The organism is Streptomyces roseus (genome assembly GCF_001044425.1).
Lineage (GTDB): Bacteria > Actinomycetota > Actinomycetes > Streptomycetales > Streptomycetaceae > Streptomyces > Streptomyces roseus.
In genome coordinates this window covers 1-49,250 of sequence record NZ_LFML01000002.1, presented here as the reverse complement: position 1 = coordinate 49,250, position 49,250 = coordinate 1, and the positions used below count along the sequence as shown (strand labels likewise).

Annotated in this window: 38 protein-coding genes, 1 other RNA gene and 2 pseudogenes; 17 read left to right on the top strand and 24 right to left on the bottom strand. The window is 71.6% G+C overall.

Annotated elements, in window-relative coordinates; genetic code table 11:
* The coding region (locus ACS04_RS00255) for an AfsR/SARP family transcriptional regulator (protein ID WP_048474376.1) at positions 1 to 503 on the bottom strand (503 nt) is incomplete at its 3' end.
* Positions 504 to 576: 73 nt separating this feature from the next.
* Between ACS04_RS00255 and ACS04_RS00250 the strand changes: the two genes are divergently transcribed.
* Positions 577 to 1,377 carry a site-2 protease family protein gene (locus ACS04_RS00250; protein WP_048474375.1) on the top strand — a complete coding sequence of 267 codons (801 nt, stop codon included), beginning with the start codon at positions 577 to 579 and terminating at the stop codon, positions 1,375 to 1,377.
* Positions 1,378 to 1,410: 33 nt separating this feature from the next.
* Here ACS04_RS00250 and ACS04_RS00245 read toward each other — a convergent pair whose 3' ends face one another.
* The gene (locus ACS04_RS00245; RefSeq protein ID WP_048474374.1) at positions 1,411 to 1,593 is read right to left on the bottom strand and encodes a hypothetical protein; all 183 of its coding nucleotides are present in this window, start codon (positions 1,591 to 1,593) and stop codon (positions 1,411 to 1,413) included.
* 224 nt (positions 1,594 to 1,817) lie between these two features.
* On the opposite strand from ACS04_RS00245, the gene ACS04_RS00240 reads away from it, so the two are divergent.
* Positions 1,818 to 3,884, top strand: a complete 2,067-nt coding sequence (locus tag ACS04_RS00240) for a TerD family protein (protein ID WP_107438491.1) — start codon at positions 1,818 to 1,820, stop codon at positions 3,882 to 3,884.
* Positions 3,885 to 3,935: 51 nt separating this feature from the next.
* Here ACS04_RS00240 and npdG read toward each other — a convergent pair whose 3' ends face one another.
* Complete coding sequence (gene npdG / locus ACS04_RS00235) at positions 3,936 to 4,682, bottom strand: NADPH-dependent F420 reductase (protein ID WP_048474373.1); 747 nt, start codon at positions 4,680 to 4,682, stop codon at positions 3,936 to 3,938.
* Between the two features lie 113 nt (positions 4,683 to 4,795).
* Between npdG and ACS04_RS00230 the strand changes: the two genes are divergently transcribed.
* Positions 4,796 to 5,401, top strand: coding sequence for a hypothetical protein (locus ACS04_RS00230; RefSeq protein WP_048474372.1), 606 nt, complete (start codon positions 4,796 to 4,798; stop codon positions 5,399 to 5,401).
* A gap of 51 nt (positions 5,402 to 5,452) precedes the next feature.
* Here ACS04_RS00230 and ACS04_RS00225 read toward each other — a convergent pair whose 3' ends face one another.
* A complete protein-coding gene (locus ACS04_RS00225; protein ID WP_048474371.1) occupies positions 5,453 to 5,692 on the bottom strand; it encodes a hypothetical protein in 240 nt (79 codons plus the stop codon).
* 72 nt (positions 5,693 to 5,764) lie between these two features.
* On the opposite strand from ACS04_RS00225, the gene map reads away from it, so the two are divergent.
* Entirely contained in the window at positions 5,765 to 6,622 is an 858-nt protein-coding gene (gene map, locus ACS04_RS00220; RefSeq protein WP_048474370.1) for a type I methionyl aminopeptidase, read from the top strand.
* Positions 6,623 to 6,838: 216 nt separating this feature from the next.
* A complete protein-coding gene (locus ACS04_RS00215) occupies positions 6,839 to 7,486 on the top strand; it encodes a biliverdin-producing heme oxygenase (RefSeq protein WP_048474369.1) in 648 nt (215 codons plus the stop codon).
* 96 nt (positions 7,487 to 7,582) lie between these two features.
* On the opposite strand, the gene ACS04_RS00210 is transcribed toward ACS04_RS00215, so the two are convergent.
* Positions 7,583 to 8,254: a PhzF family phenazine biosynthesis protein gene (locus ACS04_RS00210; protein ID WP_048474368.1), complete on the bottom strand. Its 672-nt coding sequence runs from the start codon at positions 8,252 to 8,254 to the stop codon at positions 7,583 to 7,585.
* 324 nt (positions 8,255 to 8,578) lie between these two features.
* On the opposite strand from ACS04_RS00210, the gene efeO reads away from it, so the two are divergent.
* The 3 genes from efeO to efeU are packed head-to-tail and all read left to right on the top strand — an operon-like array spanning position 8,579 to position 11,982.
* On the top strand, positions 8,579 to 9,724 hold the full coding sequence (gene efeO / locus ACS04_RS00205; RefSeq protein ID WP_048474367.1) for an iron uptake system protein EfeO: 1,146 nt from the start codon (positions 8,579 to 8,581) through the stop codon (positions 9,722 to 9,724).
* Between the two features lie 22 nt (positions 9,725 to 9,746).
* Complete coding sequence (gene efeB, locus ACS04_RS00200; RefSeq protein WP_078864314.1) at positions 9,747 to 11,084, top strand: iron uptake transporter deferrochelatase/peroxidase subunit; 1,338 nt, start codon at positions 9,747 to 9,749, stop codon at positions 11,082 to 11,084.
* A 25-nt stretch (positions 11,085 to 11,109) separates the two neighbouring features.
* A complete protein-coding gene (gene efeU / locus ACS04_RS00195) occupies positions 11,110 to 11,982 on the top strand; it encodes an iron uptake transporter permease EfeU (protein WP_078864313.1) in 873 nt (290 codons plus the stop codon).
* A gap of 132 nt (positions 11,983 to 12,114) precedes the next feature.
* Here efeU and ACS04_RS00190 read toward each other — a convergent pair whose 3' ends face one another.
* From ACS04_RS00190 to ACS04_RS00180, 3 genes are all read right to left on the bottom strand, one after another.
* Positions 12,115 to 12,675, bottom strand: coding sequence for a GNAT family N-acetyltransferase (locus ACS04_RS00190; RefSeq protein ID WP_245236223.1), 561 nt, complete (start codon positions 12,673 to 12,675; stop codon positions 12,115 to 12,117).
* Between the two features lie 28 nt (positions 12,676 to 12,703).
* On the bottom strand, positions 12,704 to 13,561 hold the full coding sequence (locus tag ACS04_RS00185) for a PhzF family phenazine biosynthesis protein (RefSeq protein WP_048474366.1): 858 nt from the start codon (positions 13,559 to 13,561) through the stop codon (positions 12,704 to 12,706).
* Positions 13,562 to 13,649: 88 nt separating this feature from the next.
* Entirely contained in the window at positions 13,650 to 14,411 is a 762-nt protein-coding gene (locus ACS04_RS00180) for an SDR family oxidoreductase (RefSeq protein WP_048474365.1), read from the bottom strand.
* Between the two features lie 108 nt (positions 14,412 to 14,519).
* On the opposite strand from ACS04_RS00180, the gene ACS04_RS00175 reads away from it, so the two are divergent.
* Positions 14,520 to 15,821, top strand: coding sequence for a Bcr/CflA family multidrug efflux MFS transporter (locus ACS04_RS00175; protein WP_245236222.1), 1,302 nt, complete (start codon positions 14,520 to 14,522; stop codon positions 15,819 to 15,821).
* 40 nt (positions 15,822 to 15,861) lie between these two features.
* Entirely contained in the window at positions 15,862 to 16,887 is a 1,026-nt protein-coding gene (locus tag ACS04_RS00170) for a small ribosomal subunit Rsm22 family protein (protein WP_048474364.1), read from the top strand.
* Positions 16,888 to 16,901: 14 nt separating this feature from the next.
* Here the strand turns inward: ACS04_RS00170 and ddaH are convergent, their stop codons facing one another.
* Positions 16,902 to 17,732: a dimethylargininase gene (ddaH, locus tag ACS04_RS00165; RefSeq protein WP_342449348.1), complete on the bottom strand. Its 831-nt coding sequence runs from the start codon at positions 17,730 to 17,732 to the stop codon at positions 16,902 to 16,904.
* Between the two features lie 111 nt (positions 17,733 to 17,843).
* Here ddaH and ACS04_RS00160 point away from each other — a divergent pair, with 111 nt between their 5' ends.
* Together ACS04_RS00160 and ACS04_RS00155 are read left to right on the top strand one after the other, a co-directional pair.
* Positions 17,844 to 18,488 (top strand): TetR/AcrR family transcriptional regulator, encoded by a 645-nt coding sequence (locus tag ACS04_RS00160; protein WP_048474362.1) that lies wholly within the window; start codon positions 17,844 to 17,846, stop codon positions 18,486 to 18,488.
* 205 nt (positions 18,489 to 18,693) lie between these two features.
* A complete protein-coding gene (locus ACS04_RS00155; protein ID WP_048474361.1) occupies positions 18,694 to 19,440 on the top strand; it encodes a bifunctional DNA primase/polymerase in 747 nt (248 codons plus the stop codon).
* 48 nt (positions 19,441 to 19,488) lie between these two features.
* Here the strand turns inward: ACS04_RS00155 and yaaA are convergent, their stop codons facing one another.
* On the bottom strand, positions 19,489 to 20,289 hold the full coding sequence (yaaA, locus tag ACS04_RS00150) for a peroxide stress protein YaaA (protein ID WP_048474360.1): 801 nt from the start codon (positions 20,287 to 20,289) through the stop codon (positions 19,489 to 19,491).
* A 102-nt stretch (positions 20,290 to 20,391) separates the two neighbouring features.
* Between yaaA and ACS04_RS00145 the strand changes: the two genes are divergently transcribed.
* Positions 20,392 to 21,834 carry an RNB domain-containing ribonuclease gene (locus tag ACS04_RS00145; protein ID WP_048474359.1) on the top strand — a complete coding sequence of 481 codons (1,443 nt, stop codon included), beginning with the start codon at positions 20,392 to 20,394 and terminating at the stop codon, positions 21,832 to 21,834.
* 44 nt (positions 21,835 to 21,878) lie between these two features.
* On the opposite strand, the gene ACS04_RS00140 is transcribed toward ACS04_RS00145, so the two are convergent.
* Positions 21,879 to 22,508, bottom strand: a complete 630-nt coding sequence (locus tag ACS04_RS00140; protein ID WP_048474358.1) for a hypothetical protein — start codon at positions 22,506 to 22,508, stop codon at positions 21,879 to 21,881.
* A pseudogene (locus ACS04_RS00135) lies at positions 22,505 to 23,267 on the bottom strand (MerR family transcriptional regulator). The gene ACS04_RS00140 and the pseudogene ACS04_RS00135 overlap by 4 nt, the downstream one beginning before the upstream one ends.
* 77 nt (positions 23,268 to 23,344) lie before the next feature.
* Here ACS04_RS00135 and rnpB point away from each other — a divergent pair.
* Positions 23,345 to 23,746, top strand: an RNA gene (gene rnpB / locus ACS04_RS35130) — RNase P RNA component class A.
* A gap of 81 nt (positions 23,747 to 23,827) precedes the next feature.
* On the opposite strand, the gene ACS04_RS00130 is transcribed toward rnpB, so the two are convergent.
* The 3 genes from ACS04_RS00130 to ACS04_RS00120 are packed head-to-tail and all read right to left on the bottom strand — an operon-like array spanning position 23,828 to position 26,768.
* Positions 23,828 to 25,162 (bottom strand): bifunctional RNase H/acid phosphatase, encoded by a 1,335-nt coding sequence (locus ACS04_RS00130; RefSeq protein WP_048474357.1) that lies wholly within the window; start codon positions 25,160 to 25,162, stop codon positions 23,828 to 23,830.
* Entirely contained in the window at positions 25,162 to 25,905 is a 744-nt protein-coding gene (locus ACS04_RS00125) for a zinc ribbon domain-containing protein (protein WP_209441578.1), read from the bottom strand. The genes ACS04_RS00130 and ACS04_RS00125 overlap by 1 nt, the downstream gene beginning before the upstream one ends.
* Positions 25,902 to 26,768 (bottom strand): Nif3-like dinuclear metal center hexameric protein, encoded by an 867-nt coding sequence (locus ACS04_RS00120; protein ID WP_048474356.1) that lies wholly within the window; start codon positions 26,766 to 26,768, stop codon positions 25,902 to 25,904. The genes ACS04_RS00125 and ACS04_RS00120 overlap by 4 nt, the downstream gene beginning before the upstream one ends.
* A gap of 348 nt (positions 26,769 to 27,116) precedes the next feature.
* On the opposite strand from ACS04_RS00120, the gene ACS04_RS00115 reads away from it, so the two are divergent.
* The gene (locus tag ACS04_RS00115; RefSeq protein WP_048474355.1) at positions 27,117 to 28,220 is read left to right on the top strand and encodes a hypothetical protein; all 1,104 of its coding nucleotides are present in this window, start codon (positions 27,117 to 27,119) and stop codon (positions 28,218 to 28,220) included.
* Positions 28,221 to 28,247: 27 nt separating this feature from the next.
* Here the strand turns inward: ACS04_RS00115 and ACS04_RS00110 are convergent, their stop codons facing one another.
* From ACS04_RS00110 to ACS04_RS00095, 4 genes are all read right to left on the bottom strand, one after another.
* Entirely contained in the window at positions 28,248 to 28,985 is a 738-nt protein-coding gene (locus ACS04_RS00110; protein ID WP_048474354.1) for a VOC family protein, read from the bottom strand.
* Between the two features lie 108 nt (positions 28,986 to 29,093).
* The gene (locus ACS04_RS00105; protein ID WP_048474353.1) at positions 29,094 to 30,035 is read right to left on the bottom strand and encodes a 3-oxoacyl-ACP reductase; all 942 of its coding nucleotides are present in this window, start codon (positions 30,033 to 30,035) and stop codon (positions 29,094 to 29,096) included.
* Between the two features lie 14 nt (positions 30,036 to 30,049).
* Positions 30,050 to 31,129, bottom strand: coding sequence for a Zn-dependent alcohol dehydrogenase (locus ACS04_RS00100; RefSeq protein ID WP_048474352.1), 1,080 nt, complete (start codon positions 31,127 to 31,129; stop codon positions 30,050 to 30,052).
* 34 nt (positions 31,130 to 31,163) lie between these two features.
* A complete protein-coding gene (locus ACS04_RS00095) occupies positions 31,164 to 32,018 on the bottom strand; it encodes a MaoC/PaaZ C-terminal domain-containing protein (protein WP_048474351.1) in 855 nt (284 codons plus the stop codon).
* Positions 32,019 to 32,280: 262 nt separating this feature from the next.
* Between ACS04_RS00095 and ACS04_RS00090 the strand changes: the two genes are divergently transcribed.
* Positions 32,281 to 32,640, top strand: a complete 360-nt coding sequence (locus tag ACS04_RS00090) for a response regulator (protein ID WP_053080639.1) — start codon at positions 32,281 to 32,283, stop codon at positions 32,638 to 32,640.
* A 155-nt stretch (positions 32,641 to 32,795) separates the two neighbouring features.
* Here ACS04_RS00090 and ACS04_RS38010 read toward each other — a convergent pair whose 3' ends face one another.
* Complete coding sequence (locus tag ACS04_RS38010; RefSeq protein WP_158977138.1) at positions 32,796 to 33,161, bottom strand: hypothetical protein; 366 nt, start codon at positions 33,159 to 33,161, stop codon at positions 32,796 to 32,798.
* A gap of 15 nt (positions 33,162 to 33,176) precedes the next feature.
* Positions 33,177 to 40,625, bottom strand: coding sequence for a polymorphic toxin-type HINT domain-containing protein (locus tag ACS04_RS00085; RefSeq protein WP_158977136.1), 7,449 nt, complete (start codon positions 40,623 to 40,625; stop codon positions 33,177 to 33,179).
* A 530-nt stretch (positions 40,626 to 41,155) separates the two neighbouring features.
* Between ACS04_RS00085 and ACS04_RS00075 the strand changes: the two genes are divergently transcribed.
* Entirely contained in the window at positions 41,156 to 45,364 is a 4,209-nt protein-coding gene (locus ACS04_RS00075) for a ricin-type beta-trefoil lectin domain protein (RefSeq protein ID WP_158977134.1), read from the top strand.
* Positions 45,365 to 45,435: 71 nt separating this feature from the next.
* Here ACS04_RS00075 and ACS04_RS00070 read toward each other — a convergent pair whose 3' ends face one another.
* The 3 genes and pseudogenes from ACS04_RS00070 to ACS04_RS00060 all read right to left on the bottom strand — a co-directional run.
* The gene (locus ACS04_RS00070) at positions 45,436 to 46,626 is read right to left on the bottom strand and encodes a lipid-transfer protein (RefSeq protein ID WP_048474346.1); all 1,191 of its coding nucleotides are present in this window, start codon (positions 46,624 to 46,626) and stop codon (positions 45,436 to 45,438) included.
* A gap of 12 nt (positions 46,627 to 46,638) precedes the next feature.
* A complete protein-coding gene (locus ACS04_RS00065; RefSeq protein WP_048474345.1) occupies positions 46,639 to 48,771 on the bottom strand; it encodes an acyl-CoA dehydrogenase family protein in 2,133 nt (710 codons plus the stop codon).
* An 80-nt stretch (positions 48,772 to 48,851) separates the two neighbouring features.
* Positions 48,852 to 49,250, bottom strand: a pseudogene (locus ACS04_RS00060) (serine/threonine protein kinase); the annotation flags it as partial.

Below are 49,250 nucleotides of genomic sequence, written 5' to 3'. Positions count from 1 at the left end.
CGCTCGGCCTCGCCCAGCGCCAGGGCCGCCGCGAGCCGGCCACGCCGCGCGTCCAGGCGTACGGCCTCCCAGCGGGCGGACTCGGCCTCCGCGTCCGGCAGATCGGCCAGCGCCGGGCCGCGCCACAGCGCCAGGGCCTCCTCGTACAGGGCGGCCGCCTCGGCCGGGTCGCGGGCCGCACCGGCGGCCCGGGCGAGCCGCTCGAAGCGGTACAGGTCGACGTCCTCGCCCGCGGCGTCGAGCAGGTAGCCGCCCTCCGCCGAGCGCACCGCCCCGTGCCCCAGCGCCCTGCGCAGCCGGCCCACCAGCGCCTGGAGGGCGGCCTGGGCGTCCGCCGGCCCCTCGCCGTCCCACACCTGCCGCACCAGCAGGTGCACCGGCACCGCCCGCCCCGGGCGCAGCGCGAGCGCGGTGAGCAGCGCCCGCAGGCGCGTTCCGCCGACGGCGACGGGGCTCCCGTCGTCGCGGCTGGCCTGGGCGGTGCCGAGAATCGCGTAACGCACCGGCCCATTGTCGCTGCCCGGGGGCCGGGCCCCGTACTCCTTTCGGCCCCCTGCCCGGGGTAGGTTTCGCCGCATGGGTCATCAGGGCAGCCGCGGCGAGCGGCAGATCAGTTCCGTATTCCTCGGCATCTTCGCCGTCATGGCGGTCACCGGCTGGGCCGTGTGGGCGGGCTACTCGACCAGCACCGGGCTGGCCGTGTTCCTCTTCGTGACCTCGGCCTGGGTCGTCTCGCTCTGCCTGCACGAGTACGCGCACGCCCGCACCGCCCTGCACGGCGGCGACCTGTCGGTCGGGGCGAAGGGCTACCTGACCCTGAACCCGCTGAAGTACACGCACGCGCTGCTCAGCATCGTCCTGCCGGTGATCTTCGTGATCATGGGCGGGCTGGGCCTGCCCGGCGGTGCGGTGTACATCGAGCGGGACCGGATCCAGGGCCGCTGGAAGCACAGCCTCATCTCGGCGGCGGGTCCGCTGACCAACGTGGCCTTCGCGGTCGTCTGCACGGCGCCGTTCTGGCTGAACGCCCTCGACGGGGTCCCGATGGCCTTCCGCTTCGCGCTCGCGTTCCTCGCGCTGCTCCAGGTCTCGGCGGCGATCTTGAACTTCCTGCCGGTCCCGGGCCTGGACGGCTACGGGATCATCGAGCCCTGGCTCTCGTACCGGATCCGCCGCGAGGTGGCGCCGCTGGCGCCGTTCGGCCTGATCTCAGTGTTCGCGCTGCTGTGGATCCCGGAGGTCAACGGGTTCTTCTTCGACGTGGTGCGCAACCTGCTGGACGCTCTGGGCGTGTCCGACCTGGAGACCTACTGCGGCCGCGACCTCTACCGCTTCTGGCAGGAGACGAACGGCTACTGCGCGGTGCCGCAGGGCTGAGCCGGCACCTGACCGGACCGGACCGACGGACCCCTACGAGGTGCGGGCGGCCTTCTCGGCCTTCGCCTTGCGCAGGTAGAACCAGGCCATGTTCGAGGTGAGGCCGGCCAGCAGCACCCAGATGATGCCCAGGAAGCTGCCCTCCACGAAGGCGACCACGGCCGCGGCCACGGACAGGACGCAGACGACGATGGCGAACACGGCAAGGCGGGGCATGGGGAACAGCTCCTCGGCGACACGGAACGGGGTCGAACCCCACCAGTCTCCCCCATCCCCCGCAGTGCTCCCGTAAAGCCGCCCGCCCCCGCTCCCGCTCCGGGTTTCCGGCTTTCGCCGATCTTCCGCCCCGCACCCCACTACGGTTCGCCGGGTACGAAGGGAACGACAGCCCGGCCTGCCCGGCCCGCGCGGCCGAGGCCGGGCGACTGGGGGGCAGGAACATGCGGGAGATCTCCAAGGGCGCGAACGTCAGCCTGACGGAACTGAGCGAGGACGCCGGGGCCGTGGTCGTGAGCCTGAGCTGGAGCAGCGTCTCGGGGGCCGGCGACGCCGACGTCTCGGTGCTCCTCGTGGACGCGAACGGCAAGGTCCGCAGCGAGAACGACTTCTACTTCTACAACAACCCGGCCGCCGCCGACGGGAGCGTGCAGTTGCTGGGGAAGACCCCCACCGATAGCGGGGAAGAGGACCGGATCGGCGTGGACCTGACCGCCGTGCCCGAGGGGGTCGAGCGGATCGTGGTGGCGGCCAGCCAGTACGGGGGCGCCCGGTTCGGCGACCTGGACGACCTGCGGATGACCGTCGCGGACCGCTCCGGCGAACCGCTGGTCGGGTTCTCCATCCACGACGCGGGCGTGGAGACCGCGTTCATCTTCGGTGAGCTGTACCGGCGCGGCGAGGAGTGGAAGTTCCGCGCGGTGGGCCAGGGCTACGAGACGGGGCTGGCCGGGCTGGCGACGGACTTCGGCATCGCCGTGCTCGAAGACGCCGAGGACACCGAAGCCACCGAGGAGACTGCGGAGGCCGATAAGGCCACTGCCGTCGAGGAGCCGGGAGCGGTCGGTCAGGCGGCAGCAGCCGGTACCGGGCAGGCGGGGGCCGAGGCGGGGAGTGACGCCGGCGGTCCCGCCGGGTCCGGCGCCCCGCCCGCCCCGCCCGAGCCCGTCGCCGTACCCGCCCAGGCCCGCGGCCGGGGACCCCGTACGACCAAGAAGAAGGTCACCCTCCCCAAGGTGGCCAGGGCCTCGCTCGCCGAGAACGACTCCTGGCACCAGGCCCGGCTGTTCCCCGTACCCACGCTGAAGAGCGACAAGGAGCGGGAGGTCCGCGCCACCTCCGTGCTGCTGTCCGTCATGGCACAGGTCCCGGAGTTCGGCCGGCGCCTCACGGCCGCCTTCGGCGCTCCCGCCGGCCGGATGCAGACCTTCACCGAGGTGTCCCTCCCCCACGGCGAAACACCGCGCCGCCCGGACGGCGTGATCCGTGTCGAGCGCGCGGGCAAGCTCTGGACGGCGCTGGTCGAGACGAAGACGAACGGCAACCCGCTCAAGGCCGAGCAGGTGCAGCAGTACATGGACATCGCCGCCCGCCGCGGCTACGAGGCCGTCATCACGCTCTCCAACGACGTCGCCCTCGAAGGCGCGCCCATGGTGGACGTCAAGGTCGACGGCCGGCGCAAGCACAAGGTCAGCCTCTGGCACCTGTCCTGGGCCGAGGTGGCCCACCAGGCCCAGATGCTGATCCGCCACGAGGGCGTGGGCAACGCCGCGCACGCCTGGCTCCTCCAGGAACTGCTGGAGTACCTGCGGCACGAGCAGTCGGGGTGCCACGGGTTCCAGAACATGGGCGCCGCCTGGGTGCCCGTACGCAAGGGGATCGAGGACGAAACCCTCGCCTTCGACGATCCGCGCGCCGTCGAGGTCGTCGAGAGCTGGGAGCGGCTGATCCGCCAGGTCTGCCTGCGCCTCGGCGGGGAGCTCGGGCAGAGGGCGCTGCCGGTACAGCGCGTGCGGCGCGGCAGCGATCCGCGGGCGCGCCGCACGGCCGCCGCCGGGAACCTGTGCCGGGACGGGCGGCTCACCGCCGAGCTGCGCGTCGACGGCACGAGCAGCGTCATCGCGGTGACCGCCGATCTGCGTACGGGCAAGGTCCGCACCTGCGTGGACGTGCCGGCGCCGGCGGGCTCGTACCCGCTGACCACGGTGAAGCGGCTGGTCCGGTTGCTGGCCGAGGCCCCGGCGGACCTGCACGTGGAAAGCCTGGTGGAGGGCGGCAACGGGCCGCGCGGCACCCTGGAGCGGCTGCGCCCCGAGCCGGGCGACCTGCTGCCCAGGGGAGGCGCGGCCCTCGCGGGGTTCCGGCTGTCGCTGATCAAGGGGATGGGCAACACCCGCGGCAATACGGAGTCCGGTTTCATCCGCAGCGTCGACGATGCGGTGGACCGCTTCCACCAGGGGGTCGTGGCGCATCTGGGGCCGCTGGAGGCGCGCGCCGGCCGCCGGGGCTGAGGCGGGCGGGGGGCGCTGCGCCCGGCTGGTGCCGGGCGCAGCGGCGCGGGGTCAGACGTCCGTGACGCGCAGACCCGAGTGGGCCTTGTACCGGCGGTTGGTCGAGATGAGGTTGGCCACGAGGGACTCGACCTGGTGGGCGTTGCGCAGGCGGCCCGCGAAGACCCCGCGCATGCCCGGGATGCGGGCGGCCAGGGCCTGGACGATGTCGGTGTCCGCGCGGACCTCGCCGAGGACCATCACGTCGGTGTCGATCTCCTCGACCGACTCGTCCTGGAGCAGGACCGCCGAAAGGTGGTGGAAAGCGGCGGTCACGCGGGAGTCGGGGAGCAGGGCCGCGGCCTGCTGGGCCGCGCTGCCCTCTTCGACCTGGAGGGCGTACGCGCCCTGCTTGTCGAAGCCGAGCGGGTTGACGCAGTCCACCACCAGCTTGCCCGCGAGCTCCTCGCGCAGGGCTTCGAGGGTCTTGGCGTGGCCCTCCCACGGCACCGCGATGATCACGATGTCGCTGCGGCGCGCGCACTCGGCGTTGTCCGCGCCCTCCACGCCGAGGCCCAGCTCGTCGGCGGCGCTCCGCGCGCGGTCGGCCGCGCGGGAGCCGATGATCACCTTCTGGCCGGCCCGGGCGAGCCGGTAGGCCAGCCCCCGGCCCTGGTCGCCGGTGCCGCCGAGGACGCCGACGACGAGGCCGGAGACGTCCGGCAGGTCCCACGGGTCCTTGGCCGGCGCCTTCGCCGGTGCCTTGGCGGCGGCCGCGGCCTCGGCGGGCGCGTTCTGAGTGCTGTCTGTGGAGGTCATGGGGGCGAGGGTAATGCCGTGATCGCGAGAGGCGAACGCACATGTGCCCGCCCGGTCGGGCGAAGCGGGGCGAAGTGCTCCCGTAGGTCCCTTTGATGCGGCAGGATGCCGATATGGACGCCGTGAGGGTCGCGCTGTTGCGCGAGGTGCTCGCCGGTACGCAGTGGCCCGGCGCCGCGCGCCGGTTCGCCGGATCGCTGCGGCACTCCGTCGTTCCGGCCGGCGGGAACCTGCTGCTGGTGGGCACCGAGCAGTACGAGCCCTGGCACATGGCGGCGCACCTGGTGGACGAGGCCGCCTGGTCGGGGCTGCCGGAGCTGGCCCCCACCCTCGTGCGGCACCGGGTGCGGCCCGGGCTGCCGCCGCACCTCTCGGTGGGGCTGGGCCGCCTGGCGGCGGCCCGGCGCGGGCACACGCTGCTGGTCGTGGCCCCGCAGCAGCCGGGCGCGGCGCTGCTGGAGCGGGTGCACGACGCCCGGCGCGCGGGGGCGACCGTACTGTCGCTGCACTGCGGGGACCCGGATCTCGCCGCCCTGGCGCACGACGCCCTGTCCGTACCGGAGGAGGCCGGCGAGCTGGACCTGGACACGGTGCAGCACCTGGTCGGCGCGGCGGCCGGGGAGAACAGCCTGCCGGCGCAGCGCGGGCCGCGACGGCTGCGGGACCGGCTGGCGCGGCTCGCCGACCAGCTGACCGCACCGCCGCCCATCGGCTGGTAGCCCCCCGGCTTCCGCAGTCGTACGACCCGCCGGCCCCGCGGCCCTACGGCCCTACGGCGCGCCCGTACCCTCGCCCTCCTCGCGGGACGTGTCGTTCCACTTGGGGTCGTTCTGCCATTCGAGGTTGCGCTCCTGCGCCGTCTCCATGGCGTGGTTCGCCTCCTCCCGCGTGGCGTACGGGCCGAAACGGTCCTTCGCCGGGCACTCCGGGCCTTCCTCCACCTTGTGGTGGACCAGGCAGTAGAACCACTCGCCCGCTTTGCCCACCTGGCGCTTCTTGAACAGGGCCATCGTCCTCGGGCTCCTTTCGCTGCCGCTCTCTGCCGCCAGCCTGCCCCATCCCCGCTGGATACACTCGCTTGCATGTCTGGCCAGTCGCTGCTCGTACCAGGCGAGCTCTCTCCCGCCCGTTCCGTTCCCGGCAACATCCGCCGGCCCGAGTACGTGGGCAAGCCCGCGCCCACTCCGTACACCGGACCGGAGGTGCAGTCGGCCGCGACCATCGAGGCCATGCGCATCGCCGGCCGGATCGCCGCCCGGGCGATGGAAGAGGCCGCCAAGCTGATCGCCCCGGGGGTGACCACCGACGAGCTGGACCGGGTCGCGCACGAGTACATGTGCGACCACGGCGCCTACCCGTCGACGCTGGGCTACCGGGGCTTCCCGAAGTCCCTGTGCTCCTCGGTGAACGAGGTCATCTGCCACGGCATCCCCGACTCCACCGTCCTGCGCGACGGCGACATCGTGAACCTCGACGTCACCGCGTTCATCGGCGGCGTGCACGGCGACAACAACGCCACCTACCTGTGCGGCGAGGTGGACGAGGAGTCGCGGCTGCTGGTGGAGCGCACCCGCGAGGCCCTGGCCCGGGCCATCAAGGCCGTCAAGCCCGGCCGCCAGATCAACGTGATCGGCCGGGTCATCGAGTCGTACGCGAAGCGCTTCGGCTACGGCGTCGTCCGGGACTTCACCGGGCACGGCATCAACTCGTCCTTCCACTCGGGCCTGATCATCCCGCACTACGACAGCCCGCACGCCACCACCGTCATCGAGCCCGGGATGACCTTCACGATCGAGCCGATGCTGACCTTGGGCACGCACGAGTACGACATGTGGGCGGACGGCTGGACGGTCGTCACGAAGGACCGCAAGCGCACCGCGCAGTTCGAGCACACACTGGTGGTGACGGACACGGGCGCCGAGATCCTCACCCTTCCGTAGCGGCAGCCCGTAGGGGCCGTCCGTCGCGGCCGTCCGTCGCGGCTCACCGTAAAAGCTCTCCCCAAAAGACCCGCGGAGGAGTTTTACCGACAGCGCGTCGGGAAGACATTGACTTAGGTAACCCTAAGCGCGAGGATCGGGCGTGGCGGCCGTGCCGTCACGCCCGCCGGGCCCCGTGGCCCCCGCTCTTCCTCGTCCCGGCTTCGGAGGATTGTTTTGGACGCCTTCTCTACGGTCATCCGTGTCGCGTCGCACGAGCAGCACACCGAGGCGGAGACCTCGACGTTCATGAGCGACATGCTCGGCGGCCGGCTCGGGGTGGACGCCTACACGCGCTACACCGAACAGCTGTGGTTCGTGTACCGGGCCCTGGAGGACGCGGCCGAGTCCCTGAAGGACGATCCGGTGGCGGGCCCGTTCATACGGCCCGAGCTGATGCGCGTCGCCGAGATCGAGCGGGACCTGGCGCACCTGCGCGGGCCGTCGTGGCGCGAGACGCTGGTCGCGCTGCCCGCGACCGAGGCCTACGCCGCCCGGGTGGCCGAATGCGCGGCCGGCTGGCCCGGCGGGTACGTCGCCCACCACTACACCCGCTACCTCGGCGACCTCTCGGGCGGCCAGATCATCCGCGACAAGGCGGAGCGGGCGTGGGGCTTCACCCGCAAGGGTGATGGCGTGCGGTTCTACGTCTTCGCGGACATCTCCAACCCCGCCGCCTTCAAGCGGACCTACCGGGAGCTGCTGGACGCGATCGCCGCGGACGACCTGGAGAAGCAGCGCATCATCGACGAGTGTAAGCGCGCCTTCGACTTCAACGGCTCGGTCTTCCGGGAGCTGGGCGCGGAGTTCCCGCTGAGCGCCTGACCCTGCCTCGCGAGGGCCTCCCGGGAGCCCCGGCGCGGACGTGCTCGGTTCGCGTCCGCGCACCTACTCGCGCCTGCGCACCTACTCAGTGCGGACCTACTCGGTGCGCGGTGGCGGCAGTTTCGCGAAGCGGACGCGGCCGCCGATCTCGACGGTGCCGTCGGGGCCGGGCGCGGTGAGGATCTGGGAGCCCGCGCCCTGGGTGATGTTCAGCGCCCGGTTCAGCTCGGCCGTCAGCAGGATCGCGGCCGATCCGGTGGCCTCGTCCTCGGCGATGACCCCGTCGGGGCGGCGCGGGAACCCGCGGGCCCGGACGCGGCCCGCGGCCTCGTCCTCCCAGGCCCAGGCGTACAGCCAGCCCTCGCCGGGCGGCGGCGCGGGCAGGGCGTCGACCTCGGCGGGGCTGGCGTACTGCTCGGTGCGCTTGCCCTCGACCCACTCGGGGAGGGCGGTGATCCAGGTGAACTCCCCGTCGTCGCGCGCCCATACCGAGCCGGCCGGCGGCTGGAGCTCCTCGATGTCGAGCAGCCAGGCGACCCCGACCAGCGGATGGCCCGCGAAGGACATCCGGGTGCCGGGGGTGCGGATGTCGACGACCCCGCGCTCCGGGTCGTCGACGAACACCGTCTCGCTGTAGCCGAGTTCGGCGGCGAGGGCCTGCCGCGCCGCGTCGTCGGGGCAGGTCCGGCCGTCACGGACGACGCCGAGCAGATTGCCGTGCCGTCCGTCTCCCGCGCAGAAGACCTTGAGCACATCGAGATCGTTCACGCGGAAATTGAAACATGGCCGGGATCCGGGCCGTGCGCCCTCGGCGGGCGAGGCGGCTCGCCACCGCGTGCACCGCCCCGGCCGCTGTGCGGTACGGAGCGGCCGGAGCGGCCCAACCCCGGCTTGACCTCCGCTTTACCTTCCCATGGGTTGGCCCTGAGGGCCCCGTGACGGCCCCGTGTCCGGGGGCCCGGCGTGTGCCCTGAATCACTGGACGCGGGGGCTTGAGTCAGGTAAGCCTCGGTTAAGTTAGGTCCGCCTCACCGGCCGTCTCCCGTGATCGGGGGCGGCCGTCTGCCGAACGCCAGACAGCCAGGAGCCCGCATGCGTCCCGCCCGCCTCACCGTCCTCACTGCGGTCGCCGCCGTGGCCGCGCTCACCGCAGTCACCGGCTGCGCCGAGAAGAGCGCCGGCGGCGACGGAACGATCAAGGTCGCGGCTTCGGACACCGCCTGCGAGCTGTCCAAGACCGAGTTCCCGGCGGGCAAGGTCTCCATCGAGGTGGAGAACAAGGGCTCCAAGGTCACCGAGCTGTACGTCCTCTTTCCCGACGACCGCATCGTCGCCGAGCGCGAGAACATCGGCCCCGGCACCAAGGCGACCATCACCGCCGAGATGAAGGCCGGCGACTACGAGTTCGCCTGCAAGCCCGGCATGAAGGGCGACGGCATCCGCCAGAAGGCCAAGGCCACCGGCGGCGCCGCCCAGAAGCGCAGCCCGGAGCTGGACGCCGCGGTCGCCGAGTACCGCAAGTACGTGCAGGCGCAGGCCGACGAGACCCTCCCCAAGGCGCAGGCCTTCGCGGACGCCGTCAAGGCCGGTGACCTGGAGGCGGCCAAGAAGGCGTACGCCGCGTCCCGCATCGGCTGGGAGCGCACCGAGCCGGTCGCCGAGTCCTTCGGCGACATCGACCCCAAGGTCGACGTCCGCGAGGACGGCCTGGAGGCCGGCCAGGACCCGGCGAAGGACTGGACCGGCTGGCACCGTCTGGAGAAGGCCCTGTTCGCCGACAACAAGATCGGCGACGCCGAGAAGAAGCTCGCCGACCAGCTGATGACCGATCTCACCGACTGGCAGAAGCGGGTCGGCCAGGCGGAGATCACCCCCACCTCGATGGCCAACGGTGCCAAGGAGCTGCTGGACGAGGTCGCCAGCGGCAAGGTCACCGGTGAGGAAGAGCGCTACAGCCACACCGACCTGGTCGACTTCAAGGGCAACGTCGAGGGCGCCGAGAAGGCGTACGAGCTGCTCAAGCCGGTCGCCGCGAAGAACGACCCGGCCCTCTCCGCCGAGCTGGACAAGCAGTTCGCCGCGATGAACACGCTGCTCGACAAGTACCGCGCCGACAAGAACGGCTACGACTTCACGGCGTACGACACGGTGGGCCAGGACCAGCGCAAGGAGCTCTCCGACGCCGTCAGCGCGCTCGGGGAGCCGCTGTCCAAGCTCGCCGCGGCCGTCGCCAAGTAACGCGTGATCAGGGGTACTGACCATGTCTGACGACACCAGCACCACCGGCCCGGCCGCCCAGGCCGCCGAGCCGGCCGGTTCCGCCGCCTCCTCTTCCGCCGGCGCCTCCGCCCCCGCTCCCGCCTCCGGCGGCCCGTCGCGCCGGTCCGTACTCGGCTGGGGCGGTGCCGGGCTCGCGCTCGGCGCCGCCGCGGCGGGCGGCACCGTCGCCGTACTGACCGGCGACGGTGACCCCGTACCGGCCGCGCTCAGCGGCTCCTCGGTGCCCTTCCACGGAGCGCACCAGGCCGGCATCGCCTCCGCCGTCCAGGACCGGCTGCACTTCGCCGCGTTCGACGTGAAGACCAAGGACCGCGCCGAGCTCGTCCAGCTCCTCAAGGACTGGACGCGGGCCGCCGAGCGGATGACCGCCGGGCTGCCCGTCGGCGAGGGCGCCGTCGGCGGCCTCCCCGAGGCCCCGCCGGACGACACCGGCGAGGCCCTCGGCCTCAAGCCGTCCCGGCTCACGCTGACCGTCGGCTTCGGCGCCTCGCTCTTCGCCAAGGACCGCTTCGGCCTGGAGGGCAGGCGCCCCGAGGCCCTGGTCGACCTGGAGCAGTTCCCCGGCGACAACCTCGACCCCGCCAAGAGCGGCGGCGACCTCTGCGTGCAGGCCTGCGCGGACGACCCGCAGGTCGCGGTGCACGCGATCCGCCAGCTCGCCCGCATCGGGTTCGGCAAGGTCGCGGTGCGCTGGTCGCAGCTCGGCTTCGGCAAGACCTCGTCCACCACCCCGGACGAGCAGACCCCGCGCAACATGATGGGCTTCAAGGACGGCACGCGGAACGTCGCGGGCACCGACCAGGCCGCCCTGGAGAAGTTCGTCTGGGTCGGGGACGAGGCCAAGGACGGCTCGGCGTGGATGGCCGGAGGCTCGTACCTGGTGGCCCGCCGGATCCGGATGCACATCGAGACCTGGGACCGCACTCCGCTCCAGGAGCAGGAGGACATCTTCGGCCGCGACAAGGGCGAGGGCGCGCCCGTCGGCAAGTCGAAGGAGCGCGACGAGCCGTTCCTGAAGGCGATGAAGCCGCAGGCGCACGTGCGCCTGGCGCACCCGGACACCAACGGCGGTGCCACGATCCTGCGCCGCGGCTACTCCTTCACCGACGGGTCGGACGGGCTGGGCCGCCTCGACGCGGGCCTGTTCTTCCTCGCCTACCAGCGCGACGTCCGCAAGGGCTTCATCCCGATCCAGCGCAACCTCTCCAAGAACGACGGGCTCAACGAGTACATCCAGCACGTGAGCTCGGCCCTCTTCGCCATCCCGCCGGGCGTCCGCGACAAGGACGACTGGTGGGGCCGGGCGCTGTTCGCGTAGTTCCGCGGACTCGAAAGGAACCGACGTGTTCAGCAACTATCTGATCGGCCTGCGTGAGGGGCTGGAGGCCAGCCTGGTCGTCTGCATCCTCATCGCGTACCTGGTGAAGACCGGGAACAAGGACAAACTGGGTCCCCTGTGGCTCGGCGTCGGCCTTGCGGCCGCGCTCAGCCTGGCCTTCGGCGCCGGGCTCGAATTCGGCACCTCGGAGTTGACGTTCCAGGCGCAGGAGGCGATCGGCGGCAGTCTGTCGATCGTCTCGGTGGCCCTGGTGACCTGGATGGTCTTCTGGATGAAGCGCACCGCGCGGCACATGAAGTCCGAACTCCAGGGGAAGCTCGACGCGGCCCTCGCGATGGGCACGGGCGCCCTGGTGACGACGGCGTTCCTGGCCGTGGGCCGGGAGGGTCTGGAGACCTCGCTGTTCGTGTGGCGCTCGGTGCACGCGGCCGGCGACGGCGCGGGTCCGCTGGTGGGCGTGCTGCTCGGCATCGGCTCGTCGATCCTGCTGGGCTGGCTGTTCTACCGCGGCGCGCTGAAGATCAACCTGTCGAAGTTCTTCACGTGGACCGGCGGGATGCTCGTCGTGGTCGCGGCGGGCGTGCTCGCGTACGGGGTGCACGACCTCCAGGAGGCCGAGTTCCTGCCGGGTCTGAAGAACAAGGCCTTCGACGTCACCTCGGCCGTCCCGCCGGACAGCTGGTACGGGACCCTGCTGAAGGGCACGTTCAACTTCCAGCCGGACCCGACCTGGCTCCAGGCGGGCGTGTGGCTGGCCTACCTGGTCCCGACGCTGCTGCTGTTCCTCGGGGTCTTCGCCCGTACGGCGTCCCCGGCGCCCGCCGCGGCCGCTCCCGCGCCCGCGCCCGCCTCCTCGGAGAGCACGAGCGGCTCGTAGGCCCCGGCTGCTCGGGCACGGCCCGCGGAAGGGCCCGGATCACTTCGATCCGGGCCCTTCCGCACATCCGGCGCCGCACGTCCGGCGCCGCAGGTCCGGCGCAGGTCCGGCGCAGGTCCGGCGCACATCCGGTCACCACAGGCGGTCGACGAGCCCCGGGTAGAGGGCGATCCGCGCACCCGCGAAGGCGTCGGCCCCGGTGTCCGCGCCGGGGAAGTCGGCGAGGACCTCCTTGGCGAACCCGGGCGCGTCCGTGGCCAGCGGCTGCTCGGGCGTCCCGCCGACCAGCACCGTGCCGGGCAGCCGGGTGAAGCCGGCCGCCTCGTAGAAGGGGACGAGCGGGCGGTCGCAGCTGAACAGGACGAGGTCCACGGCCGGATCGGCGGCCAGCGCCGCCCGGGCCGCCGCCACCAGGCGCCCGCCGTGGCCGCGCCCCCGCGCGCTCTCCCGGGTCACCACGGCGCTGAGCCCGGCGGCCCGGTACGTCCGCCCTCCGTGCCGGATCGTCTTGCGGAGCAGCGCCAGCGAGGCGAGGACCGTCCCCTCCTCGTCCAGCAGCAGCACCACCTCGGGGGCGAGGGCCGGGTCGTGACCGGCACCGGCCCCGGGCCAGGCCTGTGCCTCCAGGTCCGCGACCTGCGCCGCGAGCCGCGCCGGCAGCTCCGCCTCCGGGTACGTCACCATGGTCGTCATGCGCGGGCCTCCCCGCCACCGCGGCGGCTCACGGGATGCGGACCGCGCTGCCGCCGACCCGCACCCGGGGGTCCCCCGCGCGCAGTTCCACCGTCAGGACCCCCGGGCGACCCATGTCCTCGCCCTGGCGGAGGGTGAGGACGGCGGCCGCCGGGACCAGGCCGAGCTCGCGGGCGTACGCGCCGAAGGCGGCCGCGGCGGCTCCGGTCGCGGCGTCCTCGACGACGCCGCCGATCGGGAACGGGTCGCGTACGTCGAACTCCGCGGGGCCCGCGCGGTGCACCAGCTGGACCGTGGTGAGGTCCAGGCGCCGCATCAGCGCCTCCAGCCGGGGGAAGTCGTACGTGAGGTCCGCGAGCCGGGCCCGGGTGGCCGCGCCGAGCACCAGGTGGCGGGCTCCGGCGTAGGCGATCCGGGGCGGGAAGGCCGGGTCCAGGTCGGCCTCCGGCCAGTCCAGCGCGGCCAGTGCCTCCGCGAGGTCGGCCGGGTCGATGTCCTCGATGTAGGGCTCGACGCTGGTCAGCACGGCCCGCAGGCCCGTCTCGGTCGCCCTGACCGAGACGGGCACCGTACCGGCCGGGGTCGCGAACACCAGCTCGCCGGGCCCGGTCCGCTCCGCCAGCGCCACGGCGGTGGCCACGGTGGCGTGCCCGCAGAAGGCGACCTCCGCCTTCGGGCTGAAGTACCGCAGGGTGAAGGCCCGGCCCTGCGCACCGCCGAGGCCCTCGGGCGGCGCGGTCAGGAAGGCGGTCTCGCTGTAGCCCAGGCCGGCGGCGATCTCCAGCATCTTGGCGTCGTCCAGGCCGCTCGCGTCGAGCACGACTCCGGCGGGGTTGCCGCCCGCAGGGTCCTCGGAGAAGGCGGTGTACCGCAACACGTCAGTCATGATCGCCCCAACTCCCGGCCCGGCACCCGCATTCCCCGCCGCCGCGTCCCGCCCGCCGGTCGCCGCCCGCGGGCACGCCGCCCGCGGATCAGCCGCGCCCGATGTAGGGCATCGCGGTCGCCATCACCGTCGCGAACTGCACGTTCGCCTCCAGCGGCAGCTCCGCCATGTGCAGCACGGTGCGCGCCACGTCCGCCGCGTCCATCACCGGCTCCACCGCCAGCTGCCCGTTCGCCTGGAGGATCCCGGTCTGCATCCGCTCGGTCATCTCGGTGGCCGCGTTGCCGATGTCGATCTGCCCGCAGGCGATCCGGTGCGGCCGCCCGTCCAGTGAGAGGGACTTCGTCAGGCCGGTCATCGCGTGCTTGGTCGCGGTGTAGGCGATCGAGTTCGGCCGGGGTACGTGCGCGGAGATCGAGCCGTTGTTGATGATCCGGCCGCCCTGCGGGTCCTGCGCCTTCATCTGGCGGAAGGCGGCCTGCGCGCACAGGAAGGCCCCGGTGAGGTTGACGTCGACCACCTGGCGCCAGGCCTCGTAGGTGATGTCCTCCAGCGGGACGCCGCCCGGGCCGAAGGTCCCGGCGTTGTTGAAGAGGAGGTCGAGGCGCCCGTACCGCTCCCGTACCGCCGCGAACAGTGCGGCCACGTCGTGCGGATCGCTCACGTCCGCCCGTACGCACAGCACGTCCGCGCCGGCTCCGGCGGCCTTCGCCGTCTCCTCCAGCGGTTCGGGCCGGCGGCCGGCCACGGCCACCGACCAGTCGGCGGCGGCCAGGGTGAGGGCCACGGAGCGGCCGATGCCCGAGCCCGCGCCGGTCACGACGGCGATCTTCTTCCCACTTGCGCTCATGGGCCCGCAGGGTACGTCACATGCCGCATCGGTCCACGGACGTTCCGATAGCTGAGAGCATGGGGCGGTCGGAGGTGTGAAAAGACGACGAGAAGACTGGAGTTCCGCATGTCGGAGAGAGGCCCCGCGACGGCCCCCTCGCACGAGCCGCCGCCCGAAAAGCCCTCCGCACCGCAAGCCCCATCCGTCCCGCTCACGGCCGCCCGCCGTACCGGACTGCTCGTCACCTTCATACTCGGAGGGCTCAGCGCTCTCCCCCCGCTGTCCATGGACATGTACCTGCCGGCCCTGCCTCAGGTCACCGGCGCCCTGCACAGCCCGGCCGCCACGATCCAGCTCACCCTCACCGCCTGCCTCGCCGGCATGGCGCTGGGCCAGCTCGTCATCGGCCCGATGAGCGACAAGTGGGGCCGCCGCAGGCCCCTGCTGATCGGCATGGTCGTCTACGTCCTCGCCACCGCGATCTGCGCCCTCGCCCCCAGCGCGGAGCTGCTGATCGGCTTCCGGCTGCTCCAGGGCCTCGCCGGATCGGCCGCGATCGTCATCGCGCGGGCCGTCGTGCGCGACCTGTACGACGGGGTCGAGATGGCCCGGTTCTTCTCCACGCTGATGCTCATCTCGGGCGTCGCCCCGATCATCGCCCCGCTCATCGGCGGCCAGATCCTTCGCTTCGCGGACTGGCGCGGGGTGTTCGTCGTCCTCACCGGGGTCGGCGCCGTGCTCACCCTCGTCGTGTGGCGCAGCCTCGGCGAGACCCTGCCGCCCGAGCAGCGGCAGACCGGCGGCGTGGGCTCCGCGCTGCGGACCATGCGCGGGCTGCTCGGCGACCGCGCGTTCGCCGGGTACACGCTGGCCGGCGGCTTCGCCTTCGCCACGCTGTTCTCGTACATCTCCGCCTCGCCGTTCGTGGTGCAGGAGATCTACGGGGCTTCGCCGCAGGCCTTCAGCCTGCTGTTCGGCCTCAACTCCGTCGGCCTGATCGCCGCCGGCCAGATCAACGGCAAGCTGCTGGTGGGCCGGGTCCGGCTGGACAAGGTGCTGGGCTTCGGGCTGGCCGTCATCACGGCGGCCTCCGTCTCCCTGCTCCTGATGTCCACCGGGGTGTTCGGGGAGGTCGGGCTGGTACCGATCGCGTCCGCGCTGTTCGTGCTGATGTCGGCGATGGGCCTGGTCCTGCCGAACACCAACGCGCTGGCCCTGATGCGCACCCCGCACGCGGCCGGCTCGGCCTCGGCCCTGCTGGGCACCTCCTCGTTCCTGGTCGGCGCGATCGCCTCGCCGCTGGTCGGGATCGCGGGCGAGGGCACGGCGGTGCCGATGGCGCTGGTCCAGCTGGTCTGCTCGCTGCTGGCGGTGGCATGCTTCGCCGTCATGTGCCGGCCCTGGCGGAACCGGGACTCCGCCGTCTGAGCGGGCTTCCGGCACCCCGCGGGCGCCGTAAACTTCGCTGGTGAACGCCTCCGCTTCCGCCTCCGTGCCCACCACCGCCGAGACCCTGCGCACCGCGCTGGGCGGGCTGCTCGGCGGGCTCCCGCCGAAGCAGGCCACGGCCGCCGTCGACCGGCTGATCGCCAACTACCGCGGCCGGACGCCGACCGACGCGCCCGTCCTGCGCGACCGCTCCGACGTGGCGGCGTACGCGGCGTACCGGATGCCGGCCACCTTCGAGGCCGTACGGTCCGCCCTGGACGCCCTCGCCGAGGCCGCCCCGGGATGGTCCCCGGCCTCCCACGTGGACGTGGGCGGCGGAACCGGCGCCGCGATCTGGGCGGCCGACGCCATCTGGGACGGGCCGCGCGAGACCGCGGTCCTGGACTGGGCGGAGCCGGCGCTGGCCCTCGGCAAGGAGCTCGCGGCCTCCTCCGGCTCGCAGGTGCTGCGCGGGGCCGAGTGGCGGCGGGCCGTCATCGGAGCGGGGCTAGCCCTGCCCGACACGGAGCTCGTGACGGTCTCGTACGTACTCGGCGAGCTGACGCCGGAGGCCCGCCGGGCCGTGGTCGCCGAGGCGGCCCGCGCCGGGCAGGCCGTGGTACTGATCGAGCCGGGCACGCCCGAGGGGTACTTGCGCATCCGCGAGGCCCGCGACCAGCTGATCGAGGCGGGGCTGAAGGTCGCCGCCCCGTGCCCGCACGACGGCACCTGCCCGATCGAGGTCGGCCAGGACTGGTGCCACTTCTCGGCGCGGGTCAGCCGGTCCTCCCTGCACCGTCAGGTCAAGGGCGGGTCCCTGCCGTACGAGGACGAGAAGTTCAGCTACGTGGCCGCGGCCCGCTTCCCGGTGGAGCCGGCCCCCTCCCGGATCACGCGGCGGCCGCAGATCCGGAAGGGGCTCGTCCTGCTGGAGCTGTGCGGTCCGCAGGACGGCGACTCGTCGGGCCTGACCCGGGTCAACGTGACCAAGCGCCACGGTGACCTGTACAAAGCGGCGCGGGACGCCGACTGGGGCCAGGAGTGGCCGCCGGCGGCCACCTCGTAACCCGGACCGCGGCGCTACATCCGCAGCTCCTGGGTGCAGCACTTCACGCTGCCGCCGCCCTTGAGCAGCTCTCCCAGGTCCATCGGCACCGGCTCGAAGCCCCGCTCGCGCAGGGGGTCGAACAGACCGGTCGCCGCCTGCGGGAGCAGCACGTTCAGGCCGTCCGAGACCGCGTTCAGCCCGAGGGCCGCCGCGTCCTCGTCGCCGGCGATCAGCGCGTCCGGGAAGAGCCGCTCCAGCACGGCGCGGCTGCCGGGCGAGAACGCGGGCGGGTAGTACATGACCTCGTCGCCGTCGAGCACGCACAGCGCCGTGTCCAGGTGGTAGTAGCGCGGGTCCACCAGGTCGAGGCCGATGACCGGGCGGCCGAAGAACTCCTGGGCCTCGTCGTGCGAGAGCGGGCTGGAGCGGAAGCCCCGGCCGGCCAGGATGTAGGTGGCGGTGACGGCGAAATCGCCCTCGCCCTCGTTGACGTGGGACGGCTCGTGGACGTGCTCGAAGCCGTGGGACCGGTACCAGTCGAGGTGGATCTCCGCCTCGGCGGCGCGCTCGGGGTAGGCGAACCGGGCGCCGAGCACCCGGCCGTCGACGACGAGGGCGCCGTTCGCGGCGAAGACCATGTCGGGAAGCTCGGGGTCCGGTACGAGCGTCTCGACGGTGTGGCCGAGCGAGCGGTAGCGGTCCCGGAGGTCCTCCCACTGGGCTTGTGCGAGGGGCAGGTCCACCGGTTTCGTGGGGTCCATCCACGGATTGATGGAGTACGTGACCTTGAAGTGTGCGGGTGGGCACATCAAGTAGCGCCGGGGTGTGGCGACTCTGCGCAAAGAAGGCTCCTCACGGCTCACGAGGGATGTCGAGAGAATCGTCTCTCCTCAACGGAAACCGCGCAGTGAACTGATTGGGTGGTTTACGGAATGACACAAAGACGAGACGTCGCGCGTTGATAATTTGTCCGAATGAGCAGCAGATCACCTGACGCGAAGGCCCCCGACCCCGCCCGCCGCAGCGACCGCTCCCGGCGGGCCATCCTGGACGCGTCGCTCGCACTGGTCGGTGAGGTCGGCTACAACAAGCTGACGATCGAGGCCATCGCCGCCCGCGCGGGCGTCGGCAAGCAGACCATCTACCGCTGGTGGCCGTCGAAGGCGGCGGTGCTGCTGGACGCCTCGCTCGCGCTCGCCGACGACGCGAAGGCGGAGGTGGACGGCGGCTGGACCGGGTTCCCGGACACCGGGGACCTCGCGGCGGACCTCAAGCTGGTGCTGCGGGCGACGGTGGACCAGTTCAACGACGAGAAGTACGAGGCGCCCATGCGCGCCCTGACCGCCGCCGGGGCGGCCGATCCCGACCTGGGCTCCCGCTTCACCGAGCAGCTGCTGAAGCCGCAGCTGGCCCTGTACGAGGAGCGGTTGCGGGCGGCCCGGGAGGCCGGCGGGCTCGCGCCGGACGTGGACCTGGGCCTGACGGTGGAGATGCTGGTGGGGCCGGTGACGTACCGGTGGCTGATGGGGACGGCGCCGCTGACGCACGCGTTCGCGGACGAGCTGGTGGACCGGGTGCTGGGCGGGGTCGCCGGGGTGTCGAAGGTCACCGGGGGCTGAGGACCGGCGCAAGAGCGGCGCAGGACCGGTGGCCGACCGGAACAATTGGCCGGATTTCACCGCTATGTGACGGTATTCAGCCTGCTGCCGTGCGCTCTCCGTGCACCTGTCCCCCACCCCCCGGTGGGGGAGTGCGGTCACCCGGACCGCAGGATGGTGGGACCATGTGAGGGTCTGCCGGGGAAACGGTGAGGTGAGGGGATAGATGGGGTCTGAGTCCGGCCGCGTCAAACGCGGCGAGCAGAGCAGGATTTCCCAGTGGCTGCGCCGGCGGCCCAAACCCTCCCCCGAAGATCCCGCGCGTGCGCGGGAGGACCTTCTGCTGTCGGCGGCCGCCGCGGGCCTGCCGCTCGCCCCTGCCGCCCATCCCGCCGGCTACCGGTGTTCGTGCGACCGGATCGGCTGTCCCACCCCCGCGCGGCACCCCCTCTCCTTCGCCTGGCAGACTCAGTCCACGACCGACCGCGCGCAGGTGGAGCGCTGGGCGCGCAACCAGCCGCAGGCCAACTTCGTCACCGCGACCGGCATGGTCCACGACGTACTGGACGTCCCCCTCGAAGCCGGGGCGAGCGCGCTGAGCCGCCTGCTGGCGGCGGGCGTGGACGTCGGCCCGGTCGCGGAATCGGGCGGTACGGGCGACCAGGCCCGGATGCTCTTCTTCACGGCGACGCGCGGTACCCCCGAGGACGAGGACGAGTGGTGGCCGTGCGAGCTGGACTGCCACCCCGAGACGATGGACGAGCACCCGGGCCTGCGATGGCACTGCCGCGGCAGCTACGTCCTGGTCCCCCCGGCCGCCCTCCCCGGTGACCTCGCGGTGAGCTGGATCCGCGGCCTGGAGCACCCCCTCCCGGACCCCCTGACCCTCCTGGAAACCCTGACGGACGCCTGCGCCGCGTACGCGGTCGCGGCCGACCAGTCCCCCTCGGCGGCCTGGCCCCTGAGCCGGTAGGCCGCGCCGCCCGGACCACGGCGGGGCCGGTGCCGGCCCCGCCGCCGGTCAGTGGATGTGGGTGACCACCACGTCGAGGGACCAGGCCTTGGCCGCCTTGGCGGGGGCCTCGGTCTCGACGGCGTAACCCAGGTCGCGCAGCGCCGCGACCAGCTCGGCCGGGGACCCGGGGACGGCCCCGGAGACGAGCAGGTCCCGTACCAGCCGCCCCTTGGTCGCCTTGTTGAAGTGGCTCACCACCGAGCGCTTCTCCACCCCGTCCACGAGCTGCGAGTGCAGCACCCGCACCGTGGCCGTGCGCCCCGCCACCTCGCCCTTCGGCTTCCACGCCGACGCGTAGGCCGAGGACCGCAGGTCCAGCACCAGCCCGTCCCCCGCCGCCTCCGGCATCACCGCCGCCATCGGCTCCCGCCAGTACGCCCCCAGCGCGCCCAGCCCCGGCAGCTTCACGCCCATCGAGCAGCGGTACGAGGGGATCCGGTCCGTCACCCGCACCGCGCCCCACAGGCCCGAGAACACCATCAGCGAGCGCTCCGCCGCCGCCCTCGCCGCCGCCGGCAGGCCGGACAGGCCCAGCGCGTCGTACAGGACGCCGGTGTAGATCTCCCCCGCGGGCCGGGCCGGCGCAGAGAGCAGGCCGGCGTTCTTCGCCACCTCGCCGCGCAGCCCCTCGCTCAGGCCGAGCACCTCGCGGGCCTTCGGCTCGTCACCCGCGCACAACTCGACCAGTTCCTCCAGCACGGCCGCCCGCGCCGCGGCCAATCCCGGCAGTGACAGCGCCTGCGGCTCCAGGGGCGCGCCGGAACCGCCGGCGGCCTTTCCCTCGGACGGCGGCAGCAGCACGAGCACGGTGGTTCTCCTTCGGTACGACACGGCGCGGGGGGTGCGGCCCCCGAGCCAGGGTAAGGCTCTCGCCGCGCCCCCGGCCGCCAGCCGCAATACCCTCGATCCATGCCACGCCGTCATCTGCACATGACCGGCGCAGACGGGGCTGCCCTGCGGGCCGCGCTGCGTGACCTGAGGACGGAGCTGGGCGTGCCCGGGGAGTTCCCGGCTCCGGTCCTCGCCGAGGCCGAGGCGGCGGCCCGCAGCCCCCGGCTCCCGGCGCTCGACGCCACCGACCTCGCCCTGTTCACCATCGATCCGCCCGCCTCCCGCGACCTGGACCAGGCCATGCACCTGGCCCGGCGGGAGAACGGCGGCTACCGCGTGCACTACGCCATCGCCGACGTCGCCGCCTTCGTCACCCCCGGCGGCGCCCTCGACGCCGAGGCGGGCCGCCGCGTCACCACCCTCTACTTCCCCGACGGCAAGGTCCCCCTGCATCCCCCCGTCCTCTCCGAGGGCGCGGCCAGCCTGCTGCCCGACCAGACCTGCCCGGCCCTGCTGTGGCGCTTCGACCTGGACTCCGACGGCCGCGTCGAGACCACCGACGTCCGCCGCGCGCTGGTCCGCAGCCGAGCCAGGATGGACTACGACGGGGTCCAGCGGGCCATCGACTCCGGCACCGCCGAGGAGCCCCTCGCCCTCCTGCGGGAGGTCGGCCGGCTCCGCGAGACCCTGGAACAGGAGCGCGGCGGGATCTCGCTGAACGTGCCCGAGCAGGAGATCGTCGCGCAGAACGGCTCGTACACGCTCGCCTACCGGGCCCCGCTCCCCGCCGACGGCTGGAACGCCCAGATCTCCCTCATGGCCGGCATGGCCGCCGCCGAGCTGATGCTCTCCACCGGAACCGGCATCCTGCGCACCCTCCCCAGCGCCCCTGACGGCGCGGTCGGCCGGCTCCGGCGCACCGCCGCCGCCCTGCGCATCGACTGGCCGCACCACGTGCCGTACGCCGAACTCGTCCGCACCCTCGACCCGCACCTGCCCGCCCACGCCGCCTTCCTCCAGGAGTGCACGGCCCTGCTGCGCGGCGCGGGGTACACCGTCTTCACCGGCGGCAGGACCCCCGACCCCCTCCTGCACGCCGCGGTGGCGGCCCCGTACACGCACTGCACGGCCCCGCTGCGCCGCCTCGTCGACCGGTACGCGGGCGAACTGTGCGTGGCGGCGGTGGCGGGGGCCGCGCCCCCGCAGTGGGCCACGGCCGCCCTCGACGCACTGCCGCAGCGGATGGCGGAGGGGAACAGGCTGGCCAACACGGCCGAGCGGGAGTGCGTGGACCTCGTCGAGGCGGCCCTGCTGAAGGACCACGTCGGGGAGACCTTCGAGGCGACCGTGATCGACGTCAAGGAGCGGGAGCCGCAGGTGGGAACCGTCCACCTGGAGGAGCCCGCGGTGGTCGGCCGGGTCGAATCCCCGTCCGCGCGGCTGCCGCTGGGCGACCGCATCCGGGTCCGCCTCACGCAGGCCGACCCGGGCCGGGCGAAGGTGCTGTTCGCCCCGGCGTGAGGGTACGGACCGACCGCCGCGGCCCGGCCGCCCCGGCCCGCCCCTCACGGGGACGCGGGTTGCCGCAGCGCCGCCACCAGGGCGCGCGGGTCGTCGGCGTGGAAGCGGATGGTGCGGGCCTCGCCCCGGGACCCGAGGGGCCGGGTGAAGGGGAGCGGCCGGTTCAGCTCCAGGGTCACCGTGGTCTGGCCGCCCACGATCAGGTCGAGCACCCCGTCCTCGGAGAGTTCGACGAGCCGCCCCTGCGGAAAGCGCCGGTCCACCCGGGCCGAAGCCACCGCCTCGGGCGGGACGACGAGGTCGAACAGGGCCCCGTACCGGATCCGCAGGCAGCCGTCCCGGCGGACCACGTGCGGCCGGGTCACGCAGGCGGCGTGCAGCGCGAGGACCAGCAGCACCCCGTACACGTCGAGGACGAGCACCACCCGGTGCACGGCCGGCCAGGGGATCAGGACGGACAGCGCAACGGTCTCGACCAGCGAAACGAACACGAGCCCGTACATCATGGCCGTCTGCGGTCCGGTGTACGCGGCGGCGAACTCGCCCCCGGCCACCCCGTGCGGCGGCCGGCGCAGCGCCCACCGCCCCAGCGAGGCGGCCGAGCGCAGCTCGTGCGTCAGCAGCCTCCGTACGGGCAGCGGCACGCGGCCCCCCACCCCGTCGAGCCCCCTCATCCCCTGCCCCTCTCCATGAAGGCCTCCATGACCCGGCGGACGACCTCCGCCTGCGCCGGGGTGAACTCCGCGAGCAGCGCCTCCTTGAACCCCTCGCCGGCCGGCCGGCAGTCGGCCGGGAGCGCGGCGAAGACGCCGTCGGGCACGGCCGCCACCATCGCGGCGGCGAGCGGCGCGATGCGCGGGTCGTCGGTGGCGGCGCCGGCGAGTTCGTCCAGCCGCTCGTACAGGGCGAGGACCGCCGGATCGACGGCCACCCGGCCGAGCGCCTCGTACAGCTCAGGGCCGCCGGCGCCCGCCGGGTCCAGCAGCGTCAGGTGCTCGCGGTCCAGCGCCGCGGTCGGCGAGTCCGTCTCGGGGACGTGGGCGAGCAGCGCGGCGAGGGCGGGCGAAAGGGGCCCGTCCTCCCCGGGCGGCGCGGCGCGCAGGGCGGCGAGCCGCGCACGGCGCTCCCCGATCGCGGCCTCCTGCCGGGCCAGGTCGGCGTCGAGCTCTTCGAGTACGTCGGCCAGTTCGCGCCCCGCGTCGTCCGCGAGGACGTCCCTGACCTCTCCCCCAGCTACCGCTGGGAGGTGCCCCCAGACCCAGCCCGAGCTCGGTGAGCCGGCGCACCCGCGCCAGCGGGACGGCGTCGCGCACGCGGTACGCGCGGTACCCGTTGGGGCGCCGCTCCGGCTCCGGGAGCAGCCCGACGTGGTGGTAGTGCCGGATGGCCCGGGTGGTGACCCCGACCAGCGCGGCGATCTCTCCGATCCGCATGCCCTCCAGTGGAAACCCTGCCGCTGCGTCAAGGTCAAGCGCGGCGTCGGGCGCGGGTAGCATGGTCCCTCGCAGAACAACCGGAGCGGGCGGCCGCGTCGGGATCCCCGGATCCCGCCGAGGAACGTCCGGGCTCCACAGGGCAGGGTGGTGGCTAACGGCCACCCGGGGTGACCCGCGGGACAGTGCCACAGAAAACAGACCGCCGGGGGCTTCGGTCCTCGGTAAGGGTGAAACGGTGGTGTAAGAGACCACCAGCGCCTGGGGTGACCCAGGCGGCTAGGTAAACCCCACCCGGAGCAAGGTCAAGAGGAGTCGTTTTCGGACGGCTCTGCGCGAACGTTCGAGGGCTGCCCGCCCGAGTTCGCGGGTAGACCGCACGAGGCCGGCGGCAACGCCGGTCCTAGATGGATGGCCGTCTCCCCGGCGACCGCGAGGTCACCGGGCGACAGAACCCGGCGTACAGCTCCGGTTGTTCTGCACTCGACGCGGTCGAAGGGCCCGTCCCCTCAAGGGGGCGGGCCCTTCGGCGTCTTCGCCGTACGTGCTCGGGCGACCGGCTAGCGCAGGTGCGAGGTGTCGTTCAGGAGGCGGACCGAAGCGTTGCCGTCGGCGTAGTAGGCCACCGCCGAGAGGGAGGCCGCGGAGAGCTCCATCTTGAACAGCGCCTCCGGCGGGGCGCCCAGGGCGAGACGGACCAGGATCTTGACCGGGGTCACGTGCGTGACCAGCAGCACCGTGCGGCCCGCGTGCGCGGCCAGCAGCCGCTCCCGGGTCGCCGAGATGCGGCGGGTGGCGGCCGCGAAGCTCTCGCCTCCGCCCGTCGGGGCCGCCCTCGGGGAGTCCAGCCAGGCCTGGAGGTCCTGCGGGAAGCGCTCGCGCACCTCGGCGAAGGTCAGGCCCTCCCAGGCCCCGAAGTCCACCTCGCGCAAGCCCTCCTCGACGGTGACGCCGAGGCCGAGGCGGTCCGCCACGGCCTGCGCGGTCTCCCGGCAGCGGCGCAGCGGGGAGCTGACGATCGTCTGGACGGTGCCGCGCGCGGCCAGGGCCTCGGCCACCGCCGATGCCTGGCGGCGGCCGGCCTCGGACAGCTCCGGGTCGGTGCCGCCGCTGCCGGAGAAGCGCTTCTGCGGGGTGAGGGCCGTCTCCCCGTGGCGCAGCAGCACGAAGGTCGCCGGGGTCCCCATGTCGGGGCCCCAGCCCGGCGTCGCGGACGGGGCAGGGCCCGGGCCCGGTGCCGGTGCGGGGATGCGGCCCGCCGCGGGGGCGTCGTGCTCCGCGAACAGGGTGGCCGCCCCCGCCTCCTCGCGTTCCGGCGCGGTGGCCGGCGTACCGGAGGCGGTGGCGAGGGCGGCCCGTACCGCCGCGGCGCCCTTGGCGGCGTCACCGGGAGGGCCCGACGCGGGCGGGGCCGCGAGGGCGCGCGCCGCCGAGGCGTCCAGGGCCGCCGAGGAGGCCGACGGCTCCCACTGCCGGCCGCGCTTGCCCGCGTCCATCGCCTCGTTGGCGAGCCGGTCCGCGTGCTTGTTGCGCTCGCGCGGGATCCACTCGTACGTCACCTGCGCGCGCGGCAGGATCTTCGCCGCCTCCGCGGCGAGGGGCCTCATGTCCGGGTGCTTGATCTTCCAGCGGCCCGACATCTGCTCGACGACCAGCTTGGAGTCCATGCGGACCTGCACCGCGGCGTCCGGGGACAGCTCGCGGGCCGCCTTGAGACCGGCGATCAGACCCTTGTACTCGGCCACGTTGTTCGTCGCGACGCCGATGTACTCCGCGCGCTCGGCCAGCGTCTCGCCCGTCGCCGGGTCGAGGACGACCGCGCCGTAGCCGGCGGGCCCCGGGTTGCCCCGGGAACCGCCGTCCGCCTCCACGACGAACCGGACAGGCCCCTGCATCAGATGCCCGAGTCGGCCGTACGGACCAGGATGCGGCCGCAGTTCTCGTGGCGCACGACCTGGTCGCGGGCCGCGGCCTTGATCTCGTTGACCTCGGCCATGTCGAGCTCCAGGCGGCAGCCCTCGCAGCGGCGCTGGTACAGGCGGGCGGCGCCGACGCCGCCCTGCTTGACGCGGATCTTCTCGTACAGGGCCATCAGGTCGGCCGGCATCGACGCGACGATGACTTCGCGGTCCTTGGTCACCTTCGCGGCCTCGGCGTCGAGTTCGCCGGTGGCCGCGTCGCGGCGGGCGGTGGCGTCCGTCAGCTTGGCTTCGAGGGCGGAGACCCGCTCGGTGAGCTCGGTGACCCGCTCCTGCGCGCCCTCCAGGCGCTCCATGACCTCCAGGACCACGTCCTCCAGATCGGCCTGGCGCTTGGCGAGGGAGACGACCTCGCTCTGCAGGTTCGCCAGGTCGCGGGCGGAGATGCCCGCGCCGGAGTCGAGCCGCTGCTGGTCGCGGGCCGCGCGCTGGCGCACCTGGTCGACGTCCTGCTCCGCCTTGGTCTGCTCGCGGGCGGCGTCGCTCGCCTGCGTCTGGGCCGCGACGAGCAGGTCGCGCTGCTGGGTCAGGTCCTTGGTCAGGGACTCGACCTCGGTGTGCTCCGGCAGCGACTTGCGCTTGTGGGCGAGCTGAGACAGCCGGACGTCCAGGGCCTGGATGTCGAGAAGTCGGATCTGGTCGGCGGGCTCGGCGTTCAGTTGGGGGCTCCTGAGATAGAAGAGGAAGAGGAGGGAAGGTCGGACGGCGCGTGCACCGTCCAGGGGTCGGTGACCGTGCGCGAGACGTGGGTGCGCAGACCCCAGCCGTGGCGTTCGGAGATCGCGTCGAGCTGCGCGGCCGCCTGCTCGCACCAGGGCCACTCGGTGGCCCAGTGCGCGGCGTCGACGAGGGCGAGCGGGCCGCGCTCGCGGGCCTCGGACACCGGGTGGTGGCGCAGGTCGGCGGTGAGGAACACGTCCACGCCGGCGGCCCGGACCTGGTCGAAGAGGCTGTCGCCGGAGCCGCCGCTGACGGCGACGGTACGGACGAGCGCCTCGGGGTCGCCGGCGACGCGGATGCCCTGGGCGGTCCGCGGCAGCCGGGCGGCGGCTCGTTCGGCGAACGCGCGCAGCGTCTCGGGGTGGTCCAGCTCGCAGATCCGGCCGAGGCCCCGGCGGCCCTGGGAGTCGGTGGGATCGGGGACGAGCGGCCCGGTGATGCGCAGGTCGAGGGCGCCGGCGAGGGCGTCGGAGACGCCGGGGTCGGCGGTGTCCGCGTTGGTGTGGGCGACGTGCAGCGCGATGTCGTTCTTGATCAGCGTGTGCACGACGCGGCCCTTGAAGGTGCCGGCCTCGACGGTGGTGGTGCCGCGCAGGTAGAGGGGGTGGTGGGCGACGACGAGGTCGGCGCCCAGCTTCACGGCCTCGTCGACGATGTCCTGCACGGGGTCCACGGCGAACAGGACGCGGGAGACCTCGGCGTCGGGATCGCCGCAGACGGTTCCGACGGCGTCCCACTGCTCGGCCCGCGAGGGGGGCCAGAGGGCGTCCAGCGCGGCGATGACTTCGGAGAGACGGGGCACAGGCCAAGGCTACCGTCCGCGCGGGAGCGGGTCCGTCCCCGCGGGTGGGCCGGTTCTGCGGGGTGCACCGCGGGTGCGCCGGTTGCGCGGGGACGCGCTGGGGCACGCCCCGTCGCTCTTCGCGTCCTGACCGCTGCGGGCGGTGAGGGCGAGCGCGGCGGCTGCGGCGGCCTCACCGACCGGCCTCACCGACCCGCCCCACCCCTTGCGCCCCGCCGTCCACAGCACAATCGCCTCCGCCGGCACGCGCGAACCGCCGGGCGGCCACCCGTATGTGTGAAGCCGGGAAGGTCGTGTTGTTCGGGCCGAAGGGCGAAAACTAGCTTCCTCCCCGGAGGTGACGCACGGATGACTGTCTGTGCCATCGAGATCACGACGACGGCCCCGTTCTCCATCGCCGCGGACGGGTCGTACGCGGCCCGGCTGGCCGGGGACGGGGAGGCCCGGTACCCCGAGCGCTGGACGCTGGCCGGGCCCGAGCCGTACGCGGTGCCGCTGCCGCTGGCGCAGCCCGAGGAGGCCGACAGCGAGGTGCTGGCCCTGGCCGACGGGCGGGTGCTGATCCACCGCCGGGTCGAGCGGCGGCACGCCTTCGCCCTGCTGTACCCGACGGGCGGGGCAGCGGACGGGCCGCGGACGGGGGAGCTCCCGCTGGGTTCGGTGGAGCCCGGGGACGAGGGGATGCGGATCCGCCTGCTGCCCCCGTCCCCGGACGGCTGCGGGGCCTTCGCCCTGGCCTCCTCGGCCGCCGGGACCACGGTCTGGCGGGTGGCCGGGGGCCCCTTCGGGCCGGTCGCCCGGATCCCGGGGTGGTGCTCGGGCGGCGTCTGGCTGGACCGGACCGGCCGGCTGCTGGCCCTGGACCGCGAGCTGGAGGGCACCACCAAGGCCGTCGTGGTGGACCTGGGCCGCGGCGGCGAGGTCTCCCCACTGCTCCAGATCGCGGAGGGCAGTGACGACCGGCTGCTGCTGGCCGACCCCGACAGCGGGCTGCTGCTGATCCGCTCGGACGCCCCGGGCGCACCGCGCCTGGGCTGGGGGGTGCTGGGCAGCTCACTGCCGGTGCGCTTCCCGGAGTGCCTGCGCGGGGAGGCGGGGATCCCGTTCGCGGTGCAGCCGGGCCAGGCACTGATGCCGGAGACCTGCGGGGTCGCGCTCCGGCTGGAACAGGGCGGGGAGGGCGGGGGCACCCCCGGCGGCAGCGGCGGGGTCATCGGCCTGTGGCGCCCCGCCGACCGGCACGTGTTCCGGCTCGCGGCGCCCGACGGCTGGCTCGGTACGGGGCTGTGGAGCCCGCAGGGCCGCCTGCACCTCCCGTACAGCACCCCCGGAACCCCTTGCGGGATCACCGGGCTGACCCTGCCGGTGGCCCCGCCGCCCCCGGTCCGGCTGGACCCGCCGGCGGCGCCGGCCGCGCCGCGGCCCGTACCGCTGCAACAGGCTCCGCTGTAGCGGGACCGGTCGGGCCGTTGCCCTGGGTCAGCGAGGGGAGAGCAGGCAGAACTCGTTGCCCTCCGGGTCGGCCAGAACCGTCCAGGAGATCGCGGAGCGGTCGATACCGGGGTCGGTGGCACCCAGGGCGCGCAGCCGGGCTTCCTCGGCGGCCGGGTCGTCGCCGGGGTAGGGGCGGACGTCGAGGTGGACGCGGTTCCACCCGCTCTTGGTGTCGGGGGTGCGGACGAACTCCAGGTACGGGCCGACGCCCTTGGCGGAGCGCATCGTGGCCTGGTCGTCGCCGACTTCGTGCAGCGTCCAGTCCATCGCCCCGTCCCAGAACCGGGCCATCGCCCGCGGGTCGGTGCAGTCGACCACCACCGCGGCGATCGGCCCGGTGTCCCGGTAGACCGGGCGGGGCTCCAGGACGCAGAACTCGTTGCCCTCCGGGTCGGCCATGACCGTCCACGGGACCTCGCCCTGGCCCACGTCGGCGAGGGTCGCGCCGAGATCCCTCAGGCGCGCGACCAACTCGGCCTGATGGGCGGTCGAGGTGGTGGCCAGGTCAAGGTGCACCCGGTTCTTCACCGTCTTCGGTTCCGGGCGGGCGATGATGTCGATGCAGAGGGCCGCGGGGTCGGGGTACGCGAAGCCCACGGGTTCGAGGTTCGTCATGCCGGGCCCCTCGCTGTCGACGCCCCAACCGAGCGCCTGCGCCCAGAACCGGCCGAGGGCCGAGTCGTCATGGGCCTTCATGTTGACCTGCACGAGTCTGGTTGTCATACGACGGAGTCTAGGGAGCGGGAGCGTCCGCGAACTCCCCCTCCCCCGCGGCGCCCGGCACGCACTCCCGCCGCACCGGGCGCCCGAGCCGGACGCCCGAGACCGCTTCTAGCCGTGCTTGAGGCCCAGGACCTCCGCCGCGGCGAACGTCTCCCCCGCCGGGCGGGAGTCGTAGTGCGGGGTGAGCAGTTCGTCGAGCTCCTCGAAGGAGAAGGCCTCCTTGGAGGTGTCGAACTTCGCGGCCACCTTGGGGCGTTCCATCACGGCCACGATCCCGCCGTGCACGACGAACAGCTGCCCGTTGGCCTTCGCCGAGGCCGGTGAGGCCAGGTAGCCGACGAGCGGGGCGACGTGCTCGGGGGCCAGCGGGTCCAGCTTGCCGTCCTCCGGGAGCTGGAAGCCGGCGAAGACGTCCTCCGTCATCCGGGTCCGGGCACGCGGGCAGATGGCGTTGGCCGTCACCCCGTACTTGGCCAGCGCCAGGGCGGTCGAGGTGGTCAGGCCCACGATGCCGCCCTTGGCCGCCGCGTAGTTCGGCTGGCCGGCCGAGCCGCCGAGGAAGGCCTCGGAGGAGGTGTTGACGATCCGGCCGTACACCGGGCCGCCCGCCGCCTTCGAGCGCTCGCGCCAGTGCACGGAGGCGAAGTGGGTGGTGTTGAAGTGGCCCTTGAGGTGCACCCGGATCACCGAGTCCCACTCCTCCTCCGACATGGAGAAGACCATCCGGTCGCGCAGGATGCCCGCGTTGTTGACCAGGACGTCCAGCTTCCCGAAGCTGGACACCGCCAGGTCGACCAGCTCGCGTGCCTGCTCGAAGTCGGCCACGTCCCCGAGGTGCGCCACCGCCTGCCCGCCCGCGGCGCGGATCTCCTCGGCCACTTCCTGCGCCGGGGCGGCCGAGGCCTCTCCGGAGCCGTCCCGGCCCGGCTGCCCGAAGTCGTTGACGACCACGCTCGCGCCGAGCCGCGCGAGCTCGACCGCCTCGGCCCGGCCCAGCCCGCGCCCGGCGCCGGTGACGATGGCGGACAGTCCCTCGAGTGGGAGTGACATCTACCGGATTCCTCTCAGAGTTCGATGCAGGTGCGCAGGGCCACGCCCGTGCGCATCTGGTCGAGGGCGTCGTTGATCTCGGCGAGGTGCACCCGGTGCGTGATCAGGCCCGCCAGGTCGACCCGGCCCGCCCGCCACAGCGCGATGGTGCGCTCGTACGAACGGAGCACGTCCCCGCCCCCGTACATGGACGGGAGGATCTTCTTCTCGTCGAAGAACAGCGAGAACATGTTGACCGAGTAGTTGTCGTCGAGCGCGCCCGCGCCGACCACCACGACCGAGCCGCCGCGCCGGGTCATCTCGTACGCGGTCCGCGTGGTGGCGGACTTGCCGACGACCTCGAAGACGTAGTCGAAGCCCTCCCCGGCGGTGATCCGGTTCCTGGCGTCAGCGAAGGCCTCCGGCGCGACCGCCTCGGTGGCGCCGAAGCGCAGCGCCGCCTCGCGCCGGGAGGCCACCGGGTCGACGGCGACGATCTGCGCCGCGCCCTGCACCTTGGCGCCCTGGATGACGGAGATGCCGACGCCGCCGCAGCCGATGACGGCGACCGAGGAACCGGCCTCCACCTTGGCGGTGTTGACGGCGGCGCCGAGGCCGGTGGTCACCCCGCAGCCGATCAGGGCGGCGATGTCGTACGGCAGGTCGTCGGGGATCGGCACGGCGCAGGAGGCGGGCACCACCATCTCCTCGGAGAAGGTGCCGGTGCCGGCGAAGCCGAAGACGTCCCCGCCGCCGGTGCGGCGGAAGTTGGGCGTGGCCACGTTCGCGAAGGACTCCAGGCACAGGTGGCCCTGGCCGCGCTTGCAGGCGGGGCAGTGTCCGCACGGCGGCAGCCAGCAGACGAGGACCCGGTCGCCGATGGCGTGGGTGGTGACCCCGTCGCCGACGTCGACGATCTCGCCCGCGCCCTCGTGGCCGGGTACGAAGGGGGCGGGCTGCGGCAGCACGCCGCTCATCGCGGAGAGGTCCGAGTGGCACAGGCCGGTGGCCTTGATGCGGATCTTGACCTTGCCGGGGCCGAAGCCCGCGGTCTCCATGTCGTCGACGACTTCGAGCTTGTCCTGGCCTATCTCGCTCTGCAGTGCTGCGCGCACGGTGCGGCTCCTTGTGTGTCGCGAAGGTCGGGCGTTACGCGTGTTCGACGACGGTGTCGGCGAGGACCGGCGCGTCATCCCGTTCGACGGCGCTCACCGCGACCCGGACCTGCCCGGGCTCCTCCCACATCCGGATCCGCAGGGTCTCGCCGGGGAAGACGATCCCGGCGAAGCGCGTGCGGTAGGCGCGGACCCGCGAGACGTCCCCGCCGAGCGCCGTGTCGACGACGGCCTTGAGGGTCATCCCGTACGAGCACAGGCCGTGCAGGATCGGCCGGTCGAAGCCGGCCAGCTTGGCGAACTCGGGGTCGGCGTGCAGCGGGTTCCAGTCGCCGGACAGCCGGTACAGGAGCGCCTGCTCCTCGCGGATGTGCCGCTCCTCGATCCGGTCGGGCGCCCGCTCGGGCAGTTCGGAGGAGACGGAGGGGCCGCGGTCGCCGCCGAAGCCGCCCTCGCCCCGTACGAAGATCTGCGCGTCGCTGGTCCACAGCGGTCCGTCGGCGTCGGCGACCTCCGTGCGCAGCACGATCACGGCGGCCTTGCCCTTGTCGTAGAGGGCGGCGACCTTGGCGGAGGAGGTGGCGCTGCCCTTGACCGGGATGGGCCGGTGCAGCTCGATGGCCTGGCCGCCGTGGAGGACGTGGGCGAGGTTGACGTCGATGCCGGGGGCGGCGAGGCCGCCCATCATGGCCATGCCGGCGCCGGCGACGGTCGCGAAGCTGGGCAGTACGTGGAGCTTGGACTCCAGGGTGTAGCGCAGCTCGTCGGGGTCGGTGGCGGGGCGGCCCGCCCCGAGGCCTAGGTGGTAGAGCTGGATGTCCTTGTGGTCCCAGGCGATGGTCCCCTGGCGGGGTTCTGCGGCGAGGGCCCTGGCGGCATCGATCGGCATTGAGGATGCTGCTCCTTGTCCGGTTCTTCGGTTCCCGTTGCGTGGAAGACCTCGGTGCGGCCGTCCGCACCGTCGGCCGCACCGAGGTCGTTTGCGGGACCGGTTCGGTTCTAGAACGCGTTCTAGGATCGAGCGGTGAGGAATGTATAACGCACGCCCCAGCAGTTGGGAAGACTCCTGACTGCGTGTCAGGACGGGTTTGGCCGAGGCGTGTTGCCGGGCCGGACACCAGGTCGGCACCTAGGCTGGCGGGGTGGACGAGATGCCCGTATACCACCGCCCCGCCAGGTCCTTGCGGGTCCTGCTGGACCCACCGGACCCGGCGCTGGCGCTGCGGCTGGAGCTGCAGCCGGACATCGAGGTGGTGGCCTCGGCGATGGCACGCCCGGCCGTGGCCCTGGTCGAGGAGCTCGCGTCGGTGGCGGTGCTCCTGGCAGAGGATCCGGAGTGCCGGGTCCTGGTCCTGACGGGCTCGGCACACCCGGGCCTACGGGACGCGGTGCTGGCGGCGGGCGCGGCGGGCCTGGTCCTGCGCGACGGCCCGGTGGAGGACCTGGCGGAGTGCCTCCGTGCAGCCTCCCGAGGCGAAACGGTGATCGACCCGACCTTGGAGGGTCCGTAATCACCTCGCGATCACGGGCGTCATCAATCGCCTAGCGGCACAGGGGAAGCGCCACGACATGCGGCAGCGGCCCCATCGGAAACACATCCGACAGGGCCGCTTTCTTTTCTATTACTGGCAACACTCATGAAGGAATCACACTTCGGCAATTAACATTATTCGCCGAGGAAAATGGCCATTGCGTCGCCTGAATTCATATCATGTTCAAGCTTTCCGGCGAAGCTGTAACCTTCGTCACAAAAGAACATCTCAACATCTGCCGGGACGAGCCCCCTGAACCAGATTGCAAACCTGGCCGCTACTTCAAGAGGCGAATCTAGATAGATGCAGGTTCCGTCCACATGAGAATAGCCCTCAAGCTCTTGTCCGCCCTCTGAGTAAGTCCAGACGACACCTCTAGACTCCTGCTGGCCTTGTCGCTCGTGAATCACAACCGCAGGCCAGTCTCGCTCCAATGCCGCAATCAGGTCCGCCTGCCGAACCCCGCTACTCTTGTCTTCAAAGACAGCCAGATATGTCAATTAACCGCCCCTTTCTTATGGATTCACGACAACGGAACCAGGAATTCCATGCTGCCGCATGAGGTCCCTAAAGTATGGCACGGCACCTGACTCGTTAGTGATAACACGCAGTCCAACAAGCGGGTTGTCGGGATCGTTGATCACCGCCGCATACCGAGAGAACTCATCATTGAGCTTGACTTCGATTTTTGCCTGGATGAAATCCGGAACTTTTCCGCCCGGAACGAATGGGCTGCGTCCAGGATTACCGACGTGCTTCGCATCCAAGAGCTCAGAACGGTTGATGTCGAGACCGTCCGCCCAGACTTGCGTCCCCCCACCAGTAGCATGGTATTCAGTCGAACCAACCACCCGTATCTGATACGCCTGGTTCGCGCCAGCGCCCTTGGGCGCCCCTGTCTTCAGTGACAACGCGTACGACGTTGGGCAGATGTTATGGACCAAAACGGGGACGTTGCCCGCCACCACATAGTAAGTGTGAAGCTGATCGACCGTCAGGTTGTAGCGGGTGGCCGTGCCGGGGGTCGGCTGGACGGTGAGCACGCGGATCTCGCGGCCGTCCGGGGTGGTCAGGGCGTGGCCGGGGATCAGATCCGCGGCCGGCACCCAGGTTCGAGTGGTCTCGTCCCAGAACGGGTGCTCCGACGTGGTGTGGAGCGTCTGCTGGTCGCCGGGGGCGACCTCCACGGTGAGGTCGATCAGGTCGCTGTCGTCGTGAGCCCAGGTGGCTACGACCGTGCGCCCGCCCGCGTCTTCTCCCGTCTCCGGATTGGCCGCCTCGACCTTGTCACCCGGAGTTAGCTCGGCGATCGGCTTGGTCCCGCCACCGTCCAGCAGGACCGGGGTTTCGGGCGAGAAGCTGCACGTGGTGCCCTCAGCAGCAGGTTCTGCCGGGCTCGGCTCCTTGGGGGTACCCGCACCCGGCTCGCTCGGGGCCGTGGTGTCCGGGGCGTTTTCGTGCGGGGTTTCCTTCGTCGACGGGGTGGGGACGTCGTCGTCTAGGAGCTTCTTCAGAGGAGCGGCACTGCCTTCGGCGGCCTCTGCTGCTGCCTTGGCGGCACGGAAGGCCTTGAACGCCTTGAATGCTCCGACGCCGTCCACGACCACGGAGCCGATGACGCCCGTCCAGAACCCCTTCTGGTACTTATCGGAACTCGTGTCGGTGTCGAAGAGTTCGGCGCCCGGCTCGTCGCCCCAGAGGTTGGGGACCTCGTAGTCGCTGCCGTCCCAGCCCGTCCAGTCGTTGAAGGTCTCGTTGTCGCCGTTCCAGATGTCTACGCAGTTGTCGAGGGCCCAGCCGGCCGGGTTGAGCCAGATCTCATTGAGACCGCCGAAGACTCCGTCGAGAGCACCGGAGAAGTACTCGCCGGCATCGCCCCAGCTCATGAGGCCCGACGGGTCGCTGTGGTTGATGGGATCGTTGCCCGCGTAGGCGTAGCCGCCCATCTGGTTCGGGTCGCCGGCTTCGAAGACCGGGTCACACGTGAGGAAGCGGCCTATGACCGGGTCGTAATTGCGGGCGCCGAGGAGACTGAGGCCGGTGGCCGAGTCCGTGGGCTGGCCCAGGTACCCGCGGTTGTCGGCCCAGCTCGGCGGAGCCGGGCCCCGCTGGGCTCCGTACGGATCGAAGGCCCTGCGTGTGACGGTGAGTGTGGCCGCATCGACCTGGAGCGCGGACGTGTTCTGCGGGTTGGTGGCCTGGTAGACGACCGCACCGGTGGAGGAGCGGGTGATCCTTGTGCCGTCCGGGCCCTTGTAATTGCGCAGTCCGGCGACCGTGCTCGACGTCTTGTTCAGGGTGAGCTGTTCGGCGCCGCCGAAGAGGTAGAGCGTGTCTCCGTCCGCACCTCGCTGGATCAGCAGGTCGCCGTCGGCGTCGTACAGGTAGTTGGAGGTCTGGGTTCCACCGCCGGGCTTGGGGGTGACGACGGTGTCGGTACGGCCCTTGGCGTTGTAACTGAACGTCTGGGTCGTGGCCGCGGCCGCGCCGACCTTGGTATCCCGGCTGGTGGTGTTGCCCACTGCGTCGTAGTGCGGGGTGAGGGTGGTCGTGCCGTCCGGCCCCGTGGTGCTGATCGTGGTCGCCGTATTGGGCTGGGCGGCCGGGGTGGTGCCGTTACCGGGGTAGGTGATGTTCTGGGTGACGTTCTTGAGCGGGTTGCCCGCCGTGTCGTGCTTGACCTGCTGGGTCCGGTCGCCGAGCAGGTTGTACGTGTAGTTCTGCCAGTACGGGTTGGGTCCGCCGATCGTGGCGGCCGTCGGCTGTGCGGTGTTGCACTTGGATATCTGGCCGGGCTTAGCCGCTGCGAGGCCCTTGGTGTCCGTCCAGGCCTGGGCCAGGCGGTTCTGCCCGTCGTAGGCGAAGCACTGGGTGTCGGTGCCGGTGACCGCACCGCCGGTCGACTGCACCGTGGACGTGCCGGTGAGGTTGCCGGCCTCGTCATACGCGTAGGTGGTGGCGTCGATCGGGCTGTTGCTGCTCGTCTGCAGGCTCACCGTGTTGGTGGCCAGTCGGCTGGTCGCCTGGTCGTACGTCTGGGCGGTGCGGAACTGCTTCCCGAACACACCGTAGGTGGACTGTACGACCTGGCCGAGCGGCGTGTAGATGCTCTTGTTCAGGTACGGCGTCGTGCGGGAGCCGAACTCCGTCGCCAGGCCCTGGAGGTTGTAGCCGTAGCCGACCGTCTCGGCCGGCAGCCCGCCATCGGCGCCGAAGGTGGAGGACTGTAGCAGTCCCACGTTGGGGGTGTACTCGGCAGTCGCCGTGTAGGTGCCGGTGAGCTTGCCCTCCCCCACGGGGATGACCACGGTCGAACCGGTGGGCTGGTAGGCGGTGTTGTAGCCGTTGATCTTCTTCGTGTAGGCCTTGCCGCTCGCACCGCCCACGAAGCGGGTGGAGGAGGTCTGCCGTCCCTTGAGAAGGCTGTCGTACGTCCACTCGGCCAGCTTCTTGGACTGGTCGGTGGTGCTGGTGCCCTCGTACTCACCGGTCTTGCGGCCGAGAGAGTCGTAGGTGGTCGAGACGCTCTTGCCGAGCGCGTCGGTGCTCAGGACCTGCCGGCCGAAGATGTCGTAGCCGTAGGTCGAGAGGCCCGTGTCCGGGTCGGTCTGGGAGGTCTTCTGGCCGAGGAGGTCGTAGGTGTAGGTCCACTTGTTGCCGACGGTGTCGCTGATGGACTTGATGCCGCCGGCGGGCGTGTACGTGTACGAGGTCTTGGTGTCGGCGGCCGCCGCCTTGCCGACGGTTCCCGAAGACCAGATGGCCGTGCCCGCGGCGTTGTACATGCGGAAGTTGCCGTCGCCCTTGACGATGGCGAATCCGCCGGTGGCACCGGCGGTACCCGTGCCGGAGGTCCACAACACCGTACCGGTGGTGCTGGTGACGACCAGGTTGCCGTCAGCGCGGACCGTGGCGCTCGCGCCCGGGTTGCCTCCGGTGCCAGAAGACCACAGCGCCTTGCCGTTGGCGATGCCCGTCAGGACGAGGTTGCCGTCCGCCTGCATGTCGAGCCGGACGCTCTTCGATGAATAGCTCGTGCCCGACTGGATGACGGTGCCGGCAGTCAGCTTGCGGTCGGCCGTGGTGTCGAGGGTCTGGGTGGCCGTCGTCTGACCGATGGCGTTGGTGTAGCTGACCGACGCCTGGCCGCCCTTCGGCGGGGTGCTGATCGTCTTGTCGACGCCCGGGTAGGCCGTGGTGGCCTCCCAGAGCTTGGCGCCCTTCGACCACTGCTGACTGGCCGTGACCCGGCCCTGTCCGTCGTAGACCTGGCGGGTCTGGTTCGGGACCGTGTTCTCGGTTTCCACCCAGAGCGTTGTGCCCGGATCCGTGGTCGGATCCGCGTACGTCGCGATACTGGAGGCCGTCCAGCCGTGGCTGTCGTACGAGGTGGACGAGATCAGTCGGCCGGCGGAATTGTCCGCCGTCGTCGACTGCTGCTGACGGACCCGCAGCAGGCCGTCGTAAATGGTGACGGACTGGCCGTAACTCCCGTTCTCGCGAAGCGTCTCGGTGGTGACGGCTGCGGGGTTGGGGCTGTCGCCTGCACCGTTCACGGAGTAGGTGAACTTGCGGTCCGGGGTCTGCGTCGCCCGGTCGCGGCCCGGAGTCCAGACGGCGGTACGCCGTCCCAGGGTGTCGTAGGTGCTGCTGGTGACACGCCCGTTAATGTCGACCGAACGCTTGTCGAGACCCCGTGTCGGGGATACGTCCGTGGTGGCGGTCCAGTTGTACGGCTGGGGGTAGGTCGTGGTGATCTGCGTCGGGAGTGTGCCCGAAGCAGGGGAGAACGCGGTGGTGGTGACCTGGGAAGCCACGTCGGTCTGCTTGGTGACGCGACCGTAGTCGTCGTAGACCACGCCGCCGTTCGTCTGGAATACGGGGTTGCCCGCACCGTCGTACTTGGTGGCGACCTGGACCGCCGTCGTCTGGCCGACCGAGTGCGTCTTGCCGTCAGAGGCCCAGGGCTGGCCCAGCTTCCCGTAGGTTCCGGGGCTGGCCACGGAACCGTCGCCGTCGAAGAAGATCCTCTTGTGACTGAGGGTCGTGTCCTTGCCGGGCTTGGTGCTGCACGGGCCTGAGACCGAAAGGATCTCGCTCGGGTACATCAGCATCATCGGCTTGTCCGACGGAGGCGACGCGTAGTCGGTCGTGGTGCAGGACTCCTGCTCGGGAGCCGTGATGTCACCCTTGTCGTCGACCTGGTGGATCCGGCCGAGGCTGTCGTACGTCGTCACCTTCTTGGAGGTGCGCCAGCTGCCGGTGGACAGCAGGCCCATCGACCGGTTGGTCACCTCCGTCGAACGACGGGACACCAGGTCGGGCAGTGTCGAGAGGGAGGCAGGTGCCGGATCCTTCGAAGTCCAGGCCGTCCGGGCACTGGAACTGGTGTTCACAGTGGTGAGCGGACCGTTGAGGGTCTTCGACGTGACCGTGCCACCGGCGGCGGTGAAGATCTGCGACTCCAGGGTGGCACCGGCCAGCCAGTCGCTGTCGGGGAAGGACTCGCCGAGCGAGTTCGTCACCGACACGGACCGCTTGGTGCCGTCCTGCTTGTAGTCGCCGTCCATACCCTGCAGGTAAGTGGAGACCGTCTGCGTGATCGGGTCCGGAGCCACACCGGAAGTCGTGGTGACGCTGCGGTATCCGCGGAAGTCGTTCCACGTCCGGTACTGGTCGTCGGTCAGTTCGGAGTCGTCCCGGTGCCAAGCCGCGCCGCCGTCGTAAGCGTAACTGGTGACCTTGGCCGGTGAGCCGGCCTTCGTGAGGTCGCTGTTGACCACCTGAGTGACGAGGGTCTTGACGAACCAGTCGGCCACGGGCTCGGCCGCACCCGACGGGTACCAGTTGACCGGGTAGCAGGCCATGGTGTTGGTGTCCGCCGACGCCGGCATCGTGTTCTTGGTGCGGGAGCACTCGGGGTCGCGGTAGGTGACCGCAGAGGACTCCCCGGTCTCCGTTCGGACGCTGGAGATTCGGGGGCGGTACAGCGGCGGGGCCGCCGGCTCCAGGCCGTCGACGCGGTTGTCCATCTCGATACCGGTGAACGTGACCGGGTCAAGCGTGATGGGCGTATCGCTGCCTGCCGTGGTGTCACGGCCAGTGTGCTGGATCGAGGACAACCACATCACCGACTGGAGCATGCCGGCGCTCTCCGTCTTGCCGGTCTTGCCGGTGACGGGGTCCATGACACCGCCCGCGTCGGAGAAGACGTGGGTGAGGCTGTAGACGTCGACGTCCTGCCAGGCGGCGCCGATCTTGACCTGGGTGGTGATGTCCTTGAGGCGGTAGGTGGACCAGAACGTGGGCGAACCGAAACGGCAGACGTCGTCGCCTTCGCCCTCGGTCTTGTAGTCGGCGGGGCAGTTGATGTCGTACGGGACATCGGGCCAGTTCTTGGCCGTGTCCTTGGACAGGTTGCCGTCCGCGCACACCGTGTCCGAGGTGGTGCACCGCTGCTTGGTGCCGAAGGCGATCCGGGCCGCGGGGTCCTTGCCGGCCACGGCGTCGGCGAGCTTGTACCCGTAGGAGATCCGGGTCAGGTATCCCGAACGGGTGTACTGGGTCAGGGTGCCGCCCTTGCCGTCCTTGGCGACCTGACCGTAGCCCATGTTGTAGTAGTTCGACTCGGTCGCGTAGTCGTACCGCTGGACGTTGCCCTGCGGGTCGACGACAAAGTCCAAATTGAAGCGGTAGCCAACCTGCTTGTCGCACTGGGACTCGTTGCCCTTGGAAGAGCTGTAGCAGGGGTCGCCCGACTTGGGGTGGTAGACCGGCACGCCCCAGGCACTGTTGGTCGCGGTGTCGCCGGACGTGCCCGGCGCATGGTTCAGACCGAGGTAGTAGGCGGTGCCGTCGGTCGTGGTGACCTTGAAGTACTCGCCGTCCCACAGGTCGTTCGTCGCGCCGGACAGCCGCTCGATCTTGGTGCCGTCGTCGGACTCCAGCCGGTAGACGCCGTCGCTGCCGCGTACGAGCTGTCCGGTGTGGGCGCCGAGCGACAGCGTCGCGTTGTAGCCCGCCCAGCACTGGTCGCCGGAGTCTTCGATTCCCGAGTACTTGCAAGGCTTGTAGGAACGCTCGATGAAGCCGGGGGTGTAGCCCCAGCCGTCACCGATCCAGGAAGCCTGCGCATTGCGGGCCGACGTCTTGCCGTCGACGGACTGGGAGTTGTACGTGAGTGCCACGGATGGTGCGGTCCCGCCCAGAGAGGGCGGCACCGCCACCGGGTAGCTGTACGTGAAGGCGCCGGAAGCCGACTGCGCCCACGAGCCCGAAGCCGAGAGCGAGGTCGCGCCGTAGTCGCCCTGCGAGCCGGAGCTGCCCGACACCGCGGCGACGGCGACGGACTGACTTCCGGCGGCCGACGCCATCGTCCGCTGCTGACCGGACAGCACAGCGTCCTTGAAGGGCAGCGCACTGGTGCCGAGGTTCACGTCGGCCGTGAGGCGCTGGCTCTTCGCGTCGTTGACCGTCTGCAGTGGCTTCTGTACGCGACAGGCCGCGACGTCGGGAGTGGTTAGCGCACATCCCGGCATGGTCACGAGGTGCAGTCGCGAGGCCCAGCCGCCGCCATAGGCGTCCGCCAGTGCGCTGTAGTCGAGACCGACGGAGACTCTGCCTCCGGCAGCGACGCCGTCTGCGGGCGTGAGGCCGACCAGCAATCCGTTGACATTGGCGGAGGCGGCCCGCTTCCGGTCCGCCGTCTCCACCCGGACCGTGGTGGGGCTGCTGTCGGAGGCGGGTGCGTTTACCGACCCGGTCGTCGCAAGGGCGGCGGCCGAAGGCGCTGCCGGTGCGATCCAGACGGGTGATGTCCCGGCCTGGACCGGTGCCCCTGGCGGGGCCATACCGCTGTCTGCCGCCTTGCCCATGCCGCGGACCTGCTGGGACGGGTGGGCGACCGTCACGGTCTCCGTCCGTGCGGCGGGCCACTTGGGCGTCTTGGGCGCGTGTGCGCGCATCTCACGCGCACCCTGGGGCGCGCGGGGCACCGCGGACTTGGCGGCCCGGCCGACCGGATGTCCCTTGACCACAGGCAGGTCGGGCAGTTCACCGTCCTGCCAGGATTTACCGGTGTAACGGTATCCGCCTACCGTTTCCGCGTTGGCGAGCGGCACCACAAGTGACATCGCGGCCGTCATGGCCACGACAGTCAATACCCGTCTCCGCCAGCCTGTTCCAGACATATGGACAGGCCAGCGCATCGATGTACGCACCTCGACAGTCCCCACCCCAAGTGCGCGGCCCGACAGGGCCGAAAGAAAGAAGGGGCCACGGCGGGCCCCGTAAGATCAGCGGAACAGTATTGCTGTGTACATGCAAACGCAATACCCTTCCCGCGAATCCATCCCCGCCCGGGCGCCATGCGCCGATCGGACCGACGAGTGCGGCATGCGGGATGCCGGGGTGGAGCTTTCAGCACGCCTTACTTTGGGGGGAATCAGCGCTTATGCGCCATCATCGGCATCGACACACCAGACGCACTGTCGGCTTGATCACATCGCTGGGGCTCATGCTCGCCATGCCGGGGGCCGCGCTCGCGGCCACACCTGAGGCCCCGCCCGGCGCGCACTCCGCCACAGCCGCCACGCCCCCCACAGGCGCGCTGCCGAAGGCCCTCCAGCAGGCCAAGGCAGAGCGGAAGCCGGTCCCGGTTACCGCCCTGACCACACCGACCGCCGAAACGGTCGCGAACCCGGACGGGACCTTCAGTACAACCACACACATCAAGCCCGCTCGGGTGCTGAAGTCGGGTCAGTGGAGCTCCCTCGATGCCACCCTGCAGCGCAACGCGGACGGGACGTACAGCCCCCGCGCCACACCTGCCGGCGTCTCGCTCTCCGGCGGCGGTACGGGCCCGCTGGCCACACTGACAAACGGCGAGGGCCGCCGCCTCGCCATGTCCTTCCCCGTCGCGCTTCCCGCCCCCCGGGTCAGCGGCAGCAGCGCCCTGTACCCGAACGTCTTCCCCGGAGTGGACCTCCAGGCATCCGTCAGCGAGCAGGGGGCGTTCAGCGAGGTGCTGATCGTCCACAACGCCGAGGCTGCGGCGAATCCGGCGCTGCGCAGCCTGCGGCTCGCCACACAGGCCGCCGGTCTGACCGTGGGCAGCGACGAAGCCGGCAATCTCCAGGCAACCACGCCTGAGGGAGCGACGGCCTTCACCAGCGCCACCCCCCTCATGTGGGATTCGAGCTCCGCCAAGCAGCAGGCTCCTGCGAGCAAGAGCTTCGTCACCGGCCGCAGTGCGGCGGCCTCTGAGGGCACGGGGACTCCTCCGGCTCCTCTCGTCGAGTTCCCGGGGCGATCGTCGGCCACCAGCCCCGGAGAAGGCGCCCAGGTGAAGCCGATCACCATCTCGGCGCAGCCTGAAGCCATCACCCTGACCCCTGACCTGGGGTTGCTGACAGGGTCGACGACTGCCTACCCGGTCTTCATCGACCCCGTGGTCAACCCCGTGACCTCGGGGACGGGCCATTACGTGGTGGCTCAGGAAGGCTGCCCGGGAGCAAACACCTACGACACCGCTCAGGACTGGGGCGAAGGCGTCGGCTACCAGCAGTACACCTCCAACTGCTTTGGGATGCAGGAGTCGTTCTTCGAGATCAACACGAGCGCGCTCACGCCTCAGATGGTGATCCAGAAGTCGACTCTGTACCTCACCGAGACCTACGGCGCGGACCACGGCTGCTCGAACACGTGGCCGCTCACCCTGAAGCACACGAACGGCATCAACAGCGGTACGAACTGGAACAAGCGGCCTGCTGCGATCGCCACGATCGCGACTCAGCAGATCTCCAGCGCCAGCCCTGCCAACGACTGCGGCTACAAGAGCGCCAACTTCGACGTCACCGATCGCATCAGGCAAGGGGCGTCGCAGGACGCCGACACCTGGACCTTCGGTCTCTACGGCGACAGCAGCAAGACGATGTCGAACCTCGGCTTCATGCGGTTCAGCACCAACCCGTACCTCGTGACGGTCTTCGACATCCCGCCGTACGCTCCGGACTCCGTGAGCACCACCCCCGACTCCGTAAACCCTGCCGGCGCCGCCTGCAACAACGGCACTCGGGGCTGGATCGGTAGGACTTCCACCGCCTACGGAGTCACCAACTTCTCCCTCAACGCCCGCCTGACGACGCCCATGGAGGGCGTGAACCTCCAGCCCGTGTACATGGTCTGGGACGACATGAAGAACAACGGCAGCGGCGCCCCCGCCACCGTGTCCCAGCCCAGAGGCACCTACGTCGCACCCGGGACGACCGCACGCACCAACGTCGGGATCGCGCTCACGGACGGCCACGCGTACGGCTGGGGCGTCAAAGCCTTCGACGGCACCCTGGAAGGCCCTTGGACCGCGTACTGCGGCTTCAAAGTCGACCTGACGCCGCCTACGGCTGTCGCGTTCGCCGATTCGAAGGCGTTCCCCCCGCTCGCCAGCGGGCGCACGCCCACCGCACACGCCGGCGACACCGGGATCACCATCGCCGTCTCCAGCAAGGACGTCGCCCCCGCCGGGTGTGAGCTCTCGGCCTGCATCAAGAGCGACATCCGCCGGTTCGAGTACTCACTCGACACGCCCATCCCCCCGACCGGTGCCCAGTCGATCGCCGTCACCCCCGACGCGAACGGCGCCGCCACCGCCAACATCCCGATCAACCTCACCGCCCAGCAGTGGGGCACCCATACGCTCTACGTACAGGCCGTGGACGGGGCGAACAACGCCCGGCCCGCCGGATACCGCTTCTACGCACCTTGGAACCCGGCGGCTCCGGTCACGGCCGGAGACGTGACAGGGGACGGGATACCCGACACGCTCCGGCCCGACCGCAGCGGCAGCGGCAGCCTGCTCCTCATCCCCGGCAACACAGACGCCTCAGCCACCGCGATCACGGCGTCGACATCGGCCCAGAGTCCCGACAAGACGGGCTGGGACAACTACCTCGTCACCCACCGCGGAAGCCTCAGCCAGTCCGGCGTCGATGACATCTTCGCCTACAACCGGAACACCCATCAGCTGTACGCGTACGGCAACGACGCATCTGCGATCGGCGGCACGCCCGGACACTTCAGCCTGACCCAGAGCGTGATGCCCATCCCGTCCAAACCGGCGTGCAATCCGGCGGCTCAGTGCACCGGGTATGCCGCGGACTGGTCGAAGGTCTCCCAGATCCTCGCTCCCGGCAGCTTCGACAATCCCGGTGGGCTCGCGGATCTGATGACCGTCGAGGACAACCGTCTGTGGTATTACCCCGGTAGCTCGCTCGGCGGCTCGCACCTCGACAAGGGCATGCTGCTCAGCTCCGGCGACTGGTCACGTACCACCCTCATCGCGCCGGGGAAGGTCGGTGCCACCCCGACACTGTGGGCGCGCGACGATGTCACCGGCCGCATCCACAGCTACGCGTTGAAGTTCGATGCCAATGGCATCCCGACCACACTGCTCGCACCGCCCTCCGCACAGACGCCCTCGGCCGCCATCGCAACGCTCGACGCGTCGGCGTACCCGCAGGTCGGCTCCTACGGGGATCTGAACGGCGACGGACGTGCCGACCTGTGGGCAATCAATGCCAACCAGCAGCTCCTGGCCTTCAGCGGGACGAGCACCGGCTTCTCGCCGACCGCCCTTTCCCTCGGCAACCTCAACGTGCCGTCAGCCCAGTGGAAGCTGACCGGCCAGAGCGGCGGCATCACTCCCAGCACCGACGGCAAGTACCCTGCGACAGCGTCCGGCGTGACGTGGTCGACCGGCTCCATCGGCGGCGTGGAGACCTCGTATCCGGAGTTCAAGGGGTCCCAGTCGACGATCACGGTCAACGGCCCCGTCGTGGACACCCAAAAGAGCTTCACCATCAGCACGTGGGCCAAGCCCGGATCCAAGACGAGCATCGTCGCCAGTCAGGACATGAACCGCACCAGTTCGTTCTTCCTCTACGCGGATGCCAACTCCTCCCAGTGGCATTTCGCCCTGGCGACCGCCGACTCCGATGGATGGCCGTTCGACTACACCTATGCCGCCAACGACGCCGCGCGGTTCACGCCTAATGCCTGGACTCACCTGACCGCCGTCTACAACGCCCAAAGCGGCCTCATGAGCCTGTACGTCAACGGTGTCCTGGCCAGCACAGGCCAGCACCAGGCATCCGCCAGTCCGGCTTCCAGCGGGCCGCTCGTCTTCGGCCGGTTCAAGGCCAACGGGGCGCCGCAGGACAGCCTCACGGGCGGCATCAGCAACTTCGCCGTCTACCCCTACGCCGCTGCCCCCACCGCCCCCGGCACCGCCGGCCCCATCAGCCTGACCTCCGCGCCCGCCAACTGCATCGACAACGACTACGGCAGGCCCGACGACGGCAACAGGATCCAGATCGCCCGGTGCAACGGCACCCCGGCCCAGAGTTGCGAGGTCCGAGGCGACGGCACCCTCCGCATCCAGGGCAAGTGCGTCGACGCCAGCAACGCCGGGACGGCCAACACCACCCTGCTCATGCTCTACACCTGCCACGACAGCCCGAACCAGCAGTTCGTTCCTCGGGCCGACGGCTCCTTCTACAACCCGGTCTCAGGGCGCTGCATCGATCTCGGCGACTACAACACCACTCCAGGCACCCAGCTCTGGCTGTACGACTGCAACCTCTCCAACGCCCAGCGTTGGGCCGTCCCGGCACTGACCACAGCGTCTCTGCCCGTCCCCGCTCCGTAGCGGCCCCCCGCACGACGGCGGTCTCCCTGCCCCGCGGGGCAGGGAGACCGTCCTGGCCGGGCCTTGCCGGGTCAGGACCGGCGTAGCAGCGTTACCACCGCCGCGCCGCCCAGGCCTATGTTGTGGGCGAGGCCGACGCGGGCGCCGTCCACCTGGCGGGGGCCCGCCTGGCCGCGGAGCTGCCAGACCAGTTCCGCCGCCTGCGCCAGGCCCGTCGCCCCCAGCGGGTGGCCCTTGGAGATCAGGCCCCCGGAGGGGTTCACCACCCACCGCCCGCCGTACGTGGTCGCGCCCGACTCCACCAGCTTCCCGGCGGCGCCCTCCGCGCACATGCCCAGCGCCTCGTACGTCAGCAGCTCGTTGATCGAGAAGCAGTCGTGCAGCTCGATCACGTCCACGTCCTCGATCCCCAGTCCGGAGGACTCGAAGACCTGCCGGCCCGCCGCCCGCGTCATCGGCTTGCCGACCACGTCGATGCAGGAGCCGGAGGCGAACGAGGCCTCCGTGTCCGTCGTCATCGCCTGCGCGACGATCTCCACCGCCTTGTCGTGCAGCCCGTGCCGCACCACGAACCGCTCCGAGACGACGACCGCGGCCGCCGCCCCGTCCGAGGTCGGCGAGCACTGGAGCTTGGTCAGCGGCGCGTGGATCGGCTTGGCCCCGAGGACCTCGTCCACCGTGTACACGTCCCGGAACTGCGCGTTCGGGTTGTCCGCCGAGTGCCGGTGGTTCTTGGCCCCCACCATCGCCAGCTGCGCGGCCGTGGTCCCGTACCGCTCCATGTGCTCGCGGGCCGCGTTCCCGAAGATCTGCGCGGTCGGCGGGGACATCTCGAAGCCGTGCCCGGCGGCCATGATCCCGTAGTGCCGGGCCACCGGCGAGGTCTTGAAGTCTCCCCCGTCGGCGCCGCCGCCCAGGGCGCCCTTCTTCATCTGCTCGAAGCCCAGCGCCAGCACGCAGTCGCTGATCCCGCCCTCCACGAACTGCCGCGCCATCATCAGCGCGGTCGAGCCCGTCGCACAGTTGTTGTTCACGTTGTAGACCGGGACCCCGCTCAGCCCCAGCTCGTACGCGGCCCGCTGGCCGGCCGTGGAGACCTGGAAGCAGTACCCCACCGGGACCTGTTCCACCTGGCCGTACGCGATCCCCGCGTCCGCCAGCGCCGCCGTCCCGGCCTCCTTCGCCATGTCCCAGTACTGCCAGTCCCGCGACTGCGGCTTCTCGAACCTGGTCATGCCGACGCCCACGATGTACGACTTCATCACTGCTGCCCTTCAGTCCCTGGGGAGGCCGAGGATCCGCTCGGCGACGACGTTGAGCTGGACCTGCGTGGTGCCCCCGGCGATGGTCAGGCAGCGGGACATGAGCATCCCGTGCACCGCCCGCTCCCCCGCCCCCTCCCGCACCGCGCCCGCCGGGCCCAGCAGTTCGAGCGCGAGCTCGGCGGTCCGCTGCTGGTGCGGGGTCTGGACGAGCTTGCGTACGGAGGCCCCGGCCCCCGGCTCCAGCCCCGACACCTGCTGGAGCGTGGTGCGCAGCCCGATGCAGGCGAGGGCGTGCGCCTCGGCGGCGAGCGCCCCGATCCGCGCCCGGTACGCCCCGTCGAGCTCGGCCGAGCGGGCGATCAGCGCCTCCAGCCCCGTGTCGAAGGTCATCTGGTCGGCCATGTGGACCCGCTCGTTTCCGAGGGTGTTGCGGGCGACCTTCCATCCGCCGTCGGGCGCCCCGACGAGGGCGTCCGCGGGCAGTTCCACGTCGTCGAACCAGACCTCGTTGAACAGGGCCTCGCCGGTGATCTCCTTGAGCGGGCGCACGTCGATCCCCGGGGTGTGGCGCATGTCGACCACGAAGTAGCCGAGTCCCTTGTGCTTGGGCGCGGCCGGGTCGGTCCGGGCCAGCAGGATCCCGAAGTCGGCGCTGTGCGCGGAACTCGTCCACACCTTCTGTCCGTTGACCTTCCAGGAGCCGTCCGCCAGCCGCTCCGCCCTGGTCCGCAGCGAGGCCAGGTCCGAGCCCGCCCCCGGCTCGGAGAAGAGCTGGCACCAGGTGACCTCCCCGCGCAGGGTGGGCAGGACGTAGGCCTCCCGCTGGGCCTCGGTCCCGTACGCGAGCAGCGAGGGCACGACCCAGGTGGCGATCCCGAGGTCGGCGAGCTCCACCCCGGCCGCCGCCATCTCCTGCTGGACGACGAGCTGTTCGACGGGCCCGGCGCCGATCCCGTACGGGGGCGGCAGGTAGGGGGCCGCATAGCCGGTGGGCGCGAGGATCCGGCGGGCGGCGGCCGCGTCGAGGCCGCGCGCGTCCTCGATGACGGCCTTCGCCCGCTCCCGGTACGCCTCGGCCCGCGCGGGGAGCTCGAGGCGCAGCTCCCGCCGCGCGCCGCCGGCCGCGAGCCGCACCGCCCGTACGCGGTGCCCGTCCCCGGCGCCGAGCAGCTGGCGTGCGACGATCGCGCGCCGCAGGTGGATGTGGGCGTCGTGCTCCCAGGTGAAGCCGATCCCGCCGAGGATCTGGATGCAGTCCTTGGCGCAGGAGTAGGCGGCGTCGAGGGCGGTCCCGGCGGCGAGCGCGGCCACGAGCGAGCGCACGTCCGCCGGCTCGTCGGCCGCACCGGCGGCGTCCCAGGCCAGGGCCCGGGCCTGTTCGAGGCGTACGAGCATGTCGGCGCACAGGTGCTTGACGCCCTGGAACCGCCCGATCGGACGCCCGAACTGCTCGCGGACCTTGGCGTACTCGGCGGCGGTGTGCAGCGCCCAGGCGGCGGTGCCGCAGGCGTCGGCGGCGAACAGCGCGCAGGCCAGGTCGCGGACGAGGGCCGCGTCGAGAGCGAGGGCCCGGTCGGCCGTGACGGTGACCCCCCGGGCGCGCACCTCGGCGGTGGGCCGGGTCGGGTCGGCGCTGTCATGCGTACGGATGTCCAGCGCGGCCGCGTCCACTGCGAACCAGCACGTGCCGTGCGCGGCCTCGGCGGCGAGCAGGACGAGGTCGGCCTCGCCGGCGCCGAGCACCGGGGGCGCGAGCCCGTCGAGGAGGTGCCCGCCACCCTCGACGGCGACGGCGGTCAGGCTGCCGGGGCCGAGGGCGACGGCGCCGACCCGCCCCGCGAGGGGCTCGACCCCGGCCCGCTCCAGCAGTACGGAGGCCAGCGCGCTCGGCAGGAAGGCCCCGGGCAGCGCCGCCCGGGCGGCCTCCTCGACGACCACGGCGAGGTCGAGCAGGGTGCCGCCCTCCCGGTGCGGCTCCAGCAGCCCCTGCGCGGCCATCGCGTCCCAGTACGCGGGCCGCACCCCGGTCCGCGGCGGGGTGTCGAGCAGTTTGCGCACCTCCTCGGGCGGCACGGCGCGCGCCACCCAGCCGCGCACGGCCTCGGCCAACTCCCGCTGCACTTGCGTGATTCCGATGCCCATGCGCGGCAGACTAGAACACGTTTCAATCTGACGGAAGGTCAGATAAACGTGTTCCTTCGCCGCGATCGTGGGCGGGGGGATCAGGACCGCTGGTAGTAGTAGCCCTCCCCGTGCGAGGGCCCCACGTTGTGCTGGATCCCGCTCGGCTCGCTCTTCGTGAAGAACGACGCGTCCAGCACCCCGCAGAACTGGCTGTTCGACTTGCTCTTGTCCACGGCCGCCGAACCGATGTTGATCCTGCTGCCGCCGGAGGCCACCGAGACCACCTTGGCGATGTTCTCGCAGTGGCCCATGTTGGAATCGCTGATCAGCCGGACCGCCCCGGACCGCGCGATGGTCACCGTGACCGGCTGGTCGATGTTGAACTGGGCCGCGTAGTTCCAGGAGCCGACGAAGTACGAGGGGACCGCGTCGCCGCCTCCGGAGCCCCCGCCACCCGGCGTGCCCGCGCCGCCGGGAGTCGAGCCCGAGCCGCCGCC

Excerpts from the sequence above, each read along its gene's own strand:
- ACS04_RS00095 (WP_048474351.1), bottom strand. The coding sequence starts at position 32,018 with ATGCCGATCGATGCCGCCAGGGCCCTCGCCGCAGAACCCCGCCAGGGG.
- npdG (WP_048474373.1), bottom strand. The coding sequence starts at position 4,682 with ATGACCTCCACAGACAGCACTCAGAACGCGCCCGCCGAGGCCGCGGCC.
- ACS04_RS00130 (WP_048474357.1), bottom strand. The coding sequence starts at position 25,162 with ATGCAGGGGCCTGTCCGGTTCGTCGTGGAGGCGGACGGCGGTTCCCGG.
- efeB (WP_078864314.1), top strand. The coding sequence starts at position 9,747 with ATGTCTGACGACACCAGCACCACCGGCCCGGCCGCCCAGGCCGCCGAG.
- ACS04_RS00070 (WP_048474346.1), bottom strand. The coding sequence starts at position 46,626 with ATGAAGTCGTACATCGTGGGCGTCGGCATGACCAGGTTCGAGAAGCCG.
- ACS04_RS00160 (WP_048474362.1), top strand. The coding sequence starts at position 17,844 with ATGAGCAGCAGATCACCTGACGCGAAGGCCCCCGACCCCGCCCGCCGC.
- ACS04_RS00145 (WP_048474359.1), top strand. The coding sequence starts at position 20,392 with ATGCCACGCCGTCATCTGCACATGACCGGCGCAGACGGGGCTGCCCTG.
- ACS04_RS00185 (WP_048474366.1), bottom strand. The coding sequence starts at position 13,561 with ATGACTGACGTGTTGCGGTACACCGCCTTCTCCGAGGACCCTGCGGGC.
- ACS04_RS00065 (WP_048474345.1), bottom strand. The coding sequence starts at position 48,771 with ATGGGCATCGGAATCACGCAAGTGCAGCGGGAGTTGGCCGAGGCCGTG.
- ACS04_RS00140 (WP_048474358.1), bottom strand. The coding sequence starts at position 22,508 with ATGAGGGGGCTCGACGGGGTGGGGGGCCGCGTGCCGCTGCCCGTACGG.
- ACS04_RS00090 (WP_053080639.1), top strand. The coding sequence starts at position 32,281 with ATGCCCGTATACCACCGCCCCGCCAGGTCCTTGCGGGTCCTGCTGGAC.
- ACS04_RS00115 (WP_048474355.1), top strand. The coding sequence starts at position 27,117 with ATGACTGTCTGTGCCATCGAGATCACGACGACGGCCCCGTTCTCCATC.
- efeO (WP_048474367.1), top strand. The coding sequence starts at position 8,579 with ATGCGTCCCGCCCGCCTCACCGTCCTCACTGCGGTCGCCGCCGTGGCC.
- ACS04_RS00085 (WP_158977136.1), bottom strand. The coding sequence starts at position 40,625 with ATGCGCGCACACGCGCCCAAGACGCCCAAGTGGCCCGCCGCACGGACG.
- ACS04_RS00190 (WP_245236223.1), bottom strand. The coding sequence starts at position 12,675 with ATGACGACCATGGTGACGTACCCGGAGGCGGAGCTGCCGGCGCGGCTC.
- map (WP_048474370.1), top strand. The coding sequence starts at position 5,765 with ATGTCTGGCCAGTCGCTGCTCGTACCAGGCGAGCTCTCTCCCGCCCGT.
- ACS04_RS00240 (WP_107438491.1), top strand. The coding sequence starts at position 1,818 with ATGCGGGAGATCTCCAAGGGCGCGAACGTCAGCCTGACGGAACTGAGC.
- ACS04_RS00225 (WP_048474371.1), bottom strand. The coding sequence starts at position 5,692 with ATGGCCCTGTTCAAGAAGCGCCAGGTGGGCAAAGCGGGCGAGTGGTTC.
- ACS04_RS00230 (WP_048474372.1), top strand. The coding sequence starts at position 4,796 with ATGGACGCCGTGAGGGTCGCGCTGTTGCGCGAGGTGCTCGCCGGTACG.
- ACS04_RS00245 (WP_048474374.1), bottom strand. The coding sequence starts at position 1,593 with ATGCCCCGCCTTGCCGTGTTCGCCATCGTCGTCTGCGTCCTGTCCGTG.
- ACS04_RS00155 (WP_048474361.1), top strand. The coding sequence starts at position 18,694 with ATGGGGTCTGAGTCCGGCCGCGTCAAACGCGGCGAGCAGAGCAGGATT.
- ACS04_RS00105 (WP_048474353.1), bottom strand. The coding sequence starts at position 30,035 with ATGTCACTCCCACTCGAGGGACTGTCCGCCATCGTCACCGGCGCCGGG.
- ACS04_RS00250 (WP_048474375.1), top strand. The coding sequence starts at position 577 with ATGGGTCATCAGGGCAGCCGCGGCGAGCGGCAGATCAGTTCCGTATTC.
- ACS04_RS00180 (WP_048474365.1), bottom strand. The coding sequence starts at position 14,411 with ATGAGCGCAAGTGGGAAGAAGATCGCCGTCGTGACCGGCGCGGGCTCG.
- ACS04_RS00110 (WP_048474354.1), bottom strand. The coding sequence starts at position 28,985 with ATGACAACCAGACTCGTGCAGGTCAACATGAAGGCCCATGACGACTCG.
- ACS04_RS00175 (WP_245236222.1), top strand. The coding sequence starts at position 14,520 with ATGTCGGAGAGAGGCCCCGCGACGGCCCCCTCGCACGAGCCGCCGCCC.